This window comes from Streptomyces sp. NPDC051315, from assembly GCF_044455165.1.
GTDB lineage: Bacteria > Actinomycetota > Actinomycetes > Streptomycetales > Streptomycetaceae > Streptomyces.
In genome coordinates, this window is record NZ_JBITEN010000015.1 from 1 (window position 1) to 56,901 (window position 56,901).

Sequence of the window (56,901 nt, forward strand, 5' to 3'; positions counted from 1 at the left end):
CCGCCCTTGCGTGGCCCCCCCCCCCCCCCCCCCGTCCCCGCCCCGCCCCCCGCCGCCCCCCCCGCGGGGGGGGGGCGGGGGGGCGGCGCGGGGGGGCCCCCCCCCCCCCCCCCCCCCCCCCCCCCCCCCCCCCCGCCGCCGGGAGGCTCCGCGCAGGTTTCCCTAGGCCACGGCCGGGATGGCGTCCGCCGGCGTCCTCGGCCTGCGCCGGATCACCAGGGCCATCAGGGCCGCCGCCGCGCACAGCGCGCCCGAGGCGTACCAGACCACGTCGTAGGAGCCGGAGAGGTCCCGGGCGACGCCGCCCAGGAACGCCACCAGAGCCGCGCCGACCTGGTGGGAGGCGAGGACCCAGCCGAAGACGATGGCGCTGTCGTCGCCGTACTGCTCGCGGCACAGGGCCAGGGTGGGCGGGACGGTGGCGACCCAGTCGAGGCCGTAGAAGACGATGAAGAAGATCATCGGGGGGTGGACCGTGGGGGCCAGCAGCATCGGCAGGAAGAGCAGCGAGACGCCGCGCAGCGCGTAGTACACCGCCAGCAGCCTGCGCGGTTCGAAGCGGTCGGTGAACCAGCCGGAGGCGATCGTGCCGACCACGTCGAACACGCCGATGACGGCGAGGAGGGAGGCCGCCGCCGTGACGGGCATGCCGTGGTCGTGGGCGGCGGGCACGAAGTGGGTCTGGACCAGGCCGTTCGTGGAGGCGCCGCAGATCGCGAAGGTGCCGGCGAGCAGCCAGAACGGGCCCGTGCGCACGGCCGAGAGGAGGACGGTGACCGCGCGGCGCGCGGCGCCGGTCACCGGAGGCGGCTTGGGGACGAACTCCCGCGCGCCGTACGGCTTCAGGCCCACGTCGGCCGGGTGGTCGCGCAGCAGCAGCCAGACGAAGGGCACGACGGCCAGGGCGGCGAGGGCGACGGTGACGGCCGCCGGGCGCCAGTCGTGGCGCGTGACCATCCAGGACAGCAGCGGCAGGAAGATGAGCTGGCCGGAGGCGGAGGCCGCGGTGAGGATCCCGCTGACCAGGCCCCGGCGCTCGGTGAACCAGCGGTTGGTGACCGTCGCCGCGAACGCCAGCGCCATGGAGCCCGATCCCAGGCCGACCAGCAGGCCCCAGCACAGCAACAGCTGCCAGACCGCCGTCATCCACACCGTCAGGCCCGAGCCGATGGCGATCACGGTCAGCGCCACCGCCACGACCCGGCGGATGCCGAAACGGTCCATCAGCGCGGCCGCGAACGGCGCGGTGAGCCCGTACAGCGCGAGGTTGATCGAGACGGCCGCGCCGATCGTGCCGCGCGACCAGCCGTACTCCTGGTGCAGCGGGTCGATGAGCAGGCCCGGCAGTGAGCGGAAGGCCGCAGCGCCGATGATCGTGACGAAGGTGACGGCGGCCACGAACCAGGCGCGGTGGATGCGCCTCCGCCGCCGCTCGGGGACGACTGTGGGGGCTTCGGTTGTCTGGGTCACGCCCTACAGCTTCGGTGCGGCGATCTCCTCCATCGAGTGGCCCGGAGGACACTGTTCGCTAGGATCGGGCCATGGCCCGTGAGCAGGAGTCCCCCGCGTTCCGCCCGCACCGTGTCGTCGTGCTCGCCCTCGACGGTCTGCTCCCCTTCGAACTGGGCATCCCGCACCGCATCTTCGGCCGCCCCAAGGACCACCGCCGACGGCACCTGTACGAGGTCGTGACCTGCTCGGTCCGGCCGCCCGGGCCCGTCGAGACCGACGCCGACTTCGCCATCATGGTCGACCACGGCCCGGAGGCCCTCGCCACCGCCGACACCGTGATCGTCCCGGCCTCCTACGAACTCGGTCCGGTCTTCGAGGAGGGCGTCCTCACCGAGGACCTGGCCGCCGCCCTCGCGCACATCCGCCCCGGCACCCGCCTCGCCTCCATCTGCACCGGCGTCTACGTCCTCGCCGCCGCCGGCTTCCTCGACGGCCGCCCCGCCACCACGCACTGGGCCGACGCCGAGCGCCTCCAGCGGCTCTTCCCGCGGATCGAGGTCGATCCGGACGTGCTGTTCATCGACGACGGCGACGTGCTGACCTCGGCGGGCGTCGCCGCCGGAATCGACCTGTGCCTGCACATGGTGCGCCGCGACCACGGCACCGCCGTCGCCAACGAGGTCGCCCGCCGCACGGTCGTACCGCCGCACCGCGACGGCGGGCAGGCCCAGTACATCGAGCGCCCGATCCCGCATCCGCAGCAGGCCACCACGACCACCGCGCGCGCGTGGGCGCTCGGCCGCCTCCACGAGCCGATCCGGCTGCGGGACATGGCCGAGCGGGAGTCCATGTCCGTACGGACCTTCACCCGCCGCTTCCGCGAGGAGACCGGCGTCAGTCCGGGCCAGTGGCTCACCCAGCAGCGCGTCGAACGGGCCCGGCACCTGCTGGAGTCCACCGGCCTGTCCGTCGACCAGGTCGCCCGGGACGCCGGCTTCGGCACCGCCCAGTCCATGCGGCAGCACCTCCAGGCGGCGCTGGGCGTGACGCCGACGGCGTACCGGCGCACCTTCCGGACCGCCGTCAGAACGTGAGCACGGCCCGCGCGACCCGGCCCGCCTCCGCCTCGGCCCGGGCCTTCCCGAAGTCCTCCACCGGGTAGGTGGCGGTCACCAGCTCGTCCAGCAGCAGCCGTCCGGCCCGGTACAGGCCGGCGTACAGGGCGATGTCGCGCTGGGGGCGGGAGGAGCCGTAGCGGCAGCCCAGGATCGACTTGTCCAGGTACAGGGACGAGACGAGGAAGGACGCCTCCGCGGTCGCGGGCGGCACGCCCAGCAGGACCGCCTGGCCGCGCCGGTCGAGCAGGTCGATCGCCTGCCGGACCAGTTCCACCCGGCCGACGCACTCGAAGACGTGGTCCGCGCCCGTCGGCAGCACCTCCCGCACGCCTTCGGCGGACGTCAGGAAGTGGGTCGCGCCGAACCGCCGCGCCACCGCCTCCTTCGCCGGATCGGCGTCGACGGCCACGATCCGCCGCGCGCCCGCGATCCGCGCGCCCTGCAGCACGTTGAGGCCGATCCCGCCGGTGCCGATGACGACCACGCTCTCCCCGTGGTCCACGCGCGCGCGGTTGAGCACGGCCCCGACGCCGGTCAGCACCGCGCAGCCGATCAGCGCCGCGGACGGCAGCGGGATGTCCTCGGGGATCCGGACCGCCTGCACGGCCCTGACGACCGTCCGTTCGGCGAAGGCCGAGTTGGACGCGAACTGGTACACCGGCCGCCCCGCGCGGGTGAACGGCTTCCCCGGCCGTCCGATGGCCTGCCGGCACATCGTCGGCCGCCCCCGGTCGCACTCCGCGCAGGTGCCGCAGTTGGCGAGCGTGGACAGCGCGACATGGTCCCCGGGCACCACATGCGTGACCCCGGCACCGACCGCCTCCACCACGCCCGCGCCCTCGTGCCCGAGCACCACCGGCACCGGGAACGGGATCGTCCCGTCCACCACCGACAGGTCGCTGTGGCACAGCCCGGCCGCCGACACCGCCACGAGCACCTCCCCCGGCCCCGGCCCCCGTACCGCCAGATCGTCCACGACCTCGGCCCGCTCGCCGTCGAACACCACGCCCCGCATCGCGTCCCCTATCCCTTGGGCTGTCCGGGCAGGCCGAGCACGCGCCCGGCGATGATGGTGCGCTGGATCTGGTCCGAGCCGCCGTAGATCGTGTCGGCCCGGGAGAACAGGAACAGGTGCTGCGCCTCGTCGAGCACGTACGGCGCCGAGGGCGACCAGTCCGCCGGCCCGACGCCCGCCGCCGCCCCCCGCACCTCCACCGCCAGTTCCCCGAGCCGCTGGTGCCACCCCGCCCACAGCAGCTTGGCCACGCTGGGCGCGCCCGGCCCGCCCGAACCGCCCAGCGTCCGCAGCGCGTTCCACCGCATGGTGCGCAGCTCGGCCCACAGCCGCACCAGCCGTTCCCGTATGACGGGGTCGTCGGCGGCGCCCGTCTCGACGGCCGTGCGGAGCACGCGCCCCAACTCCTCGGCGAACCCGGTCTGCTGGGCCAGCGTGGACACCCCGCGCTCGAAGCCGAGCAGGCTCATCGCGACCCGCCAGCCGCCGCCCTCCGCGCCGACGACGTGCTCCACGCGCGCGCGGGCGCCGTCGAAGAAGACCTCGTTGAAGTCGCTCGTGCCGGTCATCTGCCGGATCGGCCGCACCTCGATCCGGCCCGGCTGGTCCATCGGCACGAGCAGGAAGGTCAGCCCGTGGTGGCGCCTCGACTCCGGGTCGCTGCGGGCCAGCACGAAGCACCAGTCGGCCTCGTGGGCGAGGGACGTCCAGAGCTTCTGCCCGGTGACCCGGTACTCCGTCCCGTCCGGGGTCCGTTCGGCCCGCGTCCGCACCCCCGCGAGGTCCGATCCGGCGCCGGGTTCGCTGTACCCCTGGCACCAGAACTCGGCGCCGGCGGCGATCGGGGGCAGGAAACGCGCCTTCTGCTCCGCGGTGCCGTGCGCGAGGAGGGTCGGGGCGAGCAGCTTCTCCCCGATGTGCCCCGCACGGGCCGGAGCGCCCGACCGGGCGTACTCCTCGGCCCAGACGACCTGTTGGGTGAGGGTGGCGGTGCGGTTGCCGTACCCGTCCTCCGGCCAGCCGATCCCTATCCACCCGGCGGCGCCGAGGGTGCGTTCCCAGGTGCGGCGGTCCCCGGCACAGGAACGGTGCGCGGCCAGCCAGTCCCGGGCCTCGGCACGGAACTCCTCGTCCGCGGCGGTGAATCCGAACTCCATGTCCGCCTCCTCGGGAAGGGGCAAGGACGACCCCGTCAGGGGCGCGGGGCCGTACCGGTGTACGGCTCCGCCGCGCGGGCGCCACCGGCCGCGCACGGGGCCGCATCCGGTGACCGCCCACCGGCTCACGCGTTCGGCCGCGCCCCGTCGTTCGCGGCCCGCCGCATCTCCTCCAGCCGTTCCAGCATCGGCATCGGGTCCACCCCGACCGACCCCGGCAGGAACTCCGCGATCCGCTCCGGCGTCCAGGAACCGCCCTCCGCGTAAGCCGACCGCAGTTCGCGTGGCTGCGCCCACACCGCGATCCGCGGCCCGGCGACCGTGTACACCTGCCCGGTGACCCCGTGCTCGCGCGCGCGGTCGGACAGCAGGTACACCACCAGTGGAGCGACATCCTCCGGTTCCCCGATCCCGGTCAGCTCCATGGGCACGTTCGCCGACATCCGCGTACGCGCCACGGGCGCCACCGCGTTGGCGGTCACCCCGTACCGGTGCAGGCCGAGCGCGGCGCTGCGCACGAGGGAGATGATCCCGCCCTTGGCGGCGCTGTAGTTGGCCTGGGAGACCGAGCCCTGGTGGTTGCCGCTGGTGAACCCGATCAGAGTGCCCGAGCGCTGGGCGCGCATGACCGCGGACGCGGCCCGGAAGACAGTGAAGGTGCCTTTCAGGTGGGTGGCGACGACCGGGTCCCACTCCTCCTCGGTCATGTTGAACAGCATCCGTTCGCGCAGGATGCCGGCCACGCACACGACCCCGTCGAGCCGCCCGTACGCCGCCATGGCGGTGTCGACGACCCGCCGGCCGCCGTCCATCGTGGAGATGTCGTCGGCGACCGCGACGGCCTCGCCGCCGGCCGCCTCGATCTCCTTGGCGACGGCCTCGGCGACCTCGCTGGTGGGTGCGGCGCCGTCCACGGAGACGCCGAGGTCGTTGACGACGACCCGTGCCCCCTCCGCCGCCGCGGCGAGCGCCACCGCCCGCCCGATGCCTCGTCCGGCGCCCGTGACGGCGACGGCTTTGCCGGTCAAGAAGTTCCCCACGCCCGGCCCCTTCCCGCAGTTTCTGACGGACCGTTAGATTCTAGGGCCCGGCAGACCGTCGGGGACAAGCCCCGGGGAGGCACCGAATGGCTCTGCCCGTCGAGTTCCACGACATCGCCCGGCGCGTCAACAACTGGGGACGCTGGGGCACCGACGACGAGATCGGCACCCTCAATCTGATCACCGACGAGGTCGTCCGGCGGGCGGCGGCGGAGGTCCGCACGGGCCGCCGCGTCCCGCTCGCACTCCCCCTGCGTGAGGACGGCGTGCAGACCGGGATGATCCCGGGCCGGGTCAACCCGCTGCACACGATGGTGCAGATCAACCAGGAGGTCTTCGGTCCGGGCACGGTGGCGTGCAGCGACGACGCCGTGACGATGGGACTTCAGGCGGCCACCCACTGGGACGCGCTGACCCACGTCTCGCATTCGGGCAGGCTCTACAACGGCCGCCCGGCCGCCACCGTCACCGCACACGGCGGCGCCGAGTTCAGCGGCATCGACAAGGCACGGCACGTCGTCTCGCGCGGGGTGCTCCTGGACGTGGCACGCGCGCGGGGCGTCGACCGGCTGGACGGCGGGCACGCGGTGACCCCGGAGGACCTGGCGGCGGCGGAGGAGCTGGCGGGGACACGGGTGCGGGCCGGCGACGTCGTGCTCGTACGGACCGGGCAGATACGGCTGTATCTCTCGGGTGACAAGCACGGGTACGCGCATCCGTCGCCGGGGTTGTCGGTGCGGACGCCGGAGTGGTTCCACGCGCGCGATGTGGCGGCGGTCGCCAACGACACCCTCACCTTCGAGGTGTTTCCTCCCGAGATAGACGACCTGTGGCTGCCCGTGCACGCGCTCGACCTGGTGGAGATGGGGATGCTCCAGGGCCAGAACTGGAATCTCGAAGAGTTGTCCACAGCCTGTGGAGAAACGCGCCGTTACGCGTTCCTGCTGTCGGCGATGCCCGAGCCGTTCGTCGGCGGGACCGGAACCCCGGTGGCGCCGGTGGCCGTTCTGTAGCCACCGGCGGCCGGCCACCCCTGGTGAAGACGCCGGATGGCGGCGCGCCGCGGTCCGCCCCGAGCACGGCACCGCGCGCCGCCATCCGACTCGGCGTACCCGCCCCGGTTCCCCTCGGCCCTGTGGGACCCGACGCCGAATCAACGATCCGCACTCGACGAGGGCCTCCGTCACCGAAGCCCTCGCCGTCCCCTCGCGGCGAATCGCTGACCACAAGCGTGATCAAACGGACACGCGACGTCAACACCCGATCGGGGATTTATTACTTACGCCCCCCTTTGTCATGGGCGCGCACGGAAGCACACCCGGGCGCACCGCCGCCCGGCGGGAAGGGAACGACAGCGCTTTCCGCACCCGTGCACCGAAGCCGTCACGCGCTTCGGCACCCGTACACCAGTGCGCCGTCACACGGCCTCGTACGCGAACCCCTCGTACGTCGGCCCCTGGGGGTACGCCACCGCCGGCTCCGCGCGGGCCGCGCTCCCGCGGTCCGTCCCGCCTTCGCGGGGCCGCGCGCAGCGGTCGAGTTCGCACCAGATGCGCTTGCCGGGGCCCTCGACGATCCAGCCCCAGCGGTCCGCGAGGCCGTCGACGAGGGCCAGGCCGCGACCGCCGGTGGCGTCGTCGTCCAGACACCGGGGGACGGGCGCCCGGCTGCTGCTGTCGGCCACCTCCAGACGGACGGTGGACTCCCCCGGCCCGTCGTCGTCGCCACCCGTCAGGGAGAGGCGCAGCACGGCGGGGCAACCGGTGTGCACCACGGCGTTGGTGACGAGTTCGGAGACGAGCAGGACCAGCGTCTCGGCGAGCGCCTCGTCGGCCCCTATACCGGACCCGGCGAGGCGCGAACGGGCCCACCTCCGGGCTCGACCCACCTCAGCGGGGTCGGGCCGGATCTCCAGCTGCACTTGAAGCACCTGCACCGCTCACACCATCCGAACCGGCGGACACATGGCCGCGCGCCACGTGAGCCACGCAAGCCACGCGAGCACCATGACGACGAGGGCCACGATCGTAGCCATTTTCTGCATGACCAGAACAACAGTCAGAGGCAGGGTGACGGAACGTGAATCCCTTACGAGACAGCTTGGTTGACGTACAGTCACCTCAACAAGCGCTTCGGGCATATTCCAGCGCGAAGGAGTACTCGTGCGGCATACTGTGCGACGCTCACTCCGAGGAGTCGAACAGACGGGGTTCCGGCGCGCATCCGCCCTGCGAGCAGGGGTACGCACCGCCGTATCCGGCACCACCCCGGGGGCACCACCGGCCCGACTCGCGCTCGGAACCACTCGCATCTCACAGACGGTACCCGAGCGACTCCCCGACTCCGGGCCGTGACGGGTCACGGCCCGGACACAACCACAATTCACGCTCCGTGATTCCCGTATGCCACGATCCGCGACACCCTGACGGCACGTGACCCCGGCATCTCTCCATCACCGCAGGCCGGCGCCCTGCCACCCGCCCTCCGCCAGCAACTCCTCCGCAAGCCGTTGCTCACTCTCCGTGCCGCCCCCCGCACGTCTCGTGCGCACCCAGGCCCGCTTCAGCACCAGGTGCACCTCCGCCTCCCAGGTGAACCCCAGACCGCCGTGCACCTGGAGGCAGTCGCGGGCGCCGCGTACGGCGGCCTCGTCGGCGAGGAGCCGGGCGGCCGCGATGTCGGCCGGGTCGGCGGTCACGGCCGCCGCGTAGACGGCCGCACGGGCCACCTCCACCCGCACCAGCAGCTCCGCGCAGAGATGCTTGACGGCCTGGAAGGCGCCGATCGGCTGCCCGAACTGCTCCCGAGTCCGGGCGTGTTGCACGGCCAGTTCGCACGCGCGTGTGGCCGTGCCGAGCTGCTCGGCGGCCGTGAGCAGGACGGCGACGGGATCCGGGGCACCCCGGACGGGCACCCGGTGCAGGGGTGTCAGGGGATCCACCGACCGCAGCGCCACGGCCCCCGCGGCATCCCCCCGCACGACGTCCGCCGCGGCCAGCCACTCCACCAGCCCGCCGTCGACGGCCGCCACGACGGTCTCGCCGGTGGCCGCGCCCGGCACCTGGCCCGCCGCGAGATGGGTGGCGACGAGCGGTCCCGGCAGCAGCGCCCGGCCCGCCTCCTCGAAGACGAGCACCGTCTCGGGCAGACCGAGTCCCACCCCTCCGTCCGCCTCCGGCAGCCGCAGCGCGAAGAACCCGGCCTCGCCGAGCTCCCGCCACAGCGCCCGGTCGAGCACGGGGCTGTCGACGGCCGCGCGCAGCTCCCCGGGGCCGAAGCGCCGCGCCAGCACGGCCCGCACCCCGTCCCGCAGCGCCCGCTGGTCCCGCGTCAGTCGAAACCTCATGGTGAAGAGTCCCTTCCGGGCTCACCGCCCCTTCGGCAGCCCCAGGATCCGCTCACCGACGATGTTCCGCTGGATCTGCGAGGTACCGGCCGCGATGGTGTACGACAGCGACGACAGCCGGTCCAGCACCCAGGGCCGGTCCAGGTCGAGGGCGCCGTCGCCGAGGACCTCGGCGGCGGCGTCGTACAGCTCCTGGCGCGCGTGCGAGTACCTCAGTTTGAAGACCGAACCCCCGACTCCCGGAACGCCGCCGGTCGCCTCCGCCTCGCTGACGTTCCACTGCGTGAGCCGCCACAGCGCCCGGAACTCGGCGTTGAGCCGGCCGAGCCGCCCGCGCAGCGCCGGGTCGTCCCAGCGGCCGTCGCGCCGTGCCCGGACGGCGAGTTCGGCGAGCACGCGCCGGCAGGCGACCACCTCGCCCACGAAGGCCGTGCCGCGTTCGAAGGACAGCGTCACCATCGTCACCCGCCAGCCGTCGTTCTCCTCGCCGACCCGGTTGGCGACCGGCACCCGCACCTCGTCGAGGAACACCTCGGCGAACTCGGCGGACCCGGCGAGGGTGCGCAGCGGCCGTACGGTGATGCCGGGCGCGTCCATCGGCATCGCGAGCCAGGTGATGCCGCGGTGCCGGGGTGCCCCCGCGTCCGTGCGGACCAACAGTTCGCACCAGTCGGCGACTTCGGCGTGCGAGGTCCAGATCTTGGCGCCGCTCACCACGTAGGTGTCGCCGTCGCGCCACGCGCGCGTGCGCAGGGCCGCGAGGTCGGAGCCGGCGCCGGGCTCGCTGAAGCCCTGGCACCAGACCTCCTCACCGCGCAGGATCGGCGGCAGCCAGCGGGCGCGCTGGACGGCCGTCCCCTCGGCGGCGACGGTCGGGCCGGCGTGCAGCAGCCCGACGAAGTTCGCGCCCACGTAGGGGGCGCCCGCCCGCTCCGTCTCCTCCAGGAAGATCAGCCGGATGCCCGGAGGGGCGTCCCAGTGCACGTGCCCGTACCCGGCGTCGTACAGCGTCCGCTGCCAGCCGAGGTCGTGGGCCCTGCGGGCCGGCCAGTCCCCGGGGGACGGCTTCGGCGGCAGCGCGGGGAGCGCCGTGGCCAGCCACTCGCGCAGGCGGGCCCGGAACTCGGCCTCCTCGGGGGTGTCCGCGAGGTCCATCAGCGGTCACGGTCGAGGTCGAGGCCGAGCATGCGGATCGCGTTGCCCCGCATCAGCTTGTAGACGGTCTCGTCGTCGAGGCCCTTCACATGGTCCAGGGCCACCTTCTTGGTGTGCGGGAAGGTGGAGTCGACGTGCGGGTAGTCAGTCTCGAAGGTGGCGTTGTCCCGGCCGACGACGTCGATCGAGGCCACCCCGTGCCGGTCGCGGAAGAAGCAGCAGAAGACCTGCCGGTAGTAGTACGTCGACGGCGGCTCCGGGACCAGGTCGCGGACCCCGCCCCAGGCGCGGTGCTCCTCCCACACGTCGTCGGCGCGTTCGAGGGCGTAGGGGACCCAGCCCATCTGGCCCTCGCTGTAGGCGAGGGTGAGGGTCGGGAACCTCACCAGGACCCCGCTGAACAGGAAGTCCATCATCGAGGCCATGGCGTTGTTGAAGGACAGCGACGCCTGGACGGCGGGCGGGGCGTCCGGGGAGGCGGCCGGCATCTGGGAGCTGCTCCCGATGTGCATGTTGATCACCGTTCCGGTCTCCTGGCAGACGGCGAAGAACGGATCCCAGTAGCCGGAGTGGATGGACGGCAGCCCGAGGTGGGTGGGGATCTCGGAGAAGGTCACCGCTCGCACCCCGCGAGCGGCGTTGCGCCGGATCTCCGCGACCGCCAGGTCGATGTCCCACAGCGGGATCAGGCAGAGCGGGACGAGCCGCCCGCCGCTGTCCCCGCACCACTCCTCCACCATCCAGTCGTTGTAGGCCCGCACACAGGCCAGCGCGACCTCCTTGTCGTGCGCCTCGGCGAAGGTCTGCCCGCAGAAGCGGGGGAAGGTCGGGAAGCAGAGTGAGGCCTCGACGTGGTTGAGGTCCATGTCCGCGAGCCGCGCCGCGGGGTCCCAGCAGCCCCGCCGCATCTCCGCGCGCGTGACGCCCTCCAGCGTCATCTCGTCGCGGTCGAAGCCGACGGCGGCGATGTTGCGCTTGTACGGGAACTTCAGGTCCTCGTAGATCCACCAGTCGGTGGGCTGGCCCTGCGGGTCCATGGTGATGCGGTACTTCCCGCCGACGTAGGCCAGCTCGCCGATGCCGGCGGTGAGGGCCTTGGGGCCGCGGTCGCGGTACTTCCGCGGCAGCCAGGTCTCGAAGAGGTGCGCGGGCTCGATGACGTGGTCGTCGACGCTGATGATGCGGGGCAGTTCGGTCATGGGTCCCCTCCGCCTGGCGGACGCGTTGTCCGACGGACCGCTACCCCACGGGTAATCTGATGGACCGTCAGATATCCTCTGCCCAGCAGGCTAGTCCGCGACCCCTGGACCGACAAGGCGACGACCCTTACGCTCTGCCCTGATCTGACGGATCGTCAGTCCGACCGCGCGCCGGTTCGGCTGCTCGTCAGTCCCGCCACTTCTCCGCGCTGCTCTTCTCCGCCGCTTCTCTCCGCCGGCTCTCGTCCGCCGGCTTTCAAGGGGGCCGCCGTGACCGACGAGACCGACACCGCCCACGCCCTGAGCGCGTCCCGCACCCTCTGGGAGCTCCTCGCCCGCCGCGCCGCCCTCACCCCCGACCGCCCGGTCCTCCTCCAGGGCGACCGGACCCTGACCTTCGGCGCGCTGCGCGACCGCGCCGAACGCACCGCGGCCGGCCTGTACGACAGGGGCGTACGCCCCGGCACGGTCGTCGCCTGGCAACTGCCCACCCGCCTGGAGACGGCCGTCCTGACCTTCGCGCTGGCCCGCCTCGGTGCCGTCCAGAGCCCGGTCATCCCCTTCTACCGCGACCGCGAGGTCGGCTTCGCGCTGCGCGAGTCCAAGGCCGAGTTCCTCGCGGTGCCGGGGGTGTGGCGGGGCTTCGACCACGGCGAGATGGCCCGGCGGCTCGGCGCGAAGGGCGTCTTCGAGGCGTACGACGACCTCCCGGACGGCGACCCGGCCGTCCTGCCCGCCCCGCCCGCCGACGGCACGGCGGTCCGCTGGATCTACTGGACGTCGGGGACGACCTCCGACCCCAAGGGCGTCCTGCACACGGACCGCTCCCTCATCGCGGGCGGCTCGTGCCTCGCCCACGCCCTGCGCCTCACGGCCGCCGACGTCGGCTCGATGGCCTTCCCGTACGCCCACATCGCGGGCCCCGACTACACGGTGATGCTCCTGCTGTACGGCTTTCCCGCCGTGATGTTCGAGCAGTTCGCGCTGCCGGACGCGCTGCCGGAGTACCGGCGGCACGGGGTGACGGTGGCGGGCGGGTCGACCGCCTTCTACTCGATGTTCCTGGCCGAGCAGCGCAAGCGGCCGGACACGAAGGTGATCCCCACCCTGCGGCTGCTGGCCGGGGGCGGGGCCCCCAAGCCGCCGGAGCTGTACCACGCCGTCGTCCGCGAGATGGGGGTGCAGCTCACCCACGGGTACGGCATGACCGAGGTGCCGATGATCACCATGGGGTCCCCCGACGACACCCCGGACAACCTCGCGACGACGGAGGGACGGCCGCCGCGGGGGATGGATATACGGATCGTGGACGGCGAGGTACGGCTGCGCGGGGAGGCGGTCTGCCGGGGGTACCTGAACCCGTCCCAGACGGCGGAGGCCTTCGACGAGGAGGGTTTCCTGCGCACCGGCGACCTCGGCCGCCTCACCGGCGACGGCCACCTGGTCCTCACCGGCCGCCTCAAGGACGTGATCATCCGCAAGGGCGAGAACATCTCGGCCAAGGAGATCGAGGACCTCCTCCACGCCCACCCGTCCGTGAACGACGTGGCGGTCGTCGGCCTCCCCGACCCCGACCGCGGGGAGCGCGTCTGCGCGGTGATCGAACAACCGCCGGACGCCGACGCGTTGACCCTGCCGGCGGTGACCTCGTACCTGCGCGCCCAGGGCCTGTCCCCGCACAAGCTCCCGGAGCAACTGGAACGGGTGGCCGCGCTGCCCCGCAACGAGACCCTGCGGAAGGTGCTCAAGTACAAGCTGCGGGAGCGGTTTTCGCAGGCGGGGGACAAGGAGCGGCGGAACGGGGGCGGGTGACTCCTCGTGCGGCCGAGCCGGGCGGGGCGGGACCCCTACCCGGGAACCGTGAAGTAGCGGGCGAAGGCCGGGACGACCTCCGCCTCGCCGACCTTGCCGTCCGCGTCGGAGTCCAGCGCCGCGGCGGCCGTACGGGCGGCCTCCCCGGTCGCGCCGAGGGCCGTGAGGACGCGGGCGGTGTCCGCGACGGTGGCGCGGCCGTCGCCGTCGGAGTCGGCGACGGCCAGAGCGGCGTGCAGGAAGGGACGGGCGATCTCGGCGAAGCGGTCCGGGTTGTCGCGCAGGCGCTTGACCGCGCCGTTCACGAACTCCTCGCGGGTGATGCGCTGGTCGCCGTCCCGGTCCGCGATCCCGGCCATGCCCTGCCAGAACGCCTCGGCGCCGGCGTACAGCGCCTGCCCCTTGTCCGACCGGGCCGGCACACCGAACTCGGCGAGCACCGCCTTGGCGGCGGCGCAGAAGTCCGCGCGGTCGATGTAACCGTTGCCGTCCTGGTCGAAGGTGGCGAACCGGCCGGCGATCCTGCCCTCGTACTCGCTGCTGACCATGTCTCCTCGGGCCGCCTTACGTCATCGCGTGGGGGTTGCTTCCGGCAGGGAGCGTACGACGTCGGCGACGCTCCGGCAGCGGGAAGGTGGCGCTTGTGCCAAGACCGGGGGAATTTCGGGACAGCGGTGTGGCCGACCTGTGATGTGGTGCGCCGACGGGCGGGACCAACCGGCCGCCGGTGAGGACTTCGTGCCCGCCGCCCGCAGCACGCCGGGCGGACCGGCCCGGGCGCCGTTCCGGTCACGGGCGTTCGCCCGCCCGGCTACGCCGACAGGGGCTCCGTACCCTCGTCGACGGCCTCCGCGACGTCGCCGTACACGTCGAAGAGCCGGCGCACGCCCAACGCGCCCAGGACCCGGTTGACGTGGGAATCCTCCACGGCGCCGCGCGCCGGCAGGATCAGGCGCAGACGGCCCCGGCAGGAACGGATGAGGCGGCGGGCGGCGATGAGGACGCCGACGCCGCTGGAGTCGCAGAAATGCACCTCGGAGAGGTCGAGGACGAGACTGTGGCGGCCCTCGGCCACCGCGTCGTGCACCCGTTGACGCAACACGGGCGACGTCACCAGGTCCAACTCGCCCGACACGTGGAGCACGGCCCATCCGCCCCGCTCGCCGCCGGTCACTTTGAAGGCCACCACCACGCCCTTCGCTCGCCGTAAACGGAAGCTGTCCCTTCGCTTCCTTGCAGCGCGGCTGCCCAGCGGCCGTGCCCCGAAACGCCGGACGTAAAACGGGAACTTCAGCAAAGAGGCTTGTTCCAGTCGCATTACGACCCGTTCGATCTTTATAGATCGTGATTGATCACGGATGATCGGGTCTGACCGCAAGGAGGTCGGGTAGGCAAGGCCCCATACCACCCTCCGGCGGACAGGGGGCGCACATTGAATCAAAGGGGCGTGCGACGCCGGACGTGCCGACTACATTCGAGGTGACGGTGGACGCACGCTGGACGCAGGCACGAGCACGGTGAGGGGGCCGTATGGCGACGCAGGACGCACCGCCCCGCTGGGACCGCAGGATGCAGCAGCGGCTCGCGCGCGGAGAGGCCGCCGCCCTCGGCGAGCTCTATGACCGGTTCGCATCGCTCGTGCACGGCCTTGCCCACCGCGTACTCGGAGATGACCGGGCCGCCGACGGCATCACCCGCGAGGTCTTCGCCCATGTCTGGGAACACCCCGACGCCTACGACCCCCAGCAGGGTCCCCTGCGCACCTGGGTCGCCACGCTCACCCACCGCCTCGCCGTACAGCGGCTGCGCGCCACCGAGACCGCGGCCCTGGCCCGCGGCGGCCCCGGCACCACCGAGGAACTGGAGGACAAGGTGCGCCACGCCTCCGTGGCCGCCCGCGCCGACTACATCGTCCAGTCCATGCCGACCCCGCTGCGCGCCGCCCTCGAACTGGCCTACTTCCAGCGCCGCGACTACCGCCAGACCGCCGTCGACCTCGGCGTCACCGAGGACGAGGCCCGCCGCCGGCTCCGCCTCGGCCTGCAACTGCTCTCCACGGCCCACGACGCAGCCGCGCCCGGCGCCCCGCCCGGTTACGGGGGTGCCGCATGAGCGGCGCGGGAGACTTCGAGGCCCAGGAGGACGGGCCCGGCGGGCCGTACGGCGGATCCCGCGGGCCGCGGGACGGCGACGCCGGCCCGCGTGACGGCGACGGTACGTACGACGGCGGTGGCGGCAGCAGCCCGCGCGACGGCGGCGGTGGCGCGCGCCCCGGCCCCGACCCGGTCCCGGGCCCCCACCGGCCGCTCCGCATACCGCCGCCCCGCGCCGCCGTCGAGGACGGTGCGCCGTCGCTGCCGGACGCCGCCGCCCTGTCGCCCCTGCGGCTCGAGCACCCGGTGCTCAAGTCGCTGCTGGGCGCCTGGGCGCTGGCCGCCTGCTCGGCCGAGGAGACCGCCGCCGTCGAGGAGCACCTCGGCACCTGCGGCGCCTGCGCCGTCGAGGCACGGCGGCTGCGCGAGGCGGTCGGCCTGCTCCAGCGGCCCGAGAGCCTCGACCTCGACCCCGGCCTGCGCACCCGCGTCCTGGAGGGCTGCCTGGACCGGCGCCCGCCCCGCATCCCGGTGCCCGGGTGGGCGAGGTCGTACGACGCCGAGACCGCCCGCCTGGACGCCCTGCTCCAGGACTTCGGGGACGCCGAGTGGCACGCTCCCGTGCGGCTGCGCTGGTTCCGCGGCCAGGGCGAGGCGAACCGCCGTACGACCGTCGCCGGGGTGATCGCGCATCTGCTCGCCGTGGACGGGCTGATCGCCGTCGCGCTGGGCCTCGACGACCCGCTGTCCGGGGACAAGCCGGTGGTGGCGCCCGCCGAGCGGACGGAGGCGTTCTGGGAGGCCTCGCGCTTCCCGCCGACGCGTTCCGTGCGCGGGCCGTGGCGGGAGCAGGCCCACGCCGTCGTGCGCACGGTCTCCTTCACCGGCGGCGGCACCGGCACCCTGCCGGTGTCCTACGGCGACTTCGAGCTGCCGCTGCGGGACGCGCTGATCGACCGGGCCTTCGAGTGCTGGGTGCACGCCGAGGACATCGCGGAGGCCGTCGACTACCCCTACGCGCCGCCCGCGCCCGGCCACCTCCACGGCATGATCGACCTGGCCGCCCGCATGCTGCCGGGCGTCCTCGCCGAGCGCCGGCGCGTGGGGCTCGCCGGACCGGGCCGCAGCCGGCACCTGGTGACGGCCGGGCAGCCCGGCCGCAGCCTGCGCCTGGAGATCGAGGGCTCGGGCGGCGGCGAGTGGTTCATCCCGCTGGACTCCCCCGGCGCGGTGGGCTCCGCCGACCACGAAGTGGCCCACGTGGCCCTGGACGACGTCGAGTTCTGCAAGCTGGCCGCGGGCCACGTCTCACCCGAGGAGGCGGCCGCGGGCCAGCTCGGCGACCGGGAGGCCATCCGGGACGTCCTCTTCGCGGCGGCGTCCCTGAGCCGTATGTAGGGCGCCGGGCGCGCGTGCGGCAGGCCGGTCGCGTGCGCCCGCGTTCCGGAGGCTGCCCGGACGAAGACGGCCGCCGCGGACCGCCAAGGCGAAGAACGACGTCGGAGACCGCCCGGGTCAGACGGCCGCCGCGGACCGCCTAGGCGAAGACGACCGTCCGGCGTCCGTTCAGCAGGATCCGCCGTTCCGCGTGCCACTTCACGGCCCGCGCCAGCGCCTGGCACTCCACGTCCCGCCCGACGGCGACCAGCTGGTCCGGGGTGACGTCGTGCCCCACCCGCTCGACCTCCTGCTCGATGATCGGGCCCTCGTCGAGGTCCGCGGTCACGTAGTGCGCCGTCGCGCCGATCAGCTTCACGCCCCGCGCATGCGCCTGGTGGTACGGCTTCGCGCCCTTGAAGCTCGGCAGGAAGGAGTGGTGGATGTTGATGATCCGGCCGCTGAGCTGCTTGCACAGGTCGTCCGAGAGCACCTGCATGTAGCGGGCCAGGACGACCAGCTCGACGTTCTCCTCGCGGACGATCTCGAGGAGCTTGGCCTCGGCCTCGGGCTTCGTGTCCTTCGTCACCGGGATGTGGTGGAAGGGAATGCCGTACGAGCCCACCAGCTCGGCGAAGTCGGTGTGGTTGGACACCACCGCCGCGATCTCCACCGGCAGCGCGCCGATCCGGGCGCGGAACAGCAGGTCGTTCAGGCAGTGGCCGAACTTGCTGACCATCAGGACGATGCGCATCTTCTCGTCGACCCGGTTGATCTGCCAGTCCATGTGGAAGGAGTCACCGATCGCCGCGAAGCTGGCCCGCAGCTTGTCCACGGTCACCGGCGCCTCCGCCGAGAAGTGGACGCGCATGAAGAACAGACCCGTGTCGTGGTCGCCGAACTGCTGGCTGTCCTCGATGTTGCAGCCCGTCATGAAGAGGTAGCTCGACACGGCGTGCACGATGCCCTGCTTGTCGGGGCAGGACAGGGTGAGGACGTACTGGTCGGCGGGGTCGGCCGCGGCTCGGGTGGACTGCTCACTCATGCAGGACAGGGTCTCATGCCCGCCCGGGCCCGGCGGAACTCCGTCCGCAGGGCGGACCCAGGGCCTGTCGTCCGGATCAGGTCGCAGGGAACCGGCGGTGCTTCCCGACGCCGGTGAGCGGGGCCCGGTGCGTGTCGCTGCAAGGCGGAGGAGGGAGTGGACGCGGAGCGTCGGCGACCGACGGCGACGCCGCAGATGCGCGTGCCAGGTTCCGCGTCTGCGACCTGATCCGAACGACAGGCCCTATGCGGACCTGGTCAGGATGCGCAGCACCTCGAGCGTGCGCGGTGGCGCGTCCGGGTCCTCCCCGTCGGCCACCGCCATGCGCACGTGCGCGTCGCGGGCCGCCCGCACCGCCTCCGGCCACGCCTGGTGGTCGAGGTAGGCGGAGACCGGCGCGTCCGGGCCGACCTGGTGCATGATCCGCAGCACCCGCAGCACGGCCGTGTCGACCAGCGCCGCCTCCTGCGAGTCGCGGAAGATCGTGCCGACGTACTTCTCGGCGGACCAGTTGTCCAGCCAGGTGTCCTCGACCAGGCGGTACACGGCGTCGGTGACGTCCCCGTACCCGTCCACGCCGGCCAGCCAGACGTCCCGCTGGAACACCGGATCGGAGAGCATGTGCAGCGCGGAGCGCACATTGCTGCGCCAGCGCCACCACGGCATGTCGTTGAGTGGCATGCCGCCCATGGTGGAGGAGCGACGGCTGCGACGGGAAGAGTTCTCCGAACCTTGTTGCACGGTCATCGATCGTACGTTCCGTGTCCGGAGCGCCGCACCGGCCCCCGCAATTCACCTGTGGGTCACCAGCCGTTGACCGAAGGTCACTCCCAGGTTAGCGATGTGGCGGAATCGTGCGTTTCCATGACCGGCAGGCGACGCACGCGAAGCACCTTCCTCCCCAGGTTCCTCCGCTTCACCAGGCCACTCAGGGCTTCCGCCCTGTCGGCGGGGGCCTTCGTGGCCTGTGCGTCGCTGGCCGCCGGATGCGGGATCGTCCCCGGTACCACGGGGGGCTCCGGGGACGATCCGATCGTCGTGATGACCTGGGCCCCCGAGGGCACGGGCGCTACCAACAAACCCGGAATGCCCGCCTTCGCCCGCGCCTACGCCCGTTGGGTCAACGCGCACGGCGGGCTGAGCGGCCGCAAGCTGACCGTCCTGACCTGCAACGACCACAACGACGGCGTGGACGCCGCGCAGTGCGCCCGGCGCGCGGTCAAGGAGAAGGCGGTCGCCGTCATCGGCTCCTACAGCCAGCACTCCGAGTCCTTCCTCCCGCCGCTGGAGGGCGCCGGCATCCCCTACATCGGCGGCTACGGCGTCACCAACGACGAGTTCACCAGCCCGCTGTCCTATCCCGTCAACGGCGGCCAGCCCGCGCTGCTGGCCGGCCTCGGCAAGGAGCTCGCCCCGACCTGCGGTCCCGTCACGCTCGTACGCCCCGACACCATCGCGGGCGACGCCCTGCCCGCCATGCTCGACGCCGGGCTGAAGGCGGGCGGTCACGAGGGGTCCGACGACCAGCGGGCGGCGGAGGACGCCACCGAGTACTCGGCGCAGGCCGAGACGGCCCTGAAGCGGACGGCCGGCGACACCTCCGAGCCGGGGTGCGTGGTGCCCGCGCTCGGTGACCGCACCAGCACCTTCATGGACTCCTTCCGCCGCAGCCGCGAGGACCACCCCTCGGTGCGCACCGCCACCGTGCTCGGCAGCGTCGACCAGACGGTCATCAACTCCACCGGCGGCGCGGCGAGCCCCTTCGAGGGGGCGTACGTCACCGGCTGGTACCCGGTGGCGAGCGACTCCCGCTGGGACGCGATGAAGAAGGTCATCAGCGAACAGGCCTTCTCCGACACCCGGATCGACGCGGCCGACACCGGAGTGCAGACCACCTGGATCGCCTACACCGTGTTCCGGCAGGTCGTGGAGTCGCTGGGGGGCGGCGAGGTGACCGCCGACAGCGTGCGGGGCGCGCTGGACGACGGGCTGAAGGTCACCACGGGCGGACTCACGCCGACCCTGCGCTGGGAGTTCTCCGACAAGCTCGCCTCCATCGGCTTCCCGCGCCTGGTCAACGCCGACGTGACCCTGCAGACCGTGCAGCAGGGCCGGCTGGTGGCCGCCAAGAACGGCTTCGTCGACATGACGACGACGCTGGAGAACGCGGACGTGGACTGATCAGGGCCGTCACCCCCGGCCTCGCGCGCCTGGCGCGCGGGGAGGCGGGCCGGCCGTCGTTCCAGGACCGCCGCCACGGCGCCGGGCGCCCGGAGGGCGCCCGGGCTCAGAGCTGGGTCGCCTGGCGCTTCGTCAGGCCGTAGGTCCCGGCGATCGCGTTCCACAGCTGGGCGGCCTGTTTCTTGTGCGTGTTGGCCGTGCCGCTGTCCCGGTTGCCCGCCTGCGTCTCGCTCGTGGTGCGGGCCTGCCCCTTCTTGCAGCTCTTCTTGTCCGCGGCGACCTGGTCGGCCCAGGCCGCGTAGTGGTCGTCGGCGGACGCGGACGCCTGCCACGCCTTGGTGAGGGCGGTGGTCAGCGCGGCGTGGTCCGGGAGCTTGTCGACGCTCATCCCGGACAGCTTGGTCACCAGCTCGGTGCGCTGCTTCGCCGCGGCCCGCAGGTCGGAGGCGGCCTGCGCGAGGTTGCGGCACGCCTTCACGTCGGCCACCGCGCTGATCACGCTGGCCCGGCTGCTGCCGCTGTCCGCGAGCAGCCCGTCCAGCGCCACCGCCTGCTGCTCGGCCGGGTCGGCGGACGGCGAGGCGGAACCGGAGGTGGCGGGAGCGGACGCGGCGACGGTCTTGTTGTCGTCGCCCTGGTCGCTGCCGCCGCCACCGGCGAGCAGCGCACCCGCGCCGACCCCGACGACGGCGATGGCCACGCCGATCGCCGCGAACATCGGCACCCGGGATCCGGTACGGCCACCCCGGCCGCCGCGTCTGTGTTCGTCGTCCTCGTCCCGCACCGCGCGCGGGGACCGGGCCGGGGCGTAGCCGGGCCCGGGACCGTGGCCGCCGTGCCCGCGCCCGCGCCCGTGTCCGGCGGTCTCCGGCTCCGAGAACCGCGGCAGCTGCTGCGTGGACGCGGCCCTGTCGTCGCCCGCAGGGCCGCTGCGGAAGAGGTTCTCGAACTCCGCGGGCGGCTGCCGGTCCCCACCGCCCGCGCCGTAGGGCGCCTGCCCGGTCACCGGAGGGATGTACCGCGTCGCCTCGGCGTCGGGATGGGCGGCGCCCGGCTGGGGGCCCGGCCCCGAGGGAGCGCCCGGGTACGAGGAGGCGCCGGGCAGCGGGCCCGCGCCCGCGTGCGCGCCGGCACCCGGCATCGACCCCGCGCCCGGCGCGGAACCGGGGCCCGGCTGCCCGCCGGCGCCCGGAAGGGGACCTGCGCCGGGCAGCGGGCCCGCACCGGAATGCGCCCCCGCGCCCGGGTAGCCGGCGCCCGGCATCGGGCCGGGGCCGTTCCGCGGGGTGCGGCCGAGGAAGCGGGTCGACTCCGACGGAGTCTCCGGGGGCAGCGCGCCCGGCCCGACCGGCGGCAGGTACTGCGTCGCGCCCTCGTCCACGGGGGCGGCGGGGACGGGCGGCAGGTACTGCGTCGCGCCGTCGTCCGCCGGGGCGGCGGTGACCGGCGGTATGTACTGGGTGGCGCCCTCGTCGGCCGGCGGCGGCAGGGGCGCGGACGGCACGCCGTGGCCGTACGACGGGGCCGCGGCGCCCTCGGGCGGCAGCGGGGCCGCGGCCGGGCGGGGCGTGTCCCACGCGCCGTCGGCCACCGGCTGCGGGGTGTCCCACGGCTGGTCCGCCGGGAGCGGCCAGCCCTGGCCGCCCTGCTGCTGGTCGGGGCCCCACGGCTGGCCCCAGGTCTGCCCGCCGGGCGGCGCGGCCGGCGGCGGCGTCTGCTGCCCGTACTGCGGGGAGCCGTCGTAGGGGCTGTTCGTCATGCCCGGCAGCAGGGGTTCCCCGCCGTCGGAGGGCAGCACGATGCCTTCGCGCGCGGGCCGCGCCGAGGGCTCCTCGCCCTGTCCACTCTGCGTCACCGGGACTCCTACGAATGGGGGACTTGCGGAATCGTCGGCTCACGCTACCGGGTCCCCGGAACCCCGTGCCACGCAGCTCAGGACGTGACCTTCCCCCCAGTGAGCCGGTGACGGAAGCGGAGCGCCGTGCGACGGCGGGCGGTTTCCCCGCCGTTCACGCCTCGGCGCCCCGCCCGTTCACGCGGCGGCCTGGAGATCCAGGCGTGCCCCGAACTCCCTGACCACCGGTTCCTCCCGGAACGGTTCCAGCCGCTGCTGGAGGTCCTCCAGGTACTCCGCGCCCCGGTTGGAGCGGAGCGTCTCCAGCAACGCCACCGCCTTCAGGCCGGTGTTGCAGGCCTCCTCCACCTCGCGCCGCTGCACCTGCGCGGTGGCCAACAGCACATAGCCGATGGCCCGCCGCCGTGCCCGGCTCTCCGGATGCCCGTCCAGGGACTGCTGCGCGCAGCGCGCCGCCGCGTCGGCCTGCCCGAGGTCGCGGTGACAGTGCGCCAACTCGTCCGCCAGGTAGGCCTCGTCGAAGTGCGCGATCCACGCCGGGTCGTCCCCGGAGGCCTCATCGGCCGCCTCCAGCGCCGCCACCGCCCGCCCGGACGCCACCTGGGTCGCCCGTACGTCGCCCAGGAGCGCGTGCCCGCGTGCCTCGGCCGCGTGGAACATCGCCTCCGCGCGCGGTGTCACGCGCCCCCGCGCCCCCTCCTGCGCCGCGCGTGCCAACTGGGCGATCTCGCGGGGGTTTCCGAGCTGCGCGGCGAGGTGGCTCATGGAGGCGGCGAGGACGTAGCCGCCGTAGCCGCGGTCGCCCGCCGCCTGGGCGAGGCGCAGCGCCTGGATGTAGTAGCGCTGGGCGAGACCGGGCTGTCCGGTGTCGACGGCCATGTAGCCGGCCAGCTCCGTCAGACGGGCCACGGCGGCGAAGAGTTCACGTCCCACCGCCTCCCGGTAGGAGCCGGCGAGCAGGCCCGAGACGACGCTGTTGAGGTAGTGCACGACGACCGGGCGCACATGCCCGCTGCCGTACTGGTGGTCGAGGTCGACCAGCGCCCGGGTCATCGCCTGCACGGCCGCCACGTCGGACTGGCCCACCCGCGGGCCGGCCGACCGCGCCACCTGCGCGTCGGGCGAGGAGATCAGCCAGTCGCGGCTCGGCTCGACCAGCGCCGAGGCGGCCACGGAGGACCCCGAGAGGAAGTCCCGGCGGCCCACGTCACTGCGCCACAGCTCGCAGACCTGCTCGATGGCCCCCAGTACCGTCGGCGAGAACTGGAGACCGACACCCGACGCGAGGTTCTTGCCGTTGGCCATGCCGATCTCGTCGATCGTGACCGTACGGCCGAGCTTGCGGCCCAGGGCCTCGGCGATGATCGCCGGGGCGCGTCCCCGCGGCTGCTGGCCGCGCAGCCAACGGGCCACGGACGTCTTGTCGTAGCGCAGGTCGAGGCCGTGTTCGGCGCCGCACATGTTGACGCGGCGGGCGAGCCCGGCGTTCGAGCACCCCGCTTCCTGGATGAGCGCCTGCAGCCGTTCGTTCGGCTGCCGCGCGACGAGAGGCCTTGCGGCCATGGGCACTACCCCCTGTGTCTTGGCGGCTCGCCTTCGGCTCGCTCGCCGTGTGGCTGCGGTGCCGTCCCGCGCACCGAGTTGACGTGTCTTCCACCGAGAAGTTCCGGCCGGGAAGATCGATGCCCCATGGGCAGGGCGAAAATGCGAGGCATGCGAGGATTGCCGGGGTAAAGGTGGAAGCCGACCCCCAAGCGTGACTACCCGCTCCCGCGCTCATTCCTCCTGCGCGCCCCCAGCCATGCACCCATGCGCCCCGGACGGGGAATCGATGCTCCTCCCCCGCGCACACGGGCGGGCGTAACCCCTGGTGACGCCCAGAGTTGTGTTCATCGTGGAAGAGACCATCGCGGGCACCGAAGCCACCCAAATCCCGAAGCAGCGCGGGGAATCGCTGCTGGACACCGCTGTTCGCTACGCCGAGGACCGTCACTGGGACGTCTTCCCCGGCACCTGGCTGGAAGCCGTCGACGGGGTGCAGCGGTGCTCCTGCGGTGACGCGGCGTGTCCGGCGCCCGGGGCGCATCCCTCGCGGCCGGACTGGGCGACGCAGGCGACGGGCAGTGCGACCGTCGCGCGCCGGATGTGGCAGAAGCAGCCGACCGCCTCGATCCTGCTGCCGACCGGGCGCACCTTCGACGCGATCTCCGTGCCGGAGACGGCGGGGTTCCTGGCGCTGGCGCGGATGGAGCGGATGGAGTTGACGCTGGGACCGGTGACGTTGGCGCCGGACCGCCGGATGCACTTCTTCGTCCTGCCGGGCGCGCCGGTGAAGCTGCCGGAGCTGATCCGCAAGCTCGGCTGGTCCCTGGGGTCGCTGGACCTCGTCGCGCTGGGCGAGGGCGCGTACGTGGCCGCGCCGCCCACGCGGTTCGGGTCGCGGGGGGCCGTGCAGTGGGCCTGCCGGCCGACACCGGCGAACCGGTGGCTGCCGGACGCGGAGGAGTTGATCTCGCCGCTCGCCTACGCGTGCGGCAGGGATCGCTAGGGGCGCCTTCCGATCGGCCAGGTTCCGGTACGGCGGCGAGTGCGGGTCGTTCGTGGTTGCTCGCGCCCATGCGGCGGGGCCGCATGCCGGACAACGCCGCGCGCCCTTCCGGGGCGCCTGATCCGCCGGAGGGTTCGGCCATGACCTCCGAAGCAGTCGTGGGCACAGCCGCCGTACGTGTGCGTGGACTCCGGAAGCGGTTCGGGCAGCAGGTCGCCGTCGCCGGCATCGTTCTGGACCTGCCCGCGGGGAAGTTCATCGGACTCGTCGGGCCCAACGGGGCTGCCCGAGGGGCCGCGGCTGTTCGAGCGTCTGTCGGGGCGTGAACTGCTCCATTGCAGCGGGCGGTTGCGGGGGCTCGCCGGGGACGAGGTCGACAAGCGGGCCACGCAGCTGCTGGACGTCCTCGATCCGGCCGGCGCCCGGCACAAGCTCGTCGCCGACTGCTCGACCGGCGTACGCAAGAAGACCGGGCTCACGGTGGCGCCGCTGCACCATCCCGAAGTCCTCTTCCCCGACGAGCCGTTCGAAGGCGTCGATCCCGTCTCCACGCAGACCATCCGGGGGGTACTGGAGCGGTACACGGCGTCCGGCGCGACGGTCGTCTTCCCCCCGCACGTCCACCGAGCCGGCCGCCGACAGGTGCGGCTCCGCCGCGAGGGCGCCGCCCCGCGTCGCCGTCCCACCAGGGACGCCCACGGTCGCCCCGGGCCGTCGACTCACCCCGTGAGGGCGGGCGACACCGGCCCTCAGGGGGTGAGGACCCCGTCGAGGAACGGCTCGATCGCCGCCCGCCAGGCCTCCGGCTGGTCGTAGTGGACGAGGTGCCCCGCGTCGGCGACCTCCGCGTACTCCCCGCGGGGCAGCACACGGACCATCTCCTGCGCCTCCGCGCGGCCCAGCTCGCCGTCGAGGCCGCGGACGACCAGGGTGGGGCACCGGACCTGGGCGAGCTCCTCCCAGTGGGCGTCGTAGACCCAGGTCTCGCGGGACTTCAGCATCTGCTCGGGGTCGAAGACGGGACGCCAGCCGTCGGCGGACTCGTGCATCACCTCGGCGTAGAACTCGCCGCGAGCCGGGTTCGGCCGCTCCACCCAGGGGTCGTCCTCGCCGAACCACTTGCGGACGTCGGCGAGTGTGGCGAAGGGGACGGGCCAGGACGCGAACCAGTCGGCCCACTCGCGCTGCGAGGCCACGCCGAGCGCGGAGGCCCGCATGTCGCAGATGATCACGCCGGAGACCAGGTCGGGGCGCTTGGCGGCGAGCTGCCAGGCGGTCAGGGCGCCCATGGCGTGGCCGATGAGGACGGCGGGGGCGAGGCCGAGCTGCTCGAGGGCGGCCTCGGCGTCCTCGACGTACGCCTCGCGGGTGAAGGAGGCCTGGGAGGGCTTCTCACTCTGGCCGTGGCCGCGCTGGTCGAGGGCGACCGCGCGGTGCCGTTCGGAGAGCCAGCGGGCGGTGGACGCCCAGTGCGAGGCCCGGCCCATCAGGCCGTGCAGTAACAGGACGCCGGTGGTCGGGGCGGGGGCGGCGGGCCCGGCCGGTGTCGCCCCGTCCGAGGCCGACTGGGCCGGAATCGTGGCTTCCGACCCGTAGTCCGACGGGTCGCCCTTGGGCGGGTCGCCGAACTCCCAGGCCGCCAGGCGCACCCCGGCCGCCCCCCTCACGTCGATGCGTCGCGCCATAGGTCCTGGCACCCCCCTACCTCCGCTCGGACCCGTCGCTCCCGCTCGAGCCGGCCGGTCCGGTCACGCGTCGTGTCTGCCGTCGTACCGCTGTGCTGCCCACTGCCTTCGTTCATCGCACGCCCCGCGCCGTCCGTCACACGCACGGTCCGTCACTCGCGAGGGTCCGTCACCCGCAGGCTATCGAATGCACATTCGAGAATGCCTGCGTCTGCGGCCAACACCCCTCGTACGAGTGACCACCCGCAAGGAATGATCGCCACCACCGAGGGGAGATCTTCAACGGGAGGCGGACCGCTCGGGGAAAACGGTCCGAGGGAACTGACCCTGAGAGCTCGGGGCTCCGGGTCGGTACAGGGGAGGACAGGCCCCGGTGCCCCACGGCACCGGGGCCCTCCCTTTGTCCGCGGCAGACCATCCCGCCCCCTCAGGTCATATGCCTCACGCGACAGACTGGCACGCGCGGCGCCGGAGCGCTGCGATTCGGCGCAGGGAATCCCCGATCCGACGACATCGACGGTCGCCCCAACCACCCCTGGCGCCCCAGGAATTGAACAATGCTCAGCACTCGGTCCGGCGTTCGACCGGTGTTCGACCCACCGTTCAGCCCGGCCCTCGGCTCAGCGCCGAGGCTCGGCCCGGCCCTCAGCGCTTGGCGACGAACACGTGGGAGGCGACGTCCGACGCCAGCTCGGCCGCCTCACCGCCGCTGCCCACCAGCACCCCGCCGGCCGACTCCGTCACGCTCACCACCGAACCGGGCTGCACACCCGCCCGACGCAGCGTGTACATCAGCTGCGCGTCCGTCTGGATCGGCTCGCCGATCCGGCGGACGACGACCGTCTTGCCCTCAAGGCCCGGGTCGAGGTCGGCGAGCGAGACCATGCCCTCGTCCAGGAACGGGTCGGCCCCGTCCTTCTCGCCCAGCTCCTCCAGGCCCGGGATCGGGTTGCCGTACGGCGACTCGGTGGGGTGGCGCAGCAGCTCGAGGACGCGTCGCTCGACGGCCTCGCTCATCACGTGCTCCCAGCGACACGCCTCCGCGTGCACCTGCTCCCACTCCAGGCCGATCACGTCGACCAGGAGACACTCGGCGAGGCGGTGCTTGCGCATCACGCGCGTGGCCAGCCGACGGCCCTCGTCCGTGAGCTCCAGGTGGCGGTCGCTGGCCACGGAGACCAGGCCGTCACGCTCCATGCGCGCCACCGTCTGGCTGACCGTCGGCCCGCTCTGGTCGAGCCGCTCGGCGATCCGGGCGCGCATGGGGACCACACCTTCCTCCTCCAGCTCGAGGATGGTGCGGAGATACATCTCCGTGGTGTCGATCAGTCCGGACATACGTGCCCCTTGATGAGATGTGCCGAAGGCTCGACGGCTCTCCGGCGCGTGCGCTGGCCCTGGCTTCAATTCTGCCGGATACCACTGACAACCGTGCCGCGCCGTGGGAAGGAGGCGGTCACGTCAGGGGCGGCACCGGCGTCGGCGGCCCTTCGGGGGCGCCGCCGACCGACCGTACCGCGCCGTATTGACAGGGCGCTGGTCCAGACCGCACCGTGATCCGCGACACGGACACCGGACACGGCAAAGGGGCCTTTCGGATGAGTGACCGCACGCCCGCCGCCCAGTTCTTCGACGCCGCGATCGGCCTGCTGCACCGGGTCCGCGACGAGGAGGCCGGGGCCATCGAGGCCGCGGGCACCCTGCTCGCCGACACCGTGGCCTCCGGCGGCCGCCTCTTCGCCTTCGGCGCCGGCCACTCCTCACTGGCCGCGCAGGACGTCGTCTACCGGGCCGGCGGCCTGGCCCTGATGAACCTGCTCCCCGTCCCCGGCGTCGTCGGCGTCGACGTCGTACCCGCCACCCTCGGCTCCGCGCTGGAGCGCGTCGACGGCCTGGCGGGCGCCGTCCTGGCCACCTCCCCGGTCCGCGCGGGCGACGCCCTCGTGATCATCTCCCTGTCGGGCCGCAACGCCCTGCCCGTGGAGATGGCCCTGAACGCCCGGGCCCTGGGCGTGAAGGTCATCGGCGTGACATCGGTGGCCTACGCCACGCAGACGACGTCCCGGCACTCCTCGGGGACCTTCCTGAAGGACCACTGCGACCTCGTCCTGGACTCCAAGATCGCCGTCGGGGACGCCGAGCTGACCCTCGACACCGTCCCGGTGCCCTTCGCGCCCGCCTCCACGGTCGTCACCACGGCCCTGCTCCAGGCCGTCATGGCCACCGCCGCCGCCTCCCTCGCCGACCGCGGCATCGAGCCCCCGCTGCTGCGCTCCGGCAACGTGGACGGCGGGTCCGAGTGGAACGGCCGGATCATGGAGGAGTACGGGGACCGGATCTTCTACCGGCGCTGAAGCACTCCTCCTCGTCCCGCCGCCCGTCTCAGACGCCCTGGCCGCCTCCGGGCGGCCCCGCCAGGTCCAGGGCCGCCGCTATGCGTACCGCGACGTCCTCGGCGTACGTCGCGTCGGACCGTTCGAACGCGGTGCGGGCCGCGCCGCGCAGGAACGTCACGACGCCGAGGGTGCGGCCCCGGCTCCGCAGGACGGCGCACAGGGCGTGCACGGTGTCCTCGGGCCACTGACGCGCGCGGGCCCACTCACGCGCCTGGTCCGGCGCCGCGGTGCCCGTCGAGGCGCGCACGGAACCGGCGCGGGCCACGCACTGCAGCGCCGGATGCCCCTCGGCGTACCACACGGGCAGCCCCGCGTGGCCGGTCAGCGCGCTGGGGCCGGGACCGCCCGAGGGCGTGGCCGCGACCCGTACCAGCCGCGGCGGCGCGTCGGACTCGCCGTCGGCCGCCGGGGCGCCCGCCACACGGTCGATCACGGCGTGGTCGGCGAAGCCGGCGAGCGCGAAGTCGAGATACACGGTGGCCGCCTCGGCCGGGTCCTCGCACTCGGCGGCCGCGCGGGAGGCACGGTGCAGCTGGTTGGCGCGGAAGCGCAGCAGCGCGGCCTCCTGCTCGCCCTGCTTGGCCTCGGTGACGTCCTGGAAGAGCCACCCGACCCCGAGCGGCACCGGCTCCTCGGCCAGCGGCGAGGCCAGCCGCAGGAACCCGCTGCGCCAGCAGCGCCGCTTCTCGCCCTCCGCAGTGCGCACCCCCACCCACATCTCGGCGGGCGCGGGCGGAGCGCCCTCGGCGAGGACGTGCGTCAGGGCGTTCTCCAGGTCCTCGACGCCCCGGGTGAGCAGCTCGCCCAGCGGGCGGCCCAGCACGGCCGTACGGCCGGTGCCCAGCGCGCGGGCGGCGTGCGCGTTGACCACGGCGGGGCGCAGGTCGGCGTCGACGAGGACGACACCCCAGGAGGCGTCCTCGAAGAGGGCCTCGCTGAGCGCGATGGAACGCTCCAGGTCGATCTGCGCGTGCACCTCGCTGAAGGCGCAGTACAGGCCGGCGGGCTTGCCGTCCGGGCCGCGCACGGCGGCGGACTGGGTGCGCACCAGCACGCGGCCGCCGTCCTTGGTCACCAGGGCGAACTCGTGCACCTGCCGGCCGGGCGCGTGCATGGCGGCCATCAGGCGGCCCTCGACCTCCTCGGCGTCCGCCTCGCGCACCGCCCACCCGGCGAAGCCGCGCCGTCCCACGGCGTCCTCGGCGGTCCAGCCGAGGATGCGCTCGGCCTCCCGGTTCCAGTGGGTGACGACGCCGTCGCCGTCGAAGGCGCACAGGGCCGCGTCCATGCCGTCGAGCAGCGCGGCGAGCAGGTCCGAGCCGTCCGGGCCCACCGGACCGGCCCGCTCGGGCTCGTCCGGACCCAGTTCGTCGGTGGTCCCACTACGCCGGGAAGCACTCACCTGGACCCCCTGCAGGTTCGCTCACGTGCCCTCATTCAACTGGAACGTGACGCAGCCCACATATGGTTCCCGCAAGATTGCAGAGGAATCGTTGTACCGCGGACCGGGCGCGTTACGGGGCTCGCTGCGCTCGGCCGGCCGCGGGGGGCGTGGCGGCCGGCCGCAGGTCGACCCAGACATCGCCCCCGCCGTCCAGCACGTACCGCTCGGTCCCCACGAAACCACGCGCGGCCGCGAACCGCAGGCCGTCCTCGTTGACGGCCGGCACGCACGTGTCGATCCCCCGGGCGCCCGGCACGCGCGCGTGCGCGAGCCCCCGGTCGTACAGGGCGGTGCCGTAGCCGCGGCGCCGGTGGGCCGGCAGCACGCGCGCGACGACCGTCGCCACCGCCTCCTCGCCCGCCGGCGGCCGCACCGTGGAGCAGCCGACGTGGACATCACCGGCGCAGGCGTTCTCCAGGCGGTAGCGCGCCGCACGCGCGCGTACCTCGTCGAGGGACATCGCGGCCGGCGGCACGATCGCGTGGTGGACGTACCGCCACTGCTCGAGCATGGCCTCACCGGCCACGGGATCCATCCGAAGATCCGTCACGGCGCCAGGGAAGCGTGCCCCCCACGCGCGCGCGTCAACGGGACCGCGTGCCTCGCGCGGGTCGCCGCGCGTACACCTCGATCTCGATCCTCATGCGGGGATCGGCGAGCCCGCACACCATCATCGTCGCGGCCGGCCGCACCTCCCCGAAACAGCGGCGCAGCACCGGCCAGCAGGGCTCGAAGTCGGCCCGTTCGGGCAGCAGGTACCGCACCCGTACGACGTCGGCGAAGCCGCAGCCCGCCTCGGCCAGCGCGGCGCCGACGTTGCGCAGACACTGCTCGGCCTGTTCGGCCACGTCGTCCGAGATCGTCATCGTCGCGTAGTCGTAGCCGGTCGTCCCCGACACGTGCACCCAGTCACCGTCGACGACGGCCCGGGCGTATCCGATCTGCTCCTCGAAGGGGGAGCCACTGAGAATGGCGCGTCGCTCGGTCATGGCCGGGACGCTAGGTGAGCAGGGGCGATACGTCCAATACGCGATCGCGACAGCTCTGATATCTCTGCGGATATGGAACGCCCGGAACTTCCGCTCCCCCAACTGCACGCGTTCGTCGTCCTCGCCGAGGAACTCCACTTCGGCCGGGCCGCCGGCCGGCTCGGCATCGCCCAGCCGCCGCTGAGCCAGCAGATCCGGCGCCTGGAGGAGAAGGTCGGCCACCCCCTGTTCACCCGGGCCCCGGGCGCCGTCGCCCTCACCCCCGCCGGCCACGCGCTCCTGCCCGCCGCCCGCCGCGCCCTCACCGGCCTCGCCAACGGCCTGGCCGCGGCCCGCGCCGCCGGGGACGGCCGCACCGGCCGACTGCGCGTCGCCTTCGCCGCGTCCCTCGCCCCCACCGTCCTGCCCGGCCTCCTGCGCGCCCACCGCGCCCGCTTCCCCGGCGTCCACCTGGACCTCCGCGAGATGACGACCGCCCCCCAACTCACCGCGCTGCGCGAGGGGACCGTCGACGTCGGGCTCCTGCGCGAGCCCCCGCCCCAGGACCCCGACCTCTCCTTCACGACGCTCCTGACCGAGCCCTTCGTCGCGGTCCTCCCGACCACCCACCCGCTGGCCGCGAAGCCCACGGTCCCCCTCTCCGCCCTCGCGCACGCCCCCTTCGTCCTCCTCCCGCGCGAGGCCGGCCCCGGCCTCCACGACCGCATCACCACCCTGTGCGCCTCGGCCGGCTTCACTCCGCACGTCGCCCAGGAAGCCGTCGAGTGGGTGACGGTCTGCGCCCTGGTCGAGGCGGGCCTCGGCGTCTCCCTCGCACCCGCGGGCATCCGCCGCGTCCGGCTGGAGGGCGTCGTCTTCCGTCCCGTGGACCCGTCCACAGCCCGCACGACCGTGGCGGTGGCCCGGCGGACGGGGGAGGAAAGCCCGCTGGTGGACGCCCTGCTGGCCACGATCACGGGGCTCACGGTCAGCCCGGCGTGACAGAGTCCCCACCCTGGGCACGGACGAGTTCCGCCAGGTCGTCGAGGGTGCCGGGTACGGCCAGGGCATCCGGGCGGAGTCGCCGACGTCGGCGTCTCGAAAAAAATGGTTGAGCGAGGATGGCCCGGTTCTTAGGGTGGAGGTACCGAAGAGAGGAGGTGGTTCGGAGCATGTATGCACACCGGACGTCGGAGGTGGCTGCGGGCTAGCACCCGCCACCACACGCAGTGCGGTGCCGGACCAGCGTGCGCGAGACGCACGCAGCCGGCCAATCCAACGCAGTCACCCGACCCGCGAGTCGCCGGTACGTCCGGCCGGCCCCTCCTCACGGAGGACCAGACTCGCGGGTCGTCTGCGTCTTCGGTGCTTCCGCGCATTCGGAGATTCCGCGCGCTCCGAGATTCCGCCCGTTCGGAGATTCTCCGGTGGGTGATCCGCGCCACGTACGGATCTTTCGGCAAGCAGTACGCTGTCCGCATGCTTTCGCTCGTTCGACGCCGCCACGTGGACTACGTCCGCGTCACGAGCATGGGCTGTCGACGCTTCGTCTGAGCTGTCCGGCCTTCCTGTCGCGGCCCTTCGGGTCGCCTCGCTTCTCCTCCTCCCGCCCATCCGGCACCCGTGCGCCGCCCCACCCACGGCGTTCGCGCGGGACCCGTACACCCTGCGGATGCACCCATGACGAACGTGACCCAGACGTCTGCGAAGCCGTCGTACCAGCAGTTGCCGATCATCGACCTCTCCGCCGCCGACCGCGGGCCCCGGGCGCGGGCGCTGTTGCACGCGCAGTTGCACAGTGCCGCGCACGACGTGGGGTTCTTCCAGCTCGTGGGGCACGGCGTGAGCGACGAGGAGACCCACGCGCTGCTCACCGCCATGCGCCGCTTCTTCGCCCTTCCGGAGGCCGAGCGGCTCGCGATCGACAACGTGAACTCGCCGCACTTCAGGGGGTACACCCGCACCGGCGACGAGCGGACCGGGGGGCGGCGGGACTGGCGGGACCAGCTCGACATCGGGGCGGAACGGCCGGCGCGGATCCCGGGGCCCGGGGAGCCCGCGTACTGGTGGCTGGAGGGGCCCAACCAGTGGCCCGGCGGTCTGCCCGAGCTGCGGGTGGCCGCCCTGCGGTGGATCGAACGGCTCAGCGGTGTCGCCGAGAAGCTGCTGCACGAGCTGCTCGCCTCGATCGGCGCGCCGGCCGACTTCTACGACCCGGTCTTCGGCGAGCGGGCGCATCCGCATCTGAAGCTGGTGCGGTATCCGGGCAGCGCCGGGGACGGCGCCGGCCAGGGGGTGGGGGCCCACAAGGACTACGGGTTCCTGACCCTGCTGCTGCAGGACGCGGTGGGCGGGCTGCAGGTGCAGCGGGAGGACGGGCTGTTCCACGACGTGCCGCCCGTCCCCGGCGCCTTCGTCGTCAATCTCGGGGAACTGCTGGAGGTGGCGACCGACGGGTATCTCGTCGCCACCAACCACCGCGTCGTGTCGCCGCCCAGCGCCGTCGAGCGGTTCTCCGTGCCGTTCTTCTACAACCCGCGGCTGGACGCGCGGATCGAGCCGCTGCCCTTCCCGCACGCCTCCACAGCGCCCGGTGTGACCGACGATCCGGCGAACCCGCTCTTCGCCGAGTACGGGTTCAACGAGCTGAAGGGCAAGCTGCGGGCGCACCCGCTGGTGGCGGAGCGGCATCACGCGGAGCTGCTCAGCCCCGCGTGACGCCCCGCGGCTCGCGTCAGTGCGCGATGTCCCCGTAACCCTCGATCTCCCGGGGGTCGCGGGGGCCGGGGCCGATGTAGCGGGCGGAGGGGCGGACCAGGCGGCCGGTGCGCTTCTGTTCCAGGATGTGCGCCGACCAGCCGGCCGTGCGGGCGCAGGTGAACATCGAGGTGAACATGTGCGCCGGGACCTCGGCGAAGTCCAGGACGATGGCCGCCCAGAACTCGACGTTCGTCGCCAGGACGCGGTCGGGGCGGCGGGCGTGGAGCTCGGCGAGGGCCGCCTTCTCCAGGGCCTCCGCGATCTCGAAGCGGGGGGCGCCCAGCTCGCGGGCGGTGCGGCGCAGCACGCGCGCGCGGGGGTCCTCGGCGCGGTAGACGCGGTGGCCGAAGCCCATCAGGCGTTCGCCCCGGTCGAGGGCCTGCCTGACGTACGCCTCGGCGTCCCCGGTCCGCTCGATCTCCTCGATCATGCCGAGGACGCGGGACGGGGCGCCGCCGTGCAGGGGGCCGGACATGGCTCCCACGGCGCCGGAGAGGGCCGCGGCGACGTCCGCGCCGGTGGAGGCGATGACACGGGCGGTGAAGGTGGACGCGTTCATGCCGTGTTCGGCGGCGGAGGTCCAGTAGGCGTCGACGGCGGCGACGTGCTTGGGGTCGGGCTCGCCACGCCAGCGGATCATGAAGCGCTCGACGACGGACTGGGCCTTGTCGATCTCGCGCTGCGGGACCATGGGGCGGCCCTGGCCGCGGGCGGACTGGGCGACGTAGGACAGGGCCATGACGGCGGCGCGCGCGAGGTCCTCACGGGCCTGCTCGGCGTCGATGTCGAGGAGGGGTTTCAGGCCCCAGACGGGGGCGAGCATGGCGAGGGCGGACTGGACGTCGACGCGGATGTCGCCGGAGTGGACGGGGATGGGGAACGGCTCGGCGGGCGGCAGGCCGGGGTTGAAGGCGCCGTCGACGAGCAGGCCCCACACGTTGCCGAAGGAGACGTGGCCGACGAGGTCCTCGATGTCGACGCCCCGGTACCGGAGTGCGCCGCCCTCCTTGTCGGGTTCGGCGATCTCCGTCTCGAACGCGACGACTCCTTCGAGCCCGGGTACGAAGTCGGACATCAGGCGGCTCCTCGAGATGTGTGCGACAGATGGTGCGTCCGATGGCGCCGGTGGATCCACGGTCCCTGCGGGGACTCGCGGTCCTGGGCGGTCACCCCGTTGATGCCCCGCGCGGCCGGCGGTCACCCAACCGGGATGGCATCAGCACCATATCCCCGAGTGCCACCTTTGGGGAGCCCTCGCGGCACTCAGTGCCACCTTTGGTGGGGTGGTCTTCCGGTGGGCGGCCTTCCATACGGCAAGATGACCGCGTGAACGCCGCAGACGCCGTCTCCCCCGATCCCGCCTCGATGCGCAAGCAGTACCGGGCCGAGGGCCTCGCCGAGTCCGACCTGGCCGCGACGCCCGTGGAGCAGTTCGCGCGCTGGTTCAAGCAGGCCGCGGCGGAGGCCCACCTGTTCGAGCCGAACGCCATGGTGGTCGCCACGGCGGACGCCGAGGGGCGGCCCAGCTCCCGCACGGTGCTGCTGAAGCACTTCGACGAGCAGGGCTTCGTCTTCTACACCAACTACGACTCCCGCAAGGCCCGCGACCTGGCGGAGAACCCGTACGTCTCGCTGCTCTTCCCGTGGCATCCGATGGCCCGGCAGGTCATCGTGCAGGGGGTGGCCCGGCGTACGGGCCGGGACGAGACGGCCGCGTACTTCCGTACCCGGCCGCACGGCTCGCAGCTCGGCGCGTGGGCCAGCGCCCAGTCGTCGGTCATCACCACCCGCGCCGACCTCGACGCCTCCTACGCCGAGCTCGCGGCCCGCTACCCGGAGGGCGAGCAGGTGCCGGTGCCGCCGCACTGGGGCGGTTTCCGGGTGGCGCCGCAGTCGGTGGAGTTCTGGCAGGGGCGGGAGAACCGGTTGCACGACCGGCTGCGGTACGTGGCGCGGGCGGACGGCAGCTGGCGGGTGGAGCGGCTCAGTCCGTGAGCCGGCCCGCGGGCCGTCTCCTCACACCTTGCCGGGGAGGAACGCCGTGCGGTGCCCGCCCAGGAGCTCGGTGACGCGGGCGCGGAACGCCTCGCTGAGCGACGGCCAGTTCCAGAACTGGAAGCCGAGGTGGACGAAGGCCAGGTGGTCGTCGGTCCAGTCCCAGTCGGGCAGCGGGACCGACACGCCGCAGGAGGCGCATTCCGCGTCGGCCGTGCCCGTCGCGTACCAGGCGTCGACCACGGTGGACAGGTACGACGACCAGACCCGGTCGTCGGGATCGCCGGCCGTCCCGCAGCGTGGGCAGATCGCGGTGGAGCCCTTCGTGGCGTGGTAGTTGCTGTAGAAGACGTGGCGCTCGGTGTGGACGGCGACGCCCTCCGGCGCGCCCCAGCGGGCGTCGGTGACCGCCTTGTGCCAGTGCGGCCCCGGCGGGTGGGCGGGATGGTCCCCGAGGGCCCAGCCGGGCTCGGCGTCGGCGAGGACGATGCCCTCGGCCACGAGCCACTCCACCACGGGCCGCGCGAGGACCGCTGCGTCCCGCGGTCCCGCGTCGCGGTCGACGATCGTCTGGAAGGTGCTCCCCATGCCCGCACGGTAGGCCCCGCCACTGACAGCGGGTCCGGCTCAGCCGGTGGCGGGCCGGCCCAGCGTCTCCTCCAGCAGCGCCGCCCACTGGGTCACGACCCGCTCACGGCGCGGGCGGTCGTCGGTGAGGAGGTTGGCGAGACCCAGACCGCGGGCCATGTCGAGCAGGCCCTGGACGGTCTCGCGGACGCCGGGGCGGGACTCGTCGGCGCCGAGCAGCTCCACGGCGATGCGGTGGGTCTCGCGGCCGACGCGGGCCTCGAGTTCGGTGACGCGCGGGCGCAGTTGCTCCTCGTTCGACGCGGCCACCCACAGGTGCAGGGCCGCGCGGAAGAGTGGGCCGGTGTAGAGGTCGACGAGGGCGGAGACGACCGCCTGCCGGTCGCCCGCGGCGCCCTGGGGGAAGAGGGCGCGCAGCGCGAGGGAGCGTTCCTCGGCGACGTACTCGACGGCGGCGGTGAACAGGTCCTCGCGGGTGGGGAAGTGGTGCTGGGCGGCGCCGCGGGAGACGCCCGCGCGTTCGGCGACCACCGAGACCGTGGAGCCCGCCCAGCCGTGCTCGGCGAGGCAGGCCACGGCGGCTTCCAGGAGCCGCTGCCGGGTGGCCCGGCTGCGGTCCTGCTTGGGGGCGCGGTCGCCCGGGCCACGGTCGACCGTGGTCACAGCACCCATGAGGGTTCCCGTCGTTCGAGGAAGGCCGTCATCCCTTCGCGGGCGTCGGGCTGGGCGAACAACGCGGCGGAGAGCCTGTTCATCTCGCCCGCGTCCTCGGCGAAGGCCTCCAGCACTGTAGCCGTGAGCAGTTCCTTGGTCCGGGCCAGGGCCCCGGGTGCGGCCCTGCGCAGGCCGTCGAGGACGGGGGCGAGGGCCTCGTCCGGGTCGTGGCCGCCGGCGGCCACGGTGACCAGGCCGATGCGGGCGGCCTCGGTCGCGCCGAAGGTCTCGCCGGTGAGGCAGTAGCGGGCGAGGGCACGCGGGTCGACGCGGGGCAGCAGCGGCAGGGAGATGACGGCGGGCGCGACGCCGATGCGGACCTCGGTGAACGCGAAGGTCGCCGCGTCGGAGGCGACCGCGATGTCGCAGGCCCCGAGCAGGCCCAGGCCGCCCGCCCGGACGTGCCCGGCGACCCGGGCCACGACCGGCTTGCGCAGCCGGACGATGTCCTCCAGGAGGGCGGTGAGCGCCTCGGCGGGCGGGGGGTCGCGCAGGTCGGCGCCCGCGCAGAAGGTGGTGCCGGTGTGGGTGAGGACGACGGCGCGTACGGCGGGGTCCCGGCCGCACCGGCCGAGCGCGTCGGTCAGCTCGGCGACGAGCGGGCGCGACAGGGCGTTGCGGGTGTCCGGTGAGTCGAGGCTGAGGGTCTCGACCCCCCGCGCGCGCGTGCGGCCGATCAGTGACGTCATGGGCGGGCCTCCCTGAGCTGTCGGCGGAGGATCTTCCCGGAGGCGGCGCGGGGGACGGCGTCGATGAAGGTGACGTGACGGACGCGCTTGTAGGGGGCGACCCGTTCGGCGACGTAGATGGCTATCTCTCCTTCGGAGAGGCCGGGGGCGGTGGGCTGGCGGACCACGTACGCGTGGGGCACCTCGTTGCCGTCGGCGTTGTACTCGCCGATGACGGCGGCGTCGGCGATGCCGGGGTGGGTGAGCAGCAGTGCCTCCAGTTCGGCGGGGGCCACCTGGAAGCCCTTGTACTTGATGAGTTCCTTCACGCGGTCGACGACGAAGAGCCAGCCGGCCTCGTCGACGCGGCCGACGTCGCCGGTGTGCAGCCAGCCGTCGCCGTCGATCAGGGCGGTGGTGGCGTCGGGGCGGCCCAGGTAGCCCTTCATGATCTGCGGGCCCCGGATGAGGATCTCGCCGGTCTCGCCGACGCCTAGGTCCTCGGTGGGGTCGTCGAGGGAGACGATGCGCATCTCGGTGCCGGCGATGAGCTTGCCGACGGTGCCGGCGGGGGCGTCGGCCATGGCGTCGAGGGGGACGACGTGGGTGCCGGGGGACAGTTCCGTCATGCCGTAGGCCTGGCCCACGGGCGGCAGGTTCAGGCGCCGGGAGCAGGCGGCGGCGAGGTCGGCGTCGAGGGGCGCGGCCGCGCTGATGACGTACTTCAGGGAGGACAGGTCGTACTGGGCGACCGCCGGGTGTTTGGCGAGGGCCAGCACGATCGGCGGGGCCACGTACAGGGCGGTGATGCGGTGGTTCTGGAGGGCGGCGAGGAACGTCTCCAGGTCGAAGCGGGGCAGGACGACGACGGTGGCGCCCATGCGCAGCGGCGCGTTCATCAGGGCGGTGAGGCCGTAGATGTGGAAGAAGGGAAGGACGGCGAGGACGCGGTCGCCGGGGCCGGCCGGGATCGCCGGTTCGAGCTGGGCGAGGTTGGTGGCGATCTGCCGGTGCGTGAGCATCACGCCCTTGGGGACGCCGGTGGTGCCGGAGGAGTACGGCAGGGCCGCCACGTCCTCGACGGGGTCGAGGACGATCCGCGGCTCGGGGGCGGCCGAGGCGAGCATGTCGATCAGGGAGCGGTGGCCGGGGGCGCTGTCGCAGACGAAGATCTCCCGGACGCCACCCGCGATGCCGGCGGCCCGGCGGGCCGTCTCCAGCAGCGGCGAGACGGTGACGATCCAGCGGGCGGCCGAGTCGCCGAGCTGGTTGGCGAACTCCTCGGCCGTGGCGAGCGGGTGCACGGTGGTGACGGTGGCTCCCGCGCGGGTGGCCGCGTAGAACGCGGTCGGGAAGGCGATGGTGTTGGGGCTGTGCAGGGCGAGGACATCGCCCTTGCGGACTCCGGCGTCGGCGAGGCCCGCGGCGATCCGCCGGTGGAAGCGGTCGACCTGTTCGTAGGTGAGGGTGGTGCCGTCGGTGCCGTCGACGAGGGCCGGCAGGTCGCCGAACTCGGCGGCGCGGCCCAGCACGGCGTCGTGGATGGGGAGGTCTACGGGCGGGACGTCTGCGTACTCGCTGCGGAACATGGTCCTCCTCGCGCGACTGGCACAACTCGGCGCGGTTCAGTACGACTTGGGCAGGCCCAGGGTCCGGTGGGAGACGTAGTTGAGAATCATCTCCCGGCTCACCGGGGCGATACGAGCCACGCGCGCCGCCGTGATCAGCCTGGCGAGGCCGAACTCGCGGGTGAGGCCGTTGCCGCCGAGGGTGTGCACGGCCTGGTCGACCGCCCTCGCACAGGCCTCCCCGGCCGCGTACTTCGCCATGTTGGCGGCCTCGCCCGCCCCGACGTCGTCCCCCGCGTCGTACAGGTGGGCCGCCTTCTGCATCATCAGGCGGGCCAGTTCGAGGTCGATGTGCGCCTGTGCCAGGGGGTGGGCGATGGCCTGGTGGGCGCCGATGGGAGTCTTCCAGACGGTGCGCTCGCGCGCGTAGGAGACGGCTTTGGCGAGGGCGTGGCGGCCCATGCCGATCGCGAAGGCGGCCGTCATGATCCGCTCCGGGTTCAGGCCGGCGAAGAGCTGCAGGAGCCCGGCGTCCTCGTCGCCGACGAGCGCGTCGGCGGGCAGCCGTACGTCGTCCAGGACCAGCTCGAACTGCTTCTCATCGCTGTGCAGTTCCATGTCGATCCTGCGACGCGAGAAGCCGGGCGCGTCACGCGGGACGATGAACAGGCAGGGCTTGAGCCGGCCGGTGCGGGCGTCTTCGGTGCGGCCGACGATCAGGGTGGCGTCGGCGATGTCGACGCCCGAGACGAAGACCTTGCGGCCGGTCAGCAGCCAGTCGGCGCCGTCGCGGCGGGCGGTGGTGGTGATGCGGTGGCTGTTGGAGCCGGCGTCGGGCTCGGTGATGCCGAAGGCCATCAGCCGGGTGCCGTCGGCCAGCGCGGGGAGCCACTCCTGTTTCTGGGCTTCCGTGCCGAAGCGGGCGATCACCGTGCCGCAGATCGCCGGGGAGACGATCATCATGAGGAGGGGGTTGCCGGCGGCGCCCAGCTCTTCGAGGACGAGGGAGAGTTCGGTGATGCCGCCGCCGCCACCGCCGTACGCCTCCGGGAGGTTGACGCCGATGTAGCCGAGCTCGGCGGCTTCTCGCCAGAGGCTCTTGGAGTCGTGCGCGTGGGTCGCGGCGAAGGACGACACGGCCGCGCGCAGTGCCTTGTGCTCGTCGGGTTCGATGAGGGCGGTCATGGTGCTCCTTCGGCTGCGGGTTCGTGGTGGCTGGTCGCGCTCACGCGGCGGAGCCGCAGGTCAATGGCGGTCCCGCGCTCCTCAGAGGTCGGACTCCCGCACCACCGCCAGGAGCGTCCCCATCTCCACTTGCTGTCCTTCCGTCACCGGCAACTCCGTCACCGTCCCCGTCACCGGGGCCGCGATGACGTGTTGCATCTTCATCGCTTCGAGCCAGACCAGCGGTTCGCCCGCTCGGACACTCGATCCGGTGATGAGACCGTCCGCCAGCTTGACGACGGTGCCCGGCATCGGGGCCGGCAGGGAGCCGGGGGCGTGCTGGGCCTCCGGAGCGGGGAAGCGGGGCAGGGCCGTGAGCGCGGTGGTGTTGACGTGCACCTGATCGCCGTAGCGGGCGACCTCGAAGCGGCGCCGTACGCCGTCGACCTCCAGGACGACCAGGGCCGGGTCCGCGTGCACGACCAGGACGCCCTCGGCCGTCGGGCCGGTGCGCCCGTACGCGTAGCCGACCTCGATCTCCTCGCCGTCCACCGCGTACCGCTTCACCTGCGGCTGCGAGGGCAGGTTGCGCCAGCCGCCGAAGCGGGAGCGGCCGTGCGCGTCGGCGAGGGCCGCCGCCAGCGGGGCGTACGGGTCGGGGGCCGGCTCGGTGAGCGCGGCGAGGTGGCGTTCGTAGAAACCGGTGTTCATGCGGGCCGAGGCGAACTCCTCGTGGCGCAGGGAGCGGATCAGCAGGTCGCGGTTGGTCACCGGACCGTGGATCGTGGCGCGCTCCAGGGCGCCCGCCAGTTTGCGGACGGCCTCCGCGCGGGTGGGGGCGTGGGCGACGACCTTGGCGAGCATGGGGTCGTAGTGGACGCCGATCGCGTCGCCGTCGGTGTAGCCGGTGTCCAGGCGGACGCCCTCGGGGACGGCGAGGCGGTGCAGGGTGCCGGTCTGGGGGGTCCAGTCGTGGGCCGGGTCCTCGGCGTAGAGGCGGGCCTCGACGGCGTGGCCCCGCGCGCGGGGCGGCTGCGGGGCGAGGGCGTGGCCCTCGGCGACGCGGAGCTGTTCGGCCACCAGGTCGAGGCCGAAGACGGCCTCCGTCACCGGGTGTTCGACCTGGAGGCGGGTGTTCATCTCCAGGAAGTGCGCCCGGCCGTCGGCGACGAGGAACTCGACGGTGCCGGCGCCGACGTAGTCGACGGCGCGGGCGGCGCGCACGGCCAGCGCGCACACCTCCTGCGTGAGCTCCTCGGACAGGGCGGGCGCCGGCGCCTCCTCGATCACCTTCTGGTGGCGGCGCTGGAGGGAGCAGTCGCGGGTGCCCAGTGCCCACACCGTGCCGTGCGCGTCGGCGAGCACCTGCACTTCCACGTGGCGCCCGTCCTCGACGTACGGCTCGACGAAGACCTCGCCGTCGCCGAAGGCGCTCGCGGCCTCGGCGCGCGCGCTGTCCAGCGCGGCGCCCAGCTCATCCAGGCGGCGTACGACGCGCATCCCGCACCCCCCGCCGCCCGCGGCCGCCTTCACCAGCACCGGCAGGTCGGCCTCGGTGAGCGCGTCCGCGCGCAGGGGCGTGAGTCCCATGAGCGCCTTCGCGCGGGTCTTGGACGCCATCGCCTCGATCGCCTCCGGCGGCGGCCCGATCCAGACCAGGCCGGCGTCGAGGACGGCGCGCGCGAAGTCGGCGTTCTCGGAGAGGAAGCCGTACCCCGGGTGCACGGCGTCCGCGCCCGCCGTCACGGCCGCCTTCACGATCAGGTCGGCCCGCAGGTACGTGTCGGCGGGCGCCGAGCCCGGCAGGCGTACGGCCGTGTCGGCCACGCGCGCGTGGAGGGCGTTCTCGTCGGCGTCCGAGTGCACGGCGACCGTCCGGATGCCCAGCTCACCGCAGGTGCGGAAGACGCGGCAGGCGATCTCGCCGCGGTTGGCGGCGAGCACTGAAGTGATCACGTGGGTTCCTCACATCCGGAAGACGCCGAAGCCGCCCCGCGCTCCCTCGTAGGGCGCGGTGTGGACGGCCGACAGGCACAGGCCGAGGACGGTACGGGTGTCGCGCGGGTCGATGACGCCGTCGTCGTAGAGCCGCCCCGACAGGAACATCGGCAGGGACTCCGACTCGATCTGCTGCTCGACCATCGCGCGCAGGGCGGCGTCGGCGTCCTCGTCGTACGGCTGCCCCTTCGCGGTGGCCGACTGGCGGGCGACGATCGACAGGACGCCCGCGAGCTGCTGCGGGCCCATGACGGCCGACTTGGCGCTGGGCCAGGCGAAGAGGAAGCGGGGGTCGTAGGCGCGCCCGCACATGCCGTAGTGGCCGGCGCCGTACGACGCGCCCATGAGCACGGACAGGTGCGGGACCCTCGAGTTGGCGACCGCGTTGATCATCATGGCGCCGTGCTTGATGATGCCGCCCTGCTCGTACTCCCTGCCGACCATGTAGCCGGTGGTGTTGTGCAGGAAGAGCAGCGGGATGTCGCGCTGGTTGGCGAGCTGGATGAACTGGGCGGCCTTCTGCGACTCCTCGCTGAACAACACGCCCCGGGCGTTGGCCAGGATGCCGACCGGGTAGCCGTGCAGGGTCGCCCAGCCGGTGGCCAGGCTCGTCCCGTACAGCGGCTTGAACTCGTCGAAGTCGGATGCGTCGACGATGCGGGCGATCACCTCACGCGGATCGAAGGGCGTGCGCAGGTCGCCGGGGACGATGCCGAGCAGCTCCTCCTCGTCGTACTTGGGAGGTGCGGCCGGACCGGGATCCTCGTACGCCTTGCGGTGGTTGAGGCGGGCCACCACCCGCCGGGCCTGCCGCAGCGCGTCCCGCTCGTCGACGGCGAAGTGGTCGGCGAGGCCCGACACGCGCGCGTGCATCTCCGCGCCGCCCAGGGACTCGTCGTCGCTCACCTCGCCGGTGGCCATCCTGACCAGCGGCGGCCCGCCGAGGAACACCTTCGCCCGCTCCTTGACCATGATCGCGTGGTCGGACATGCCGGGGATGTACGCGCCCCCGGCGGTGGAGTTGCCGAAGACGACCGCGACGGTCGGGATCCCGGCGGCGGACAGGCGGGTCAGGTCCCGGAAGACGGCGCCGCCGGGGATGAAGATCTCCTTCTGCGACGGCAGGTCGGCGCCGCCCGACTCGACCAGGCTGATGCAGGGCAGCCGGTTGGCGAGGGCGATGTCGTTCGCGCGCAGTGCCTTCTTCAGGCTCCAGGGGTTGCTGGCGCCCCCGCGCACGGTCGGGTCGTTGGCGGTGATCAGGCACTCGACGCCCTCGACGACCCCGATGCCGGTGACGAGCGAGGCGCCGACGGTGTACTCGCTGCCCCAGGCGGCCAGCGGCGACAGTTCCAGGAAGGGGGTGTCGGGGTCGAGGAGCAGCTCGATGCGCTCCCGGGCGAGGAGCTTGCCGCGCGCGCGATGCCTGGCCACGTACTTCTCCCCGCCTCCCGCCAGCGCCTTGGCGTGCTCGGTGGCCAGCTCGTCGAGCTTGGCGAGCATGGCCTCGCGGTGGGCGCGGTGGTCGGGGCCGCGCGGGTCCAGGGCGGACGTGATGACCGTCAAAGGAGGGCCTCCGGGATGTCCAGGTGGCGGGAGCGCAGCCATTCGCCGAGCGCCTTGGCCTGCGGGTCGAAACGGTGCTGCGCGGCGACGCCGTCGCCGAGGATGCCCTCGACGACGAAGTTCAGGGCGCGCAGGTGGGGCAGGACGTGCCGGGTGACCGTCAGGTCGCGGCTCTCCGGGATCAGCTCCCGGAAGCGGTCGGCGGTCAGCGCGTGCGCCAGCCACCGCCAGGCCTCGTCCGACCGCGCCCACACGCCCACGTTGGCGTCGCCGCCCTTGTCTCCGCTGCGGGCGCCGGCGACGAGTCCGAGCGGGGCGCGCCGCACGGGCCCCGGTGGCAGCGGTTCGGGGAGGGGCGGGTCCGGCACGTCCTCGAGCACGCGGGTGTCGGCGGCCGGGGGGACGGGGATCCGGCGCCCGTCGTCGAGGACCGCGAGGTGCGTGACGGCGTCCTGGGGGACGTGGGCGGCCTCGAAGACGCCGTAGGGGGACCCCTTGCCGGGCGGCGCGAGCACATGGAACCCGGGGTAGCCGGCCAGCGCCAGCTCCACGGCCGCGCCGCTCGCCGCCCGCCCCACGACCTCCTGGCGGTGATCCCGTACGACGAGCCGCAGCAGGGCGCTCGCGGTCTCCTCGGTGGCGGCGTCGCGGCGGTCGGTGCGGACCAGCTCCCACCGCACCTCGGCCGGGCGGGACGGGGCGAGGGCCTCCGTCATCTGTTCCCGCACCAGCGCGGCCTTGGCCTCGATGTCGAGGCCGGTGAGGACGAAGACGACCTCGTTGCGGAAGCCGCCGAGACGGGTGCGGCCGACCTTGAGGGTCGGGGGCGGCGCCTCGCCGCGCGCGCCTTCTATCCGCACCCGGTCGGGGGCGTCCTGGGTGAGCCGTACGGTGTCCAGCCGGGCGGTGACGTCGGGTCCCGCGTACCGGGCGCCGCCGGTCTCGTACAGCAGCTGGGCGGTCACCGTGCCGACGTCGACGAAGCCGCCCGTCCCCGGGTGCTTGGTGATGACGCAACCGCCGTCCTCGTGCAGCTCGGCGAGGGGGAAGCCGGGCCGGCGGACGTCACCGGCCCGTTCCCGGAAGAAGGCGTAGTTGCCGCCGGTGGCCTGTGTCCCGCACTCCAGGACGTGCCCGGCGACGACGGCGCCCGCGAGCCGGTCGTACTCCGTGGGCCCCCAGCCGAAGTGGGCGGCGGCGGGCCCCGTGACGAGGGCCGCGTCCGTCACCCGTCCGGTGACCACGACGTCGGCGCCCTCCTTGAGACAGGCGGCGATGCCGAAACCGCCGAGGTAGGCGTGGGCGGTGAGGCTGTCGGGGTACCGGGCGCCGAGGTCGTCGCCCTCGACGTGCGCGACCCGTACGGGGATGCCGAGCCGTCGGGCCGCCTTCCGTACGGCGTCGGCGAGTCCGGCCGGGTTGAGGCCGCCGGCGTTGGTGACGATCCGCACGCCTCGGTCGTGGGCGAGGCCGAGGCACTCCTCGAGCTGGCGCAGGAAGGTGCGCGCGTACCCGGCGGACGGGTCCTTCAGCCGGTCGCGTCCGAGGATCAGCATGGTGAGCTCGGCGAGGTAGTCGCCGGTGAGGACGTCGAGTTCGCCGCCGGTGAGCATCTCGCGCATCGCGTCGAAGCGGTCCCCGTAGAAACCGGAGGCGTTGGCGACGCGCAGGGCCCTCATCGCCCGGTTCCCTTCGGCGGGCGGCCGGAGCCGGGCGGTCCCGCGAAGGCCTGGGCGATGTCCAGCCAGCGGTCGGCGTCGGGACCGTGCGCCCGGAGGGCGAGGTCGGCGCGGTGGGCGCGGTGGGTGACCAGGAGGCAGAAGTCGAGGGCGGGGCCGGTGACCCGCTGGGGGGCGTCCTCGGGGCCGTACGCCCACGACTCACCCGACGGGGCGGTGAGTTCGACGCGGACGGCATCGGTGGGGACGGGGAGGCCGTGGACACCGAAGGCGAAGTCACGGGTGCGGACCCCGAGCCACGCGATGTGGCGGATGCGGTCGGTGGGAACGCGGGTGACACCCAGGGCGTCGGCGACGTCCTGGCCGTGCGCCCAGGTCTCCATGAGGCGGGCGGTGGCCATGGAGGCGGCGGACATGGGCGGGCCGTACCAGGGGAACCGCGTCCCGGCGGGCGCCGCGCGCAGGGCGTCCGCCAGGGCCTGTCGTCCGGTCCGCCAGTCGGCGAGGATCCGGCCGGGCGGCCGGGCGGCCCCCTCCTCCGCCCCCTCGTCGACGAACCGGTCGGGCGCGGCCAGCGCCTTCTCGACCTCACGGGCGAAGGCCTCCTGGTCCGTCACGGCGAGGAACGCGGCCCGGTCGGTCCAGGCGAGGTGCGCGATCTGATGGGCGACGGTCCAGCCGGCGGCGGGCGTGGCGAGCGCCCACTCCTCTTCCGCCAGCTCCCCGACGAGCGCGTCGAGTTCCTCGCTCTCCCGCTGCAGATCGCCGAACACGTCCACGGTGACGCTCCCTCGGGGCACGACGGTGTGTGCTCGGGAGCATGCCAGTCACCCCAGAAACAAGCAAGCATGCTTGCATTTTTTGGCGGAGTGGGTGCCATGACTGCCGGTGGGTGTGAAAGAAGGGAGGGAGCCGACGGACCGGAGCCGTCAGGCGGCCGGCTTGGCCGCCGCCCTCCGTCCCACCTGCGTCCGTACCGCCCCCATGCTCGCCGCGATGACGAGGGCGACCGCGGCGGCCTCCGTGACGGACAGGGCCTGACCGAGGACGAGGAAGCCGGCCGTGGCCGCGAGGGCGGGCTCCAGGCTCATGAGGACGGCGAAGGTGGAGGCGGGCAGGCGGCGCAGGGCGAGGAGTTCGAGGGTGTACGGCAGGACGGAGGACAGCAGGGCCACCGCCGCGCCGAGGCCCAGCGTCACCGGGTCGGCCAACTTGGCGCCCGACTCGGCGATGCCCAGAGGCAGGAAGAGCAGCGCGCCCACCGCCATTGCCAGGGCGAGGCCGTCGGCCTGCGGGAAGCGCCGGCCCGTACGGGCGCTGAAGACGATGTACGCCGCCCACATCGCGCCCGCGCCCAGCGCGAAGGCGACGCCCGCCGGGTCGAGGCCGCCGAACCCCCCTCCACCGAGCAGGAAGACGCCGGCGAGGGCCAGCCCGGCCCAGACGAGGTTGACCGCCCGACGCGAGGCCAGGACGGAGAGGGCCAGGGGGCCGAGGACCTCCAGGGTGACCGCCGGGCCGAGCGGGATGCGGGCGACGGCCTGGTAGAAGAGGCCGTTCATCGCGGCCATCGTGACGCCGAAGACGACGACCGTGCCCCAGTCGGCCCGCGAGTGCCCCCGCAGGCGGGGCCGGCAGACCAGGAGGAGCACGACGGCCGCGACGAGCAGACGGAGGGCCACCACGCCCAGCGCGCCCGCCCTCGGCATCAGCGTCACCGCGAGCGCCCCGCCGAACTGCACGGAGACGCCACCGGCGAGCACCAGGCCGACGGGCCCGAGGGAGCCGAGGCGGCCCGGGCCGCGCACCGCCCCGGCTGCCGCGTCGGACCGGGTGGGTGTGACGGTGTCGGAGGTACTCACGGGCGGTCCTGGGGCTCGTCTCGGAAGGGGCGTACAGCGTGCGGACAGAGGGGAGTGTTCATCCCGATGTACTGCTGAGTGCAGGGTAATGGACTTCAGTCAGGTGTGTGAAGTAATTACGCGCCTGACCCGACGGCGTCTCGGATACCGGACGGCACCTTGGCGTCATGGGGTCGTCCTCTCCGGCATCTCGACCCGGGCCGCCCGGCGGCCCGACCAACCCGCCCGGACGCCCAGCCCGCCCCTCTTCGGTCCGCCCCGCCCTCCCCGGCGGCCCGCCCCACTCCACGCGGCCGGCCGTCCCCTCCCAACAGCCCCCGCTCCCACCACACGGCCCGGCCGACCCCTCCCGGCCCCCGGTCGCGCCGCCGGCGAGCGAGCCGGTGCCCGCGGCCGTACGGCAGATCAGGCGCGCGCCCCCTCACACCCGCCCGCGCCCCACGCCCGACCCACACCCGGCCACGCCGCACGTCCGCCCCACGCCCGACCCACACCCGGCCACGCCGCACGTCCGCCCCGCATCCGGCGCCCCACAGTCGGCCACGCCCCGCCCCCGCCGCCTCAGCCCTCCGGTCCGTCCGCCGGCCCCTCGGCCAGTCCTTCCGCCAGTACCTCCGCCAGGTGCCGCCCCCGCACTCCCGCCAGTTGTTCCAGCTGGGTCCGGCAGGAGAAGCCGTCCGCCAGGACCACCGCCTCGGCCGGTGCCGCGCGCACTGCCGGCAGGAGCTGTTCCTCCGCGCACGCCCTGGACACCTCGAAGTGCCCTGCCTCGAACCCGAAGTTGCCGGCGAGGCCGCAGCAACCGCCGCTCAGGTCGCCGGTGAGGCCGGCGGCCTCGCGCAGCCGGCGGTCGGCCGTGTCGCCCAGGACCGCGTGCTGGTGGCAGTGGGTCTGACCGACCGCCGGGCGGTCCAGCCGGGGCGGTCTCCAGTCGGGGGCGTGCCGCTCCAGGGCCTCCGCCAGGGTCAGGACGCGGGCGGCGAGGCGGGCGGCGCGCGGGTCGTCGTGCAGCAGCTCGGGGAGGTCGCCGCGCAGGGCGGCCGCGCAGCTCGGTTCCAGCACGACCACCGGGGCGTCCGTCTCCAGCACCGGCTCCAGCAGCTCCAGGGTGCGGCGCAGCACCCCGCGCGCCTGGTCCAGCTGGCCCGTGGAGATGTACGTCAGGCCGCAGCAGACGCGGCTGTGACGGGCCGTGAGGAGGGCGGCCGCGGACCTCGACCGGGCGTCCCCGACCGGCCGGCCGCGCATCCGCAGCGTCGGCGGCAGCGCCACCCGCAACCCGGCCGCCTCCAGAACGCGTACGGCCGCCCGTCCCACGGAGGGCGAGAGGTACTCGGTGAAGGTGTCCGGCCACAGCACGACCAGCGCGCCCCCGTCCGCGGCGGAGCCGGCCGTCCTCGCCCGCCCCCGCCTGCGCCACCACCGGCTGAACGGCTCCGTCGCGAGGCGCGGGATGTCCCGTTCCGGCGCGATCCCGCCGAGCCGCTTGGCCAGCCACGCCAGGGGTACCACGGCCGCCAGGGAGTTGAGCAGCGGTGCCGCGCGCGTACGGCCGGCCCAGGGCAGCCACTGCGGCAGGCGGCCCATGGAGTAGTGGGCGGCCGGGCGGCGGCGGCCCGCGTAGTGGTGGTGGAGGAACTCGGCCTTGTAGGTGGCCATGTCGACCTCGACCGGGCAGTCGGAGCGGCAGCCCTTGCAGGACAGGCACAGGTCGAGGGCGTCACGGACCTCCGGGGAGCGCCAGCCGTCGGTGACCAGCTCGCCCGCCAGCATCTCGTGCAGCAGGCGGGCCCGCCCGCGCGTGGAGTGCTCCTCGCGGCCCGTCGCGCGGTACGACGGGCACATCACGGCCGGCCCGGCCGCCGTCGTCGTACGGCACTTGGCGACGCCGACGCAGCGGCGGACCGCGGCGGAGAAGTCGCCGTGGTCACCGGGGTAGCCGAAGACCACGTCGACGGGCTCGCGCGGGAGGACGGAGAAGCGCAGGCCCGAGTCGAGGGGCGCGGGGCGGACCAGCATGCCCGGGTTGAGCAGGTCGTCGGGGTCCCAGACCGCCTTGGCCCGGGCGAAGAGGTCCACCATCTCCTCCCCGTACATGCGCGGCAGCAGCTCGGCGCGGGCCTGCCCGTCGCCGTGTTCCCCGGACAGCGAGCCGCCGTGCGCGACCACGAGGTCGGCCAGTTCCTCCGAGAAGCGGCGGAAGCGGGCGATGCCGCTCTCCGTGAGCAGGTCGAAGTCGATGCGGACGTGGATGCACCCGTCCCCGAAGTGCCCGTACGGCGTGCCGCGCAGGCCGTGGGCGGACAGCAGGGCGCGGAAGTCCCGCAGGTAGGCGCCGAGCCGGGCGGGCGGGACCGCGCAGTCCTCCCAGCCGGGCCAGGCCTCGGAGCCGTCCGGCATCCGGGTCGCCGTACCGCTGGCGTCCTCCCGGACCCGCCACAGGGCGCGCTGCCCGGCCGGGTCGGTCACCACGGCCGCGTCGACGACGTCCGCCGCGCGCACGATCGCCTCCGCACGCGCGCGTGCCTGCGCCGCCGACTCCCCGCCGGTCTCCACGAACAGCCAGGCCGCGCCGCGCGGCAACCCCGCCGCGGACGGCACCAGGTCGGCCGCCATCCCCTCCACCGTCAGCGGCCCGTACGGCAGCAGCCCGGCGGCGGCCTCGGCGGCGGCACCCTCGTCGGGGTAACCGAGCACCGCGAGCGCACGCGCGCGGGGGTCCTCGACGAGGCCGACCACCGCCTCCGTCAGCACGGCCAGGGTGCCCTCGGAGCCGCAGAGGGAGCGGGCGACGTCGGCGCCCTTCTCCGGCAGCAGCGCGTCCAGCGCGTACCCGGAGATACGGCGGGGCAGGTCCGGGAAGCCGGTGCGCAGCCGCGCCAGCTCGCCCTCGACGAGGGACCGCAGTCCGTCCGGAGCCCCGGCCCACCCCGGTCCGAGCCGCAGGCGCTCACCGCGCGCGGTGATGACGGACAGCTCGCGCACACTGTCCGCGGTCGTCCCCCACGCCACCGAGTGCGCGCCGCAGGAGTTGTTGCCGATCATGCCGCCGAGCGTGCAGCGGCTGTGGGTGGAGGGGTCGGCTCCGAACCGCAGCCCGTGCGGGGCGGCGGCCTCCTGGAGCCGGTCGAGGACCAGTCCGGGCTGCACGACGGCCGTCCGCGCGACCGGGTCCAGGGCGACCAGCCGGTTCAGGTACCGCGTGAAGTCCAGGACCACGCCCGTGCCCGTCGCCTGGCCCGCGATCGACGTGCCCCCGCCCCGGGGGACGACCGGCACGCCGTGGGCCCGGCACACCTCCAGGACGGCCGCCACGTCGTCGGCGTCGCGCGGGGCGACGACGCCCAGGGGGACCCGCCGGTAGTTGGACGCGTCCATGGTGACCAGCGCCCGGGAGGTGGTGTCGAAGCCCACGTCACCCCGGACGGCCCTGCGCAGCTCGGCCTCGAGATCCGTCATGCGTCCAGGATGCACCTCGTCACTGACAGTGACGGAGGAGCCGGTCGCCTCGTAGGTACGCACAGGTCCGAACGCCGGATGTCTCGTCTCATCGAACGGACACGTTTCCGGACCGTTTCCGCTACGGGATACCCTCCGGATCGTGGCTGAGATCCGGATTCCTGCTGACATCAAGCCCGCCGACGGTCGATTCGGCGCGGGCCCCTCCAAGGTGCGGGTGGAGGCGCTGGACGCCCTGGCCGCCACCGGTACGTCCCTCCTCGGCACCTCCCACCGCCAGGCCCCGGTGAAGAACCTGGTCGGCCAGGTCCGCGAGGGCATCGGCGAGCTGTTCCAGCTCCCCGACGGCTACGAGGTGATCCTCGGCAACGGCGGCTCCACCGCCTTCTGGGACATCGCGACGCACGGCCTGATCGAGAACAAGTCGCAGCACCTCAGCTTCGGCGAGTTCAGCTCCAAGTTCGCCAAGGCCGCCAAGCTGGCCCCCTGGCTCGCCGAGCCCACCGTGATCTCCTCCGACCCGGGCACCCACCCCGCGCCGGAGGCCGAGGCGGGCGTCGACGTCTACGCCTTCACGCACAACGAGACGTCCACCGGTGTCGCCGCCCCCGTCCAGCGGGTCGAGGGCGCCGACGAGGGCGCGCTCGTCCTCGTGGACGCCACCTCCGGCGCCGGCGGCCTCCCGGTCGATATCGCCGAGACCGACGTCTACTACTTCGCCCCGCAGAAGTCCTTCGCCTCCGACGGCGGTCTGTGGATCGGTGTCTTCTCCCCGGCGGCGATCGAGCGCGCCGAGCGCGTCCACGCGTCCGGCCGCCACATCCCGGAGTTCTTCAGCCTGCCCACGGCGATCGACAACTCCCGCAAGAACCAGACGTACAACACCCCGGCGCTGGCCACCCTCTTCCTGCTGAACCAGCAGCTGGAGTGGATCAACGGCCAGGGCGGCCTCGACTGGTCGGTCCGCCGCACCGCGACCTCCGCCCGCACGCTGTACGGCTGGGCCGAGGACGTCAAGTACGCCAACCCCTTCGTCGCCGACCCGGCCAAGCGCTCCCAGGTCATCGGCACGATCGACTTCACCGACGAGGTCGACGCCGCGGCCGTCGCCAAGGTCCTGCGCGCCAACGGCATCGTCGACACCGAGCCCTACCGCAAGCTCGGCCGCAACCAGCTGCGCGTCGCCATGTTCCCGGCGATCGACCCGGCGGACGTCGAGGCCCTGACGAAGTGCGTCGACTACGTGATCGAGAAGCTGTAGTCGTCACCTCCACGGCGGTGAAGGGCGCCCGGCGAACACCGGGCGCCCTTCTCCGTGTCACGGCACGGCGGGCCGGGGCCCGGACGGCTTCCTAGGTCGCCGTGCAGCTCACGCTCGGCGCACCGCCGCCGCCGGGCGCGCCGCCGAACCCGAAGCTCGCCGAACCGCCCGCCGGGACGGCCCCGTTGTGGGCGGCGTTCACGGCCGTCACCGTCGGTCCGCTCTGGGTGTACGACGCGTTCCACATGCTGGTGACCCGCTGGGCACCGCTCCAGGTCCAGGTCACCTTCCAGGAGGAGAGCGCGGTGGTCCCGGTGTTGGTCACCTTCACCTCGGCGTTGAAGCCGCCGCCCCAGTCGCTGCTGACGGTGTACGCGGCGGCGCAGGCGGCCGTGCCGCCGCCCGGGTCGCCGCTCCCCGTCCCCGGCGGGAAGCCCGGAGCCTTGATGCTCGCGAGGTAGCCGTCCTTCACCGTGTCCACGGTCGTCCAGTCGTCCTTGAGGATCCCTCCGGTGTCACCGGAGTTGGGGTTCCAGGACCAGAACGTCCAGTGGAAGGAGTCGGCGCCGTGCGCCGAGGTGGAGCGCAGGTAGTTCACCAGGGCGGACAGCCACCGCTGGTCGACCGCCGGCTGGAGGGTCGTACCGAACTCGCCGAGCCAGACGGGGGCGATGTCCTGCTGGAAGATGTAGCCCCAGTACTTGTCCCAGATGCCGGGCATGTTCGCCGGGAACGACGGGTCGCTGAACCAGCTCTGCTGGGCGACGCTGGTGGCGTAGTCGTGGGCCGAGTAGACGAGCCGGTTCGCCACGTCGAGGCGGACGGGGTACCGGGCGACGCCCATCAGGTTGCCGCCCCACCAGCCGGAGACGCCGTCGAAGGTCTGCACGCCCTCCACGAAGACCAGGAGGTCGGGGTTGACGGAGAGGACCGCGTTGCCGGCCCGTTCGGCGGCCAGGCGCCAGTCCCTGGTGGTGTCGCCGCAGCCCCAGCAGGCCGGGTCGTGGGGCTCGTTGTGGAGGTCGATGCCGACGACGGTGGGGTCGCCCCGGTATCGGGCCGCCAGGGACTTGAGGTTGGTGATCCACGTGGACTCGGGGACCGCCGGGGTGTACCAGAGCGCCGACTGGCCGGCCGCGTCCGGGCGGTGGCGGTCGAGCACGACCTTCAGGCCGCTCTGACCGGCGTACGCCACGATTCTGTCCAGGACCTGCAACGACGTCAGCCCTCGCAGGTCCGCGTTCTTGCCGTCGAAGGTGATGCTGTCCGGCATGGTGCCGGGCTTGAGGATGTCGTCGCTGAACGGGATGCGCAGGGTGTTGTAGCCCAGCGACTTCATCTGGTCGATCATGCTCTTGTAGTCGCGGGCCCACAGGCCGTGGACGACGTGGTTGCCGGTCTCGAAGCCGAACCAGTTGATGCCGGCGATCCGGACCGGCTGCCCGGCCGCGTCGAGGATCTGGCGGCCACTGGTGTGCCAGTATCCGGCGCCCGCGTCGGCCGCGCCGGCCCGCGCCGCCGGGGTGCCGGCCGCGTGGGCGGACTGCGCGCCCGCCGCCAGCGGTAACAGCAGGGCCGCGACGACGGCGCACAGCGCTCTGCGCAAGTTGCGGAACATGTCGCTGCTTCCTCTCGGGGGAGGCGCGGGTCCGGAACATATGGGAGCGCTCCCACAACACCGCGCACCCCCCAGGAAACTGACACAACATGACCTCGTCAAGAAGCTGGACCACACTCCGGGTGAGGCCGCCCGGCAGGTCGGCGCTCCGGCGCCGAGAGCGACGGCACCCGGGGAGGGTGCCGCCCGCACGGCGCCGAAGGCGGCGGCACCCGGGAAAAGGTGCCGCCGCCGCTCCTTCCGCCGCCCCTCACCGGCTCAGCTTCTGGAACCTCCGTACCGCCAGCGGCAGGAAGATCACCGTCAGCACCACCGGCCAGACGCCCGCCATCAGCAGCGCGTGCTGCTCGACCCAGGAGTCGCCGCCGTCACCCGGCGCGCCGAACAGGTCGCGCGCTGCGGCGGCGGTGGAGGAGACGGGGTTCCAGGCGGCCACGAAGCCCAGCCAGTCCGGCATGAGCTGGGGCGCGACGAAGATGCTGGAGATCATCGTCAGCGGGAAGGCCACCGCGAACAGTCCGCCCGCCGCCTCCGGGTTGGGAACCAGCAGTCCCAGCCACACCCCGATCCAGATCAGCGAGAAGCGCAGCCACAGCAGCAGTCCGAAGGCGGCCAGGAAGCCCCAGCCCCCGTCCGGCCGCCAGCCCATGGCGAGCGCGGTCAGCATCATGATCGCCAACTCGGCGCAGGCGATGACCAGATCGGTCACCCCGCGTCCGGCGACCACGGCCGAGGAGGCCATCGGCATGGAGCGGAACCGGTCGATGACGCCCTTGGTGGAGTCGTGGACCACGAGGGTCGCCGTGTTGATGAAGCCGAACGCCATCGTCATCACGAACATGCCCGGCATCAGGAAGTCCTTGTAGTCCCCGCCGCCGGGCACCTGCATCGCGCTGCCGAAGACGTAGCCGTAGAGCAGGACGGAGAGGATCGGGAAGCCCAGTTGCCAGGCGATGTTGATCGGCTGGCGCTGGTAGTGGGTCAGGCCGCGGCGGACGATGTTCCAGCAGTCGGCCAGCAGCCAGTACACGCGGCCGCGGCCGCTCTTCGGGGCGAGGTCGAGGGTGCTCACGCGGCGGCCTCCTTCTCCCGCTCTTCCCGCGAGACGTCCGTACGGTGCCCGGTCAGGCGCAGGAACACGTCGTCGAGGCTGGGCCGGCGCAGTCCGATGTCCTCGACGGGCACGCCCTCGTCCTGGAGGGTGCGCGCCACCTCGGTGAGGGCGGCGACCCGGTCGGTCACCGGCGCGTGCACCCGCGACTCGGCCTCGTCCGCCTCGGGTTCGCCGTCCGAGACGCGCGCGACGACCTTCACCACGCGCGGGATGTCGGACCGCTCGGCGACCACGACCTCGACGCGGTCCCCGCCGACACGGTTCTTCAGTCCGTCCGGGGTGTCGTCGGCGATGGCCCGCCCCTGGTCGATGACGGTGATCCGGGAGGCGAGCCGGTCGGCCTCCTCCAGGTACTGCGTGGTCAGCAGCACGGTCGTGCCGCCCGCCACCAGCGCCCGTACGGACTCCCAGACCTCGCCGCGGCTGCGGGGGTCGAGGCCCGTGGTCGGCTCGTCGAGGAACAGGACGGCGGGGGCGAGGATCATCGACGCGGCGAGGTCGAGGCGGCGCCGCATGCCGCCGCTGTACTTGCCGACGCCCCGGTCGGCCGCGTCGGTCAGGTCGAACTGCTCCAGCAGCTCGGCCGCCCGCGCCCGCGCCCGCTTCCCGCCCAGGTGGAACAGCCGCCCGAACATCTCCAGGTTCTGCCGTCCGGTGAGCACCTCGTCCACGGCCGCGTACTGCCCGGTGAGTCCGATCCGGGCGCGGACCTCGCGCGGCTGGCGGGCGAGGTCCAGGCCGGCCACGCTCGCCCGGCCGCCGTCCAGCCGGATCAGCGTGGACAGGATGCGCACGGCGGTGGTCTTGCCGGCTCCGTTCGGCCCGAGCAGGCCGTGCACGGTGCCCTCTCGGACGGCCAGGTCGAAGCCGTCGAGGGCGCGTTTCTCGCCGTACCGCTTCTGAAGTCCCTCGGCGTGCACGGCGTATCCGTCGCTCATGGGTCCCCCTTCCACTCAACTGAGTACACCGTACCCGATTGCGCGTACGACGTACTCAGTTTTTTGCCGCGGGGATCTAAGCTGGTCCGCATGACGAGCGGTACGGGCAGTGCGGGCGGTACAAGCGGTACGGGCGGTACGGGCGGTACGGAGACCAGCGGCAGCGGGGACATCGTGCGCACCCTCGAACTGCTGTGGGACACCGGCCGGCGCCCCAGCCGCGGCCCCAAGCCCGGCCTGACGCTGGACCGGATCGTGGAAGCTGCCGTCCACGTGGCGGACACCGAGGGGCTGGAGGCGCTGTCCATGCGCCGGGTCGCCACCGAACTCGGCACCGGCGCCATGTCGCTGTACCGCTACGTCCCCGGCAAGGCCGAGCTGCTCGACCTCATGCTCGACCGCGTCCAGCGCCCCGGCGACCCGGCCCAACTCGGCGACGGCGGCTGGCGGTCCGCCCTGGAGGCCATGGCGCGCGCCACCCTCGCCCTCTACCGCCGCCACCCGTGGCTGCTCCGGATCAACCAGAGCCGCCCGCTCCTCGGCCCGAGCGCCCTGGACGGCTTGGAGGCGGTGCTCTCCCGCATCCGTCCCATGGGCCTGACCGACTCCGAGCTGGTCTCGGCGGTCGTCATGGTCGACGGGTACGTCGTCGGCGCCGCGCGCACGCAGGTGTACCAGGAGGAGGCGGAGCGCAAGTCGGGCCAGACCACCGCCGAGTTCTACGCCGCCCAGGCCCCCTTCCTGGAGAAGATCATGGCCACCGGCCGCTATCCCGTCCTCGCCTCCCTCGCCGAGGACACCTGGAGCCCCGACTTCGACCACTTCGAGTTCGGGCTCCAGCGGATCCTGGACGGACTGGAGGTACTGGTGGAGCGGCGGCGGGGCGAGGCCACCGCCCGCCCCGCGCGCTGATCCCGGGGCGCTCGCCTCAGCGGCGCCGGAAGACCCGCCGGAAGCCGAGGAGCGCGACGCACACGACGGCCACGGCCAGGGCGCCCATCGTCACGTTCCCGCTCGTCCCCTCACCGTCGTCGCCGTCACCGGAGGCCGCCGGACTGCCGTT

General features: G+C 73.5%; 48 protein-coding genes and 1 pseudogene (1 of these 49 only partly in view). 14 read left to right on the plus strand and 35 right to left on the minus strand.

The genetic code is table 11. The features are described 5' to 3' along the window. Positions 1-162 precede the first annotated feature (162 nt). A complete protein-coding gene (locus ACIBBD_RS26345) occupies positions 163-1,470 on the minus strand; it encodes an MFS transporter (RefSeq protein ID WP_399422021.1) in 1,308 nt (435 codons plus the stop codon). A gap of 71 nt (positions 1,471-1,541) precedes the next feature. Between ACIBBD_RS26345 and ACIBBD_RS26350 the strand changes: the two genes are divergently transcribed. Next, a complete protein-coding gene (locus ACIBBD_RS26350; RefSeq protein ID WP_399422022.1) occupies positions 1,542-2,546 on the plus strand; it encodes a GlxA family transcriptional regulator in 1,005 nt (334 codons plus the stop codon). On the opposite strand, the gene ACIBBD_RS26355 is transcribed toward ACIBBD_RS26350, so the two are convergent. The 3 genes from ACIBBD_RS26355 to ACIBBD_RS26365 form a co-directional block, all read right to left on the minus strand. After that, entirely contained in the window at positions 2,536-3,585 is a 1,050-nt protein-coding gene (locus ACIBBD_RS26355) for a Zn-dependent alcohol dehydrogenase (protein WP_399422023.1), read from the minus strand. The genes ACIBBD_RS26350 and ACIBBD_RS26355 overlap by 11 nt on opposite strands. 8 nt (positions 3,586-3,593) lie before the next feature. Beyond that, positions 3,594-4,742, minus strand: coding sequence for an acyl-CoA dehydrogenase family protein (locus tag ACIBBD_RS26360; protein ID WP_399422024.1), 1,149 nt, complete (start codon positions 4,740-4,742; stop codon positions 3,594-3,596). 125 nt (positions 4,743-4,867) lie between these two features. Further along, the gene (locus ACIBBD_RS26365) at positions 4,868-5,782 is read right to left on the minus strand and encodes an SDR family NAD(P)-dependent oxidoreductase (protein ID WP_399422025.1); all 915 of its coding nucleotides are present in this window, start codon (positions 5,780-5,782) and stop codon (positions 4,868-4,870) included. Between the two features lie 86 nt (positions 5,783-5,868). On the opposite strand from ACIBBD_RS26365, the gene ACIBBD_RS26370 reads away from it, so the two are divergent. Next, entirely contained in the window at positions 5,869-6,795 is a 927-nt protein-coding gene (locus ACIBBD_RS26370) for a cyclase family protein (RefSeq protein WP_399422027.1), read from the plus strand. A 404-nt stretch (positions 6,796-7,199) separates the two neighbouring features. On the opposite strand, the gene ACIBBD_RS26375 is transcribed toward ACIBBD_RS26370, so the two are convergent. From ACIBBD_RS26375 to ACIBBD_RS26390, 4 genes are all read right to left on the minus strand, one after another. Further along, a complete protein-coding gene (locus tag ACIBBD_RS26375; protein ID WP_399422238.1) occupies positions 7,200-7,703 on the minus strand; it encodes an ATP-binding protein in 504 nt (167 codons plus the stop codon). 531 nt (positions 7,704-8,234) lie between these two features. Continuing rightward, the gene (locus tag ACIBBD_RS26380; protein ID WP_399422028.1) at positions 8,235-9,128 is read right to left on the minus strand and encodes an acyl-CoA dehydrogenase family protein; all 894 of its coding nucleotides are present in this window, start codon (positions 9,126-9,128) and stop codon (positions 8,235-8,237) included. 21 nt (positions 9,129-9,149) lie between these two features. Beyond that, positions 9,150-10,283, minus strand: a complete 1,134-nt coding sequence (locus tag ACIBBD_RS26385) for an acyl-CoA dehydrogenase family protein (protein ID WP_399422029.1) — start codon at positions 10,281-10,283, stop codon at positions 9,150-9,152. Next, positions 10,283-11,482, minus strand: coding sequence for an amidohydrolase family protein (locus tag ACIBBD_RS26390; RefSeq protein WP_399422030.1), 1,200 nt, complete (start codon positions 11,480-11,482; stop codon positions 10,283-10,285). The genes ACIBBD_RS26385 and ACIBBD_RS26390 overlap by 1 nt, the downstream gene beginning before the upstream one ends. 270 nt (positions 11,483-11,752) lie before the next feature. Between ACIBBD_RS26390 and ACIBBD_RS26395 the strand changes: the two genes are divergently transcribed. Further along, the gene (locus ACIBBD_RS26395) at positions 11,753-13,294 is read left to right on the plus strand and encodes a class I adenylate-forming enzyme family protein (protein ID WP_399422031.1); all 1,542 of its coding nucleotides are present in this window, start codon (positions 11,753-11,755) and stop codon (positions 13,292-13,294) included. A 35-nt stretch (positions 13,295-13,329) separates the two neighbouring features. On the opposite strand, the gene ACIBBD_RS26400 is transcribed toward ACIBBD_RS26395, so the two are convergent. Both ACIBBD_RS26400 and ACIBBD_RS26405 read right to left on the minus strand, forming a co-directional pair. Beyond that, the gene (locus ACIBBD_RS26400) at positions 13,330-13,842 is read right to left on the minus strand and encodes an EF-hand domain-containing protein (RefSeq protein ID WP_399422032.1); all 513 of its coding nucleotides are present in this window, start codon (positions 13,840-13,842) and stop codon (positions 13,330-13,332) included. Positions 13,843-14,105: 263 nt separating this feature from the next. Continuing rightward, positions 14,106-14,486 carry an STAS domain-containing protein gene (locus ACIBBD_RS26405; protein WP_399422033.1) on the minus strand — a complete coding sequence of 127 codons (381 nt, stop codon included), beginning with the start codon at positions 14,484-14,486 and terminating at the stop codon, positions 14,106-14,108. Between the two features lie 338 nt (positions 14,487-14,824). Here ACIBBD_RS26405 and ACIBBD_RS26410 point away from each other — a divergent pair, with 338 nt between their 5' ends. Beyond that, positions 14,825-15,406: a sigma-70 family RNA polymerase sigma factor gene (locus ACIBBD_RS26410; RefSeq protein WP_399422034.1), complete on the plus strand. Its 582-nt coding sequence runs from the start codon at positions 14,825-14,827 to the stop codon at positions 15,404-15,406. After that, positions 15,403-16,785, plus strand: a complete 1,383-nt coding sequence (locus ACIBBD_RS26415) for a zf-HC2 domain-containing protein (protein ID WP_399422035.1) — start codon at positions 15,403-15,405, stop codon at positions 16,783-16,785. The genes ACIBBD_RS26410 and ACIBBD_RS26415 overlap by 4 nt, the downstream gene beginning before the upstream one ends. Positions 16,786-16,924: 139 nt before the next feature. On the opposite strand, the gene purU is transcribed toward ACIBBD_RS26415, so the two are convergent. Together purU and ACIBBD_RS26425 are read right to left on the minus strand one after the other, a co-directional pair. Then, complete coding sequence (gene purU, locus ACIBBD_RS26420; protein ID WP_399422036.1) at positions 16,925-17,809, minus strand: formyltetrahydrofolate deformylase; 885 nt, start codon at positions 17,807-17,809, stop codon at positions 16,925-16,927. A 243-nt stretch (positions 17,810-18,052) separates the two neighbouring features. After that, positions 18,053-18,556, minus strand: coding sequence for a hypothetical protein (locus tag ACIBBD_RS26425; protein ID WP_399422037.1), 504 nt, complete (start codon positions 18,554-18,556; stop codon positions 18,053-18,055). 117 nt (positions 18,557-18,673) lie between these two features. Here ACIBBD_RS26425 and ACIBBD_RS26430 point away from each other — a divergent pair, with 117 nt between their 5' ends. Further along, on the plus strand, positions 18,674-19,990 hold the full coding sequence (locus ACIBBD_RS26430) for an ABC transporter substrate-binding protein (protein ID WP_399422038.1): 1,317 nt from the start codon (positions 18,674-18,676) through the stop codon (positions 19,988-19,990). 106 nt (positions 19,991-20,096) lie between these two features. Here the strand turns inward: ACIBBD_RS26430 and ACIBBD_RS26435 are convergent, their stop codons facing one another. Both ACIBBD_RS26435 and ACIBBD_RS26440 read right to left on the minus strand, forming a co-directional pair. Then, complete coding sequence (locus tag ACIBBD_RS26435; protein ID WP_399422039.1) at positions 20,097-21,845, minus strand: hypothetical protein; 1,749 nt, start codon at positions 21,843-21,845, stop codon at positions 20,097-20,099. 177 nt (positions 21,846-22,022) lie between these two features. Continuing rightward, positions 22,023-23,408 (minus strand): transcriptional regulator, encoded by a 1,386-nt coding sequence (locus tag ACIBBD_RS26440; RefSeq protein WP_399422040.1) that lies wholly within the window; start codon positions 23,406-23,408, stop codon positions 22,023-22,025. A gap of 322 nt (positions 23,409-23,730) precedes the next feature. On the opposite strand from ACIBBD_RS26440, the gene ACIBBD_RS26445 reads away from it, so the two are divergent. Together ACIBBD_RS26445 and ACIBBD_RS26450 are read left to right on the plus strand one after the other, a co-directional pair. Then, the gene (locus ACIBBD_RS26445) at positions 23,731-24,393 is read left to right on the plus strand and encodes a bifunctional DNA primase/polymerase (RefSeq protein ID WP_399422041.1); all 663 of its coding nucleotides are present in this window, start codon (positions 23,731-23,733) and stop codon (positions 24,391-24,393) included. A 140-nt stretch (positions 24,394-24,533) separates the two neighbouring features. Beyond that, a pseudogene (locus tag ACIBBD_RS26450) lies at positions 24,534-25,014 on the plus strand (ABC transporter ATP-binding protein); the annotation flags it as partial. Positions 25,015-25,142: 128 nt separating this feature from the next. Here ACIBBD_RS26450 and ACIBBD_RS26455 read toward each other — a convergent pair. Further along, positions 25,143-26,078 carry an alpha/beta fold hydrolase gene (locus ACIBBD_RS26455; protein ID WP_399422042.1) on the minus strand — a complete coding sequence of 312 codons (936 nt, stop codon included), beginning with the start codon at positions 26,076-26,078 and terminating at the stop codon, positions 25,143-25,145. A gap of 645 nt (positions 26,079-26,723) precedes the next feature. After that, a complete protein-coding gene (locus ACIBBD_RS26460) occupies positions 26,724-27,416 on the minus strand; it encodes an iron dependent repressor, metal binding and dimerization domain protein (RefSeq protein ID WP_391234190.1) in 693 nt (230 codons plus the stop codon). Between the two features lie 260 nt (positions 27,417-27,676). Between ACIBBD_RS26460 and ACIBBD_RS26465 the strand changes: the two genes are divergently transcribed. Further along, positions 27,677-28,432, plus strand: coding sequence for an SIS domain-containing protein (locus ACIBBD_RS26465; protein ID WP_399422043.1), 756 nt, complete (start codon positions 27,677-27,679; stop codon positions 28,430-28,432). Positions 28,433-28,460: 28 nt separating this feature from the next. On the opposite strand, the gene ACIBBD_RS26470 is transcribed toward ACIBBD_RS26465, so the two are convergent. The 3 genes from ACIBBD_RS26470 to ACIBBD_RS26480 form a co-directional block, all read right to left on the minus strand. Further along, positions 28,461-29,876, minus strand: a complete 1,416-nt coding sequence (locus ACIBBD_RS26470) for a PAS domain-containing protein (RefSeq protein WP_399422045.1) — start codon at positions 29,874-29,876, stop codon at positions 28,461-28,463. A 112-nt stretch (positions 29,877-29,988) separates the two neighbouring features. Then, positions 29,989-30,468, minus strand: a complete 480-nt coding sequence (locus ACIBBD_RS26475) for a GNAT family N-acetyltransferase (protein WP_399422046.1) — start codon at positions 30,466-30,468, stop codon at positions 29,989-29,991. Positions 30,469-30,502: 34 nt separating this feature from the next. Beyond that, positions 30,503-30,907, minus strand: a complete 405-nt coding sequence (locus ACIBBD_RS26480) for a RidA family protein (RefSeq protein ID WP_399422047.1) — start codon at positions 30,905-30,907, stop codon at positions 30,503-30,505. Positions 30,908-30,979: 72 nt separating this feature from the next. Between ACIBBD_RS26480 and ACIBBD_RS26485 the strand changes: the two genes are divergently transcribed. Both ACIBBD_RS26485 and ACIBBD_RS26490 read left to right on the plus strand, forming a co-directional pair. Further along, positions 30,980-31,888 carry a LysR family transcriptional regulator gene (locus ACIBBD_RS26485; RefSeq protein WP_399422048.1) on the plus strand — a complete coding sequence of 303 codons (909 nt, stop codon included), beginning with the start codon at positions 30,980-30,982 and terminating at the stop codon, positions 31,886-31,888. A 678-nt stretch (positions 31,889-32,566) separates the two neighbouring features. Continuing rightward, the gene (locus tag ACIBBD_RS26490) at positions 32,567-33,604 is read left to right on the plus strand and encodes an isopenicillin N synthase family dioxygenase (RefSeq protein WP_399422049.1); all 1,038 of its coding nucleotides are present in this window, start codon (positions 32,567-32,569) and stop codon (positions 33,602-33,604) included. Positions 33,605-33,620: 16 nt separating this feature from the next. Here ACIBBD_RS26490 and ACIBBD_RS26495 read toward each other — a convergent pair whose 3' ends face one another. Continuing rightward, positions 33,621-34,721: a citrate synthase 2 gene (locus ACIBBD_RS26495; protein WP_399422050.1), complete on the minus strand. Its 1,101-nt coding sequence runs from the start codon at positions 34,719-34,721 to the stop codon at positions 33,621-33,623. Positions 34,722-34,972: 251 nt separating this feature from the next. Here ACIBBD_RS26495 and pdxH point away from each other — a divergent pair, with 251 nt between their 5' ends. Continuing rightward, complete coding sequence (pdxH, locus tag ACIBBD_RS26500) at positions 34,973-35,641, plus strand: pyridoxamine 5'-phosphate oxidase (RefSeq protein WP_399422051.1); 669 nt, start codon at positions 34,973-34,975, stop codon at positions 35,639-35,641. A gap of 21 nt (positions 35,642-35,662) precedes the next feature. Here pdxH and ACIBBD_RS26505 read toward each other — a convergent pair whose 3' ends face one another. From ACIBBD_RS26505 to ACIBBD_RS26555, 11 genes are all read right to left on the minus strand, one after another. Then, positions 35,663-36,229 carry a hypothetical protein gene (locus tag ACIBBD_RS26505; RefSeq protein ID WP_399422052.1) on the minus strand — a complete coding sequence of 189 codons (567 nt, stop codon included), beginning with the start codon at positions 36,227-36,229 and terminating at the stop codon, positions 35,663-35,665. 39 nt (positions 36,230-36,268) lie between these two features. Continuing rightward, on the minus strand, positions 36,269-36,901 hold the full coding sequence (locus ACIBBD_RS26510; protein ID WP_399422053.1) for a TetR/AcrR family transcriptional regulator: 633 nt from the start codon (positions 36,899-36,901) through the stop codon (positions 36,269-36,271). Then, positions 36,889-37,632, minus strand: coding sequence for an enoyl-CoA hydratase family protein (locus ACIBBD_RS26515; RefSeq protein WP_399422054.1), 744 nt, complete (start codon positions 37,630-37,632; stop codon positions 36,889-36,891). Before ACIBBD_RS26515 ends, ACIBBD_RS26510 begins: the two co-directional genes overlap by 13 nt. After that, positions 37,629-39,200 (minus strand): 4-coumarate--CoA ligase family protein, encoded by a 1,572-nt coding sequence (locus tag ACIBBD_RS26520; RefSeq protein ID WP_399422055.1) that lies wholly within the window; start codon positions 39,198-39,200, stop codon positions 37,629-37,631. Before ACIBBD_RS26520 ends, ACIBBD_RS26515 begins: the two co-directional genes overlap by 4 nt. A gap of 36 nt (positions 39,201-39,236) precedes the next feature. Next, positions 39,237-40,364: an acyl-CoA dehydrogenase family protein gene (locus ACIBBD_RS26525; protein WP_399422056.1), complete on the minus strand. Its 1,128-nt coding sequence runs from the start codon at positions 40,362-40,364 to the stop codon at positions 39,237-39,239. Positions 40,365-40,445: 81 nt separating this feature from the next. Then, positions 40,446-42,299, minus strand: a complete 1,854-nt coding sequence (locus ACIBBD_RS26530) for a biotin carboxylase N-terminal domain-containing protein (protein WP_399422057.1) — start codon at positions 42,297-42,299, stop codon at positions 40,446-40,448. A 9-nt stretch (positions 42,300-42,308) separates the two neighbouring features. After that, positions 42,309-43,907, minus strand: coding sequence for an acyl-CoA carboxylase subunit beta (locus ACIBBD_RS26535; protein WP_399422059.1), 1,599 nt, complete (start codon positions 43,905-43,907; stop codon positions 42,309-42,311). Beyond that, positions 43,904-45,586 (minus strand): acyclic terpene utilization AtuA family protein, encoded by a 1,683-nt coding sequence (locus ACIBBD_RS26540; protein WP_399422060.1) that lies wholly within the window; start codon positions 45,584-45,586, stop codon positions 43,904-43,906. The genes ACIBBD_RS26535 and ACIBBD_RS26540 overlap by 4 nt, the downstream gene beginning before the upstream one ends. After that, a complete protein-coding gene (locus tag ACIBBD_RS26545) occupies positions 45,583-46,365 on the minus strand; it encodes a TIGR03084 family metal-binding protein (RefSeq protein WP_399422061.1) in 783 nt (260 codons plus the stop codon). Before ACIBBD_RS26545 ends, ACIBBD_RS26540 begins: the two co-directional genes overlap by 4 nt. 150 nt (positions 46,366-46,515) lie before the next feature. Continuing rightward, positions 46,516-47,448, minus strand: coding sequence for an EamA family transporter (locus ACIBBD_RS26550; protein WP_399422062.1), 933 nt, complete (start codon positions 47,446-47,448; stop codon positions 46,516-46,518). A 561-nt stretch (positions 47,449-48,009) separates the two neighbouring features. Beyond that, complete coding sequence (locus ACIBBD_RS26555) at positions 48,010-50,907, minus strand: FAD-binding and (Fe-S)-binding domain-containing protein (RefSeq protein WP_399422064.1); 2,898 nt, start codon at positions 50,905-50,907, stop codon at positions 48,010-48,012. A 142-nt stretch (positions 50,908-51,049) separates the two neighbouring features. Between ACIBBD_RS26555 and serC the strand changes: the two genes are divergently transcribed. Continuing rightward, entirely contained in the window at positions 51,050-52,168 is a 1,119-nt protein-coding gene (gene serC, locus ACIBBD_RS26560) for a phosphoserine transaminase (RefSeq protein ID WP_399422065.1), read from the plus strand. 91 nt (positions 52,169-52,259) lie between these two features. Here serC and ACIBBD_RS26565 read toward each other — a convergent pair whose 3' ends face one another. The 3 genes from ACIBBD_RS26565 to ACIBBD_RS26575 form a co-directional block, all read right to left on the minus strand. After that, positions 52,260-53,786, minus strand: coding sequence for a cellulase family glycosylhydrolase (locus ACIBBD_RS26565; RefSeq protein WP_399422066.1), 1,527 nt, complete (start codon positions 53,784-53,786; stop codon positions 52,260-52,262). Between the two features lie 250 nt (positions 53,787-54,036). After that, the gene (locus ACIBBD_RS26570) at positions 54,037-54,858 is read right to left on the minus strand and encodes an ABC transporter permease (protein ID WP_399422067.1); all 822 of its coding nucleotides are present in this window, start codon (positions 54,856-54,858) and stop codon (positions 54,037-54,039) included. Beyond that, positions 54,855-55,838 carry an ATP-binding cassette domain-containing protein gene (locus ACIBBD_RS26575; RefSeq protein ID WP_399422068.1) on the minus strand — a complete coding sequence of 328 codons (984 nt, stop codon included), beginning with the start codon at positions 55,836-55,838 and terminating at the stop codon, positions 54,855-54,857. The genes ACIBBD_RS26570 and ACIBBD_RS26575 overlap by 4 nt, the downstream gene beginning before the upstream one ends. A 90-nt stretch (positions 55,839-55,928) precedes the next feature. Between ACIBBD_RS26575 and ACIBBD_RS26580 the strand changes: the two genes are divergently transcribed. Then, positions 55,929-56,750 (plus strand): TetR/AcrR family transcriptional regulator, encoded by an 822-nt coding sequence (locus ACIBBD_RS26580; RefSeq protein ID WP_399422070.1) that lies wholly within the window; start codon positions 55,929-55,931, stop codon positions 56,748-56,750. A gap of 16 nt (positions 56,751-56,766) precedes the next feature. On the opposite strand, the gene ACIBBD_RS26585 is transcribed toward ACIBBD_RS26580, so the two are convergent. Further along, a protein-coding gene (locus tag ACIBBD_RS26585) for a WD40 repeat domain-containing protein (protein ID WP_399422071.1) crosses the window boundary here: on the minus strand, positions 56,767-56,901 show its 3' portion. The gene runs 846 nt beyond the window's last position; the window shows 135 of its 981 coding nt (coding positions 847-981); its start codon lies beyond the right edge, outside the window — the gene reads right to left on this strand; its stop codon occupies positions 56,767-56,769.

Bases quoted from the DNA above. Each gene is read 5' to 3' on its own strand.
- ACIBBD_RS26350 (WP_399422022.1), top strand. From the start codon at position 1,542: ATGGCCCGTGAGCAGGAGTCCCCCGCGTTCCGCCCGCACCGTGTCGTC.
- ACIBBD_RS26355 (WP_399422023.1), bottom strand. From the start codon at position 3,585: ATGCGGGGCGTGGTGTTCGACGGCGAGCGGGCCGAGGTCGTGGACGAT.
- ACIBBD_RS26360 (WP_399422024.1), bottom strand. From the start codon at position 4,742: ATGGAGTTCGGATTCACCGCCGCGGACGAGGAGTTCCGTGCCGAGGCC.
- ACIBBD_RS26370 (WP_399422027.1), top strand. From the start codon at position 5,869: ATGGCTCTGCCCGTCGAGTTCCACGACATCGCCCGGCGCGTCAACAAC.
- ACIBBD_RS26380 (WP_399422028.1), bottom strand. From the start codon at position 9,128: ATGAGGTTTCGACTGACGCGGGACCAGCGGGCGCTGCGGGACGGGGTG.
- ACIBBD_RS26385 (WP_399422029.1), bottom strand. From the start codon at position 10,283: ATGGACCTCGCGGACACCCCCGAGGAGGCCGAGTTCCGGGCCCGCCTG.
- ACIBBD_RS26390 (WP_399422030.1), bottom strand. From the start codon at position 11,482: ATGACCGAACTGCCCCGCATCATCAGCGTCGACGACCACGTCATCGAG.
- ACIBBD_RS26400 (WP_399422032.1), bottom strand. From the start codon at position 13,842: ATGGTCAGCAGCGAGTACGAGGGCAGGATCGCCGGCCGGTTCGCCACC.
- ACIBBD_RS26410 (WP_399422034.1), top strand. From the start codon at position 14,825: ATGGCGACGCAGGACGCACCGCCCCGCTGGGACCGCAGGATGCAGCAG.
- ACIBBD_RS26415 (WP_399422035.1), top strand. From the start codon at position 15,403: ATGAGCGGCGCGGGAGACTTCGAGGCCCAGGAGGACGGGCCCGGCGGG.
- purU (WP_399422036.1), bottom strand. From the start codon at position 17,809: ATGAGTGAGCAGTCCACCCGAGCCGCGGCCGACCCCGCCGACCAGTAC.
- ACIBBD_RS26425 (WP_399422037.1), bottom strand. From the start codon at position 18,556: ATGACCGTGCAACAAGGTTCGGAGAACTCTTCCCGTCGCAGCCGTCGC.
- ACIBBD_RS26430 (WP_399422038.1), top strand. From the start codon at position 18,674: ATGACCGGCAGGCGACGCACGCGAAGCACCTTCCTCCCCAGGTTCCTC.
- ACIBBD_RS26440 (WP_399422040.1), bottom strand. From the start codon at position 23,408: ATGGCCGCAAGGCCTCTCGTCGCGCGGCAGCCGAACGAACGGCTGCAG.
- ACIBBD_RS26455 (WP_399422042.1), bottom strand. From the start codon at position 26,078: ATGGCGCGACGCATCGACGTGAGGGGGGCGGCCGGGGTGCGCCTGGCG.
- ACIBBD_RS26460 (WP_391234190.1), bottom strand. From the start codon at position 27,416: ATGTCCGGACTGATCGACACCACGGAGATGTATCTCCGCACCATCCTC.
- ACIBBD_RS26465 (WP_399422043.1), top strand. From the start codon at position 27,677: ATGAGTGACCGCACGCCCGCCGCCCAGTTCTTCGACGCCGCGATCGGC.
- ACIBBD_RS26480 (WP_399422047.1), bottom strand. From the start codon at position 30,907: ATGACCGAGCGACGCGCCATTCTCAGTGGCTCCCCCTTCGAGGAGCAG.
- ACIBBD_RS26485 (WP_399422048.1), top strand. From the start codon at position 30,980: ATGGAACGCCCGGAACTTCCGCTCCCCCAACTGCACGCGTTCGTCGTC.
- ACIBBD_RS26490 (WP_399422049.1), top strand. From the start codon at position 32,567: ATGACGAACGTGACCCAGACGTCTGCGAAGCCGTCGTACCAGCAGTTG.
- ACIBBD_RS26495 (WP_399422050.1), bottom strand. From the start codon at position 34,721: ATGTCCGACTTCGTACCCGGGCTCGAAGGAGTCGTCGCGTTCGAGACG.
- ACIBBD_RS26505 (WP_399422052.1), bottom strand. From the start codon at position 36,229: ATGGGGAGCACCTTCCAGACGATCGTCGACCGCGACGCGGGACCGCGG.
- ACIBBD_RS26510 (WP_399422053.1), bottom strand. From the start codon at position 36,901: ATGGGTGCTGTGACCACGGTCGACCGTGGCCCGGGCGACCGCGCCCCC.
- ACIBBD_RS26515 (WP_399422054.1), bottom strand. From the start codon at position 37,632: ATGACGTCACTGATCGGCCGCACGCGCGCGCGGGGGGTCGAGACCCTC.
- ACIBBD_RS26520 (WP_399422055.1), bottom strand. From the start codon at position 39,200: ATGTTCCGCAGCGAGTACGCAGACGTCCCGCCCGTAGACCTCCCCATC.
- ACIBBD_RS26525 (WP_399422056.1), bottom strand. From the start codon at position 40,364: ATGACCGCCCTCATCGAACCCGACGAGCACAAGGCACTGCGCGCGGCC.
- ACIBBD_RS26540 (WP_399422060.1), bottom strand. From the start codon at position 45,586: ATGAGGGCCCTGCGCGTCGCCAACGCCTCCGGTTTCTACGGGGACCGC.
- ACIBBD_RS26555 (WP_399422064.1), bottom strand. From the start codon at position 50,907: ATGACGGATCTCGAGGCCGAGCTGCGCAGGGCCGTCCGGGGTGACGTG.
- ACIBBD_RS26565 (WP_399422066.1), bottom strand. From the start codon at position 53,786: ATGTTCCGCAACTTGCGCAGAGCGCTGTGCGCCGTCGTCGCGGCCCTG.
- ACIBBD_RS26575 (WP_399422068.1), bottom strand. From the start codon at position 55,838: ATGAGCGACGGATACGCCGTGCACGCCGAGGGACTTCAGAAGCGGTAC.
- ACIBBD_RS26580 (WP_399422070.1), top strand. From the start codon at position 55,929: ATGACGAGCGGTACGGGCAGTGCGGGCGGTACAAGCGGTACGGGCGGT.